This window comes from Shewanella sp. 10N.286.51.B7, from assembly GCF_002873615.1.
In the GTDB taxonomy this organism is placed as follows: Bacteria; Pseudomonadota; Gammaproteobacteria; order Enterobacterales; family Shewanellaceae; genus Shewanella; species Shewanella electrodiphila.
In genome coordinates this window covers 20502-63762 of the sequence record NZ_MCUF01000038.1, presented here as the reverse complement: position 1 = coordinate 63762, position 43261 = coordinate 20502, and the positions used below count along the sequence as shown (strand labels likewise).

Genomic DNA, 43261 nt, shown 5'->3' with positions numbered 1-43261 from the left:
AAGGAGCCATATGGCTCCTTTTTAGTTATTAAATCAAACTTCTTAATAAGTAGAGTGATTTAACACTCTGAATTATTTAGTACCAAAAATCTTATCACCTGCATCACCTAAGCCCGGTAAAATATAACCTTGCTCGTTTAAGCAGTCATCAATAGATGCAGTGAATAGTTCGATATCAGGATGCGCCGCTTCTAATGCTTTAATTCCTTCAGGGGCTGCAACTAGCACAAGTGCTTTAATTGATACGCAGCCACGTTTTTTCAATAAGTCGATAGTGGCAATCATTGAACCGCCAGTTGCAAGCATTGGGTCAACTACAATTGCTACACGCTCATCTACATTGCTTACTAACTTATCGAAGTAAGGCACAGGTTCTAACGTTTCTTCGTCGCGGTAAATACCCACAACCGAGATTTTAGCACTAGGCATATGCTCAAGGACGCCATCCATCATGCCAAGTCCTGCACGAAGAATAGGTACTACAGTAACTTTTTTACCTTTGATCTGTTCAATCTCAACAGGGCCATTCCAGCCATTAATAGTGACGGTTTCTGTTTCAAAGTCTGCAGTTGCTTCGTACGTTAATAAGCTGCCTACTTCTGTAGCCAACTCACGAAAACGCTTAGTACTGATTTCAGCTTCACGCATTAACCCTACTTTATGACGAATTAACGGATGTTTTACTTCAACGACTTTCATTTTTGCACTCCTAATGATGAGATATTTTTCGCAAATTGTTCAAATTCTAGTTTATTTATTCTCTTTATAAAACATAAAGTTTCATAATTGCAGCCAATCTCACGCTAAACAGCTAAAACCATTACAGAAAACTGTTTTCATAATCGGATAAACCTGAAACATGACTTTCGACGCCTATCACAAGCTGATAGAATAGCGCCGCATAAAATCCCATAAAACGATGTACCTTAGAGGATCCTCCGTGAGCACTCCTACACCACTTAGCTATAAAGACGCTGGCGTTGATATCGATGCTGGTAATGCATTAGTCAATAACATTAAATCTGCGGTAAAACGCACTCACCGTCCTGAAGTCATGGGCAACCTAGGTGGTTTTGGCGCTCTTTGCGAATTACCAACGAAGTACAAACACCCAGTATTAGTTTCAGGTACTGACGGTGTTGGAACCAAGTTACGTTTGGCCATTGATTACAAAAAGCATGACACTGTTGGTGTTGATTTAGTTGCTATGTGTGTAAATGACCTAATCGTATCTGGTGCAGAACCTTTGTTCTTCCTAGATTACTACGCAACAGGCAAGTTAGATGTAGAAACGGCAACTTCTGTTGTCAACGGTATTGCTGAAGGTTGTCACCAATCAGGCTGTGCATTAATCGGTGGTGAAACTGCTGAAATGCCAGGCATGTATGAAGGTGAAGACTATGATTTGGCAGGCTTTTGTGTTGGTGTTGCTGAAAAAGAAGCAATCATCGACGGCACAAAAGTTAAGTCTGGCGATGCATTGATCGCTTTAGGCTCTACAGGTCCTCATTCAAACGGTTACTCTTTAGTACGTAAGGTATTAGAAGTGAGCAAAGCGGATCCACAACAAGATCTCGCTGGTAAGCCACTAATCGAACACTTATTAGAACCGACTAAAATTTATGTTAAGCCTTTACTTAAGCTGCTTGAACAAACTGAAGTTCATGCAATGGCGCACATCACTGGCGGCGGGTTCTGGGAAAACATCCCACGCGTATTGCCAGATGACTGTAAAGCCGTAGTCAAAGGTGACTCTTGGCAGTGGCCTGTTGTATTCGACTGGTTAATGGAAAACGGTAACATCGAACAATTCGAAATGTACCGCACCTTTAACTGTGGTGTCGGCATGATTATCGCCCTTCCTGCTGAAAAAGTAGAATCAGCATTAGCACTGCTAACAGCTGAAGGCGAAAATGCTTGGTTAATCGGTGAAATTGCAAATCGTCAAGGTGACGAAGAGCAAGTGGAGATTAACTAGATGCCTGTATGCTGTCGCGTTCTCGTTCTTATTTCGGGTAACGGTAGTAACTTACAAGCCATTATTGATGGTTGTGATGATAACGTAGACGCTGAAGTTGTTGGCGTTATCAGTAACAAGCCTGATGCCTACGGACTCGTCCGTGCTCATCACGCTGAAATCAATACTAGTTGTGTTATCGCTCGCAAGGATGAAAGCCGTCAGCAGTACGACTCTCGCTTACAGCAAGCCATTGAACAATATCAACCTGATTTAATTGTGCTTGCTGGATTTATGCGTATTTTATCTGATGAATTTGTTAGTCAATATATTGGGCAGATGGTGAACATCCACCCTTCTTTATTGCCTAAATATGCTGGTTTACATACTCATCAAAGAGCACTAGATGCAAAAGATAAAGAACATGGTGCAAGTGTTCACTTTGTTATTCCAGAACTGGATGCTGGACCTGTAATTTTACAGGCTAAAGTACCAGTTTATGAAGACGACACTGTAGAAACATTATCTAGCCGTGTTCATGAGCAAGAGCATGCTATTTATCCTCTTGTGGTTAAATGGTTTAGTTTAAATCGACTTAAAATGTTAGAAAATCAAGCCTATCTTGACGACCAATTGATTGGTATTCATGGCTATGCGCCTGATTAAATCGATTTAGAATAAAGCCACAAACAAAAAATCTCGCAAATGCGAGATTTTTTATTATTTGATATTTGGCTTTTTAAAATGCTTACCTAACAGGTAAGTCCATCCCTGCGAACATTTCATCGATTAATTGTTGGTCACGTAGTGCCACCGCTTTTTCAACCACATCACGAGTTAAATGCGGTGCAAAGTTATACATGAAGTCATACATATAACTACGTAAGAAACTACCACGTCTAAAACCAATTTTTGTTGTACTGTGAGCAAACAAATGTCTTGCATCAATTGCCACTAAATCTTTATCTATCACAGGATCGATTGCCATCGATGCTATCACGCCAACACCCAGTCCTAATCTAACATAGGTTTTTAACACGTCAGCACTCGTGGCGCTGAATACCACTCTTGGTTCAAGTTCAGCTTTTTTGAATGATTTTTCAATTTCAGAGGCTTTATCAAAACCGAACACATAAGTGACTAATGGAAACTCAGCTAAATCTTCAATAGTTAACGTTTTACGATTGGCCAAAGGGTGATCGCGTGTAACGACTATAGAGCGATTCCAGTGATAACACGGCAGCATAATCAAATCGGAATACAAATGCATCGCTTCAGTGGCAATCGCAAAGTCAGCATCACCACGGGCTGCTTGTTCACTAATTTGCGAAGGCGTTCCTTGGTGCATGTGTAAATTAACTTTTGGGTAGCGTTTAATGAAAGGCTTAATCACTTGTGGCAAAGCGTAACGAGCTTGGGTATCAGTTGTAGCAATATTCAACTCACCTTGATTTGGCTGAGTATATTCTTCTGAGACTTTTTTTATGCTTTCAACTTTGCCTAAAATATCGTTTGAAATATCAATCACTAATTGGCCTGCGGGTGTCACATGAGTTAAGTGCTTACCGCTACGACCAAAGATTTGAATGCCAAGTTCATCTTCAAGCATTCGAACCTGTTTACTGATCCCAGGTTGCGAAGTGTAAAGGTCTTCAGCCGTAGCTGAGACATTCAAATTGTGTTTTACCACTTCTGCAATATATCTTAGTTGCTGTAATTTCATGCTACGACCTTTACTTTATGCCAAACAGAGTTTGAATTTGGTTTTTGAAGACTTCTAATAAAACTAATCAATTTACAAATTATAGAACTAAAACTGTTTATAAAAAGACTCGTTATAGCTAAATGTTATATACGATCTAAAATATTAATGCAAACAGTAATAAAGAGATTGAGAATTTTGCATGTTCTAAGGCTCTAATGGTAACCTTGCGGACTCAGTCCAAAGTTATAGTAATTCTTAACAAATTGAATAACTTTTTTACGACACTCGCTGTGTCTTGCGCTAAGATATAACTACAAATAAGATAAAAGTGGTACTCAACCACTCTGCTATTAATTATTGAACGGAAACCATATGACCTTTACCTTGGTATTGATCCTGTTAGGTGCACTTTTTATCCTGATCATTGGTATCAGTGTTATTCAGCAACAAAAAGAACGCGCTGAAGCTGAACGCAGAATGGAATTAAAGCGCCATAGAGCAATCATCAACGAAACTGAAGCTGTTTTATCTAACACTGGATTAGCATCATTTCCCAGTAGCGTTATTTTAGTGCTCTATAAGCGAATCAATGAAGCACTGGAATTGTCGTTAACTCACCTAGAAAACCAGCCGCAACAAGCTGACTATCAACGCCGTTTAGCTGATATTCAAAACCAAATAACGACACTCAGTTCTAGTCCATCTCAAGCACTAGCTATTGAAAATTTTCGTTTGCCTGACAATGACAAACAAATTTTAGAACTAGTGCAAATGCTTAAAAAGCTTAAGGCGATTATTCGAGCTGAGAACAACAAAGGTAAGCTGGACCCACAAGTCTTCGGTGAAGCTGAAAATCGAATTGATAGCTACCAACTACGTATTAACGTCGAGTCGATGCTTTCGCGTTCTCGCGCCGCTAACTCACTTAAACAGTTTGGTTCTTCTAAACAAATGGTGTCAAAAGCATTGGCAACATTGCAAGCCATTAAAGCTAAAACACCTAACGACCCATTTATTAGCCGCAAAGTGGATGAGGCAAAAGAGTTATTAGAAGAAATTAATTCTCAGCAAAAACAACTGAACCCAGATATTGCTAAAGCGCCTAAAGAGGATGAAGACGATATCGATATGCTGTTTCAGCCTAAAAAGAAGTGGTAATAGCAGCATCCATTATTCATTTAAAAAAGCCTCGAAAGAGGCTTTTTTTTTGCGCAAATTAATAACTTGTTGAGCTAAGCAAGAGCTTACATTAACTAGGCTTCTCAAATTGAATACATATGTAGCCAAACACTCTACTTCTAGCTTATAAAGCGCACTCCTCAATCCCTAGTGCTATGTTTACCTCTAGTACAGTTTCCTACATTGACATACAAAATTCGCTGAAATCTTAAGCACAAAAAATGGGACCCAAAGGTCCCATTTTAAAATACTAACTAAACTAGCTTCAGTTCAGATAAATTAAGAGGCTTTTTTCTTAGCCGCTTTTTTAGCAGGTTTTTTCTTTGTCGATTCGCTTACCCACTTACCACCGATAAACTTCGAAGACCAACCTGTTGCCTTGCCATCAACTTCAGTCGCAACGTATTGCTCCTTAGTTTTTCGGCTAAACTTAACAGCGGCTTTGTTACCATTATCATCAGTAACAGGCGCGTCAGCTAAGAATTGGTACTTTGGCCATAATTGGTCACGGTAAGTAACAAGTTCTTCAACTAAAGGCGCTCTTGTCTCGCGAGATTTAGGGAACGTACTTGCAGCAAGGAAAATACCTGCAGCGCCATCACGCAATACAAAGTGCGCATCTGATTTAGTACATTTTAAATCTGGTAAGAAAATTGGGTCTTCTTTCGGTGGCGCCGCTTCTCCGCTTCTCAGCAGTTTACGGGTATTCTTACACTCAGTATTAGTGCAACCGAAATACTTACCGAAACGACCATTTTTAAGTTCCATATCATTGCCGCACTTATCGCACTCAATGATTGGTCCTTCATAGCCTTTAATTTTGAACTGACCAGCTTCAATCTCATAACCTTCACATGTCGGGTTATTACCACAAACATGTAACTTACGAGATTCATCGATTAAATAGCTGTCCATTGCTGTGCCACATTTGCCACAACGATGTTTTGCACGTAATGCATCAGTTTCAGCATCTTCGTTATCGCTAACAGCCTCTTCACCAGGCGTTAAGTTCATGGTGGTTTTACAGCGCTCTTTTGGCGGCAATGCATAACCTGAACAGCCTAAGAATACACCTGTTGTGCCTGTACGGATCCCCATTGGGCGACCACAAGTCGGACACTTGATATCTTCAGCTAGTACCATCTCGTTAAGACGCATACCGCCTTCTTCAGGATCTAGTTCAGCATTTTTAAGTTGCTTAGTTAAATCACCGTAGAAACCATCAAGAACAGTTTTCCACTCCAACTTACCTTGCGCAACATCATCGAGTGTTTGCTCCATGCTCGCAGTAAAGTCAAAGTTCATAATATCACTGAAACTTTCGACTAAGCGGTCACTGACAATTTCACCCATTTTTTCAGCAAAGAAACGACGGTTTTCAACTTTGACATAGCCACGATCTTGAATCGTCGAAATAATGGTTGCATACGTTGATGGACGACCAATACCACGCTTTTCAAGCTCTTTAACTAAAGACGCTTCACTAAATCGTGCAGGCGGCTTAGTAAAGTGTTGCTTTGGCAATAAATCTTTAAGATCTAATACATCGCCTTTATCTAGTGCTGGCAGCGTATTGTCTTCTTCGTTTTTCTTGCCCATTGGCGGCTGAACTTTAGTCCAACCATCAAATCGCAGCGTACGACCACTCGCTTTAAGCTCGTATTCGCCTGCAGTCACAGTTAAACGCGTCGCATCATATTTAGCTGGCATCATTTGACAAGCGACGAATTGACGCCAAATCAACTCATAAAGACGCTGAGCGTCTCTTTCCATATCAGTTAGAGATGCTGACTGAACGATGACGTTCGACGGTCTGATAGCCTCATGCGCCTCTTGAGCGCCTTCTTTACTTCCATAACGAAGTGGCTGTTCAGGTAAATACTTCTTACCGAACTCAGAACCAATCATATCTCGCACGCCTTCAACGGCTTCTTTACTCAAGTTTGTTGAATCGGTACGCATATAAGTAATATGACCCGCTTCATACAAACGTTGTGCCATCATCATGGTCTTCTTAACACCAAAACCAAGACGCGTACTCGCAGCTTGTTGCAAAGTAGAAGTAATATATGGAGCTGAAGGTTTACTTGAAGTGGCTTTATCATCACGACCTGTGACAACAAACTTCGCATCTTTCAATGCATCAAGTGCAACTTGTGCTTGCGCTTCATTAATTGGGCTGAAAGCGGCTGACTGAAACTTAGCCACTTGCATTTTTAACTTGTGCTGCTCAGGTGTGGCTAAATCGGCATGAACATCCCAAAATTCTTCAGGAACAAAAGCTTTAATTTCGCCTTCACGTTCTACCACTAGTCGCACAGCAACAGATTGCACACGACCTGCTGATAAACCACGCGCTACTTTTTTCCAAAGTAACGGAGATACCATGAAGCCCACAACACGGTCGAGGAATCGACGCGCTTGTTGAGCATTCACCATATTAGTATCTAGTACTGATGGTTCACTAAATGCATCTTGAATAGCTGACTTGGTAATTTCATTAAAGACAACACGTTGATAACGAGATTCGTCACCACCAATGATTTCTTGTAGATGCCAAGCAATTGCCTCTCCCTCTCTATCCAAATCGGTTGCGAGATAGATATGGTCAGCATTTTCTGCAAGTGCTTTTAATTCTTTAACGACTTTTTCTTTGCCAGGTAATATTTGATATTTGGCTGCCCAGCCTTTTTCAGGATTAATCCCCATACGGGCTACTAATGCGCGTTTATCGCGTTGTAGCTTGTACTTGGCTTTTTCTTCAGGGGCCATTTTCCTAACTTCAGCAGGGGTTTTAGTCGCAACCTTGCTGTCAGGCGATGATGATGTAGGCAAATCACGGATGTGCCCTACACTCGATTTAACGATGAATTCTTTACCAAGGTATTTATTAATAGTCTTGGCTTTGGCCGGCGATTCGACAATAACTAGCGATTTACCCATAGTTTAATTTGCGCCAAAAAGTCTCTGATAGATTAAATTGGTTCCATATATAGAGTGTTGAGACGAATGTTTCAAGTAAATACCTCTATTATGTGCCCAGCGAGCCATTTTTTAATCAATTATAAAAAATGACAAAAAATAATATTGCGTTAATTAAAAGTAATATTTCATTATTTATGGTCTAGCAAGTAAAAGTTGTGCATGTTTAGTCACTTTTTCGATTTTTGCGACCAAAGTCACCGCTTGTTAAGGCCTATTTCATCAGTATACTGGCTGTATTCTTGCATTGCCTAGCAGCAAATGAACTCATTTTCACAACAATTTTTATAACAATAATAAATAAATTTAAGGATAATAAATGAAGCACTTCGAAGCGAACTTTGATGGACTTGTCGGACCAACCCATAATTATGCAGGGTTATCTTTTGGTAATGTAGCCTCATATAGCAACGCTGCGCAAGCTTCAAATCCAAAGTCAGCTGCCAAACAGGGACTGAAAAAAGCCAAATCTCTTGCTGACTTAGGCATGATTCAAGGTGTTTTAGCTCCTCAAGAACGCCCAGATTTATATTCACTTCGTCGTATGGGGTTCTCAGGTTCTGATGCTGAAGTGCTTAATCAAGCCGCTAAGCATGCTCCTGCGTTACTTAATGCATGTTGTAGTGCATCATCTATGTGGACCGCAAATGCTGCGACAGTGTCTCCTAGTGCTGATACTCGTGATGGTAAAGTTCACTTCACCCCTGCAAACTTAGTCGACAAGTTACACCGCAGTATTGAACCTATCACTACTGGTAATATCCTCAAAGCGACTTTTAAAGACGAGCGTTTCTTCAAACATCATCAACATTTACCAGAACACGCAAGTTTTGGTGATGAAGGCGCGGCTAATCATACTCGCCTGTGTAATGATTACGGTCACTCAGGTGTTGAGTTATTTGTATACGGCCAAGAAGCCACAAATCCGAATGCGATAAAACCAACAAAGTTTCCAGCTAGACAAACATTAGAAGCATCGCAAGCTGTTGCACGTTTGCATCAATTGGATGACGAAAGCAGTGTTTTTATCCAACAAAACCCTCATGTAATCGATCAAGGTGTTTTCCATAACGATGTTATTTCAGTAGGTAACCAAAATGTGTTGTTCTATCACGAACAGGCTTTTTTAAATACTGATGCCAAATTTGAAGAAATTCGTCGCAAAATGAATGCTGATGTTCACTTTGTTAAAGTTTCTACTGAACAAGTCTCGATAAATGATGCCGTTAAGAGCTACTTATTTAATACCCAAATTATCACCCTACCCAATGGCGAAATGGCAATCATTGCCCCAACTAACTGCCAAGAAAATCCTGCAGTATTTGCCTATCTAAACGAATTAGTTACGTTAGGTACACCAATCAAGCAAGTTCAATATTATGATGTAAAGCAAAGCATGCAAAATGGTGGCGGCCCAGCATGTTTACGTCTACGTGTTGCTATGAGTGAGTTAGAAGTATCAGCAGTAAATCAACATACACTTATGAATGATGCGTTATTCAATAAACTCAATGTTTGGGTAGATAAGCATTACCGTGACAGCTTAGAAGTAAAAGATTTAGCAGATCCACAACTTATTATTGAATCACGTACAGCATTGGATGAACTCACTCAAATCTTGAAACTTGGTAGTGTTTATCAGTTCCAAAAATAATAACATTTGTTCTTTTATACTAAGCATAAAAAATGCCGCTTATTGAGCGGCATTTTTAATTACTGAATACATCGCGATATTAACTACAAGATATTAATACCAATTGCTAATACCTCTGTGAGCACTTCACCTGGGGTTTCTGTTGTAACAGAGAAAACACCTGAGTTCGGCTCATCTTCACCTTTTAGTGATACCGCAAAATTACGACCACCATTATGATTAGAGCTAGGCCAAGTGATGGTAGAAGTACTTGTAACTGAACCTGCAGAAGCAGAGAATATCACTTTGGTTCCAGCAGGCAATTGCTGGTTATGAAGGTCTGATAGGGTAAAATATACCGTAGCAGCACCTTTACCAGTAATAACGATTGGCGATGTCGCATCATGCACACCATCATCAACAATTAATATTTCTGAAGGTAACGAAACTTCAGCTGTACTACCCGACATAACAATAACAAGACTGCGACGAACGAATAAAGATTTTGAATCACTCACTCCATCAGCACAACCAGCATGAACAGGGTCAGAACAGAGCACGCCATTATATAAACCGTCTGCAGTATCAAAGACGGTATTCACATTGAAATCGATTAATTCTTCAAGAGAACCACCATCAAGACCTTTTAATGAGTCTGCAGCTTGTGGGTTAAATACTGTATCTTCATTGTAATCATTAAATGCATCGTTTAAATCAAATTTCTCACCGGTCACATCCGTACCAGTTAAAAACTCATTCATTTCATCTGCATCAAAACGTCCATTACCATTTAAATCTGGGAAAGACTCTTCACCAATTGCTGTAGCAGTAATAGTGGCACGGCCACCATATGGCTGTCCGTAGTAATTACCATAGACAATATTTTCTTCTTCACAGGTAGGGTCTTCAGACTTGTCGGTTAATTTATAACATTTAAGGCTTTGAACTGGACTTAAAATTTGATTACCAAGTGCATCATAAAAGCTCTTGCCTTCAGGACGTGGAAGTTGTGAAATCCACTTAACTGAACAAACACCATTAACAGTTTGACATGCATCTTCAATAGAGCCACCTTCCGTGGTAAATGACACCGTCGTTCCATCAGGCACTGGGTTATTAAATGCATCTGCCATTCTAGCTGTTACTTCTACCTCAGTACTTTCTTCATCCCAGCCTTCAGCATTAAGTATTGATGCAGATAATGAAAAACTGTCTTGGTCAGGTATACCAGTTGACACAACTAATTGACTTGATTGACTGGCAATCACAGGTGATGAGTCTTGAATTGTACCAGTTACCCTAACTGATGTTGCAACCGTACCTGTCGTCACTACAGTTTGGACAATACCTTCATTGTTTGTGGTTGCAGTCGTTGGATCAATAGAGATACCGCCTACCACTGTATTTAATGAAAAGTTTACCGTCTGATTAGCAACGACGTTACTGTTTTTATCTAATACTTGAAACTTAACAACTGAAGACTCGATGCCACCAGTTCCTAAAATACCAATATTTTCAGGTTCTGCTGAAACAAAGACAATACTACCGATATCTGATTGCAATACATTGATAGTTGCTACTGCTGATAAACTAATGCCGCCCGCATTGGCAGTTACATTAATTTGATCTTCACCTACACAGCCTTGAGCAAGATAGGTTGATGTTGCAACACCATTAGATGATGAAACAGGAGAGCTTAACTCAGCTTGAGCAGGGCTTTTAGTTGCACAAGTAGAAGAAAAGTTCACATCAATGGGTTGGTTGAATGGATTTCCAGCTTCATCTTGGATCAAAACAGAAACAGTTGCTGTTCCACCTGCTGATAAATCAGTAGTACTAACCTCTGCGACACCGCTAACAAATGGTGAGCCGCTTCCCATGACAACATTTGTTGCGCCTACAACAATAATTGTCTCACCTTTCTCTCCAGTATCCAGAGAAGCTGTTACAGTACCAGCACCTAAAGAACTACCCGCATAAATATCTACAGAGGCCTTGTTCTCATCATTAGTTACAGCTGAAGTTATCGGTAAATCACCTATCTCGGTACTGAAAGAAACGATAGTTGGCTTATTAATACCAGTAACTGTCGCAACTAGTACCCCTGGAACTAATGTACTGATCGTGTCAACTTCTTCACCTGCTGCATTAAAGAGTTTCAATGACACTTGAGCTCCACCGCCAGCTTCACCACCATCGCCAACCATGGTAAATGCTACTGTACCAGCTTCACCAGATTCGATACTTGCAGTCACTGAGCCCGAACCTGCTATTTCAGCTGAAAATAAATTAATCGTTGCGACACCATCTGAATTGGTAACCGCTGTTGCAGTCGAAACATCAAACGAGCCTAAATCTGCATTATTTAATTCAAATGTAACTAATTCTCCAGAAACAGCTCCCTCAGTCGAGCTGGTCACTGCGGCAGTTAAAAGAGTGCCAGTTGTAGCATCAACATTCTCAACAGATGATGTTAGTGTGACAGTGATGACTTCTGTCCCTCCTCCACCCTCATCAGAAATGCTTCCCCCACCACTACAAGCAAAAAGAAAAATTGAACTTAAAAGCGCTAAAAATAGTCTTTGTGCTGACCTCATTGTCAGTCTCCCTGTTACATTAAAATCGTACTTAAGATTTATAATAGTTACTTATCTCGCCATATTACACAAAATTCTGGCAACTTTTTTGTTACTCTACTGTTTTCTTCGGCATTTTTCCTTAAAAACTTTAACTTTTATCCCGTTTCATAAGATTTATTTTCCTGCTACGCTTTAAAAGATAAAAAATATAAATCATCAAAAATTGATGAATGAGATTGGAAGGAAGTAGTTTTGAATAAAAATAGTAAGCTTGGTTTAACAAGCAAGATCCTGATAGGTATGGGTGCGGGTATTCTTCTCGGATTGATTTTGAGAAACGTATTTCCAGATAGCCTATTTGTAAAAGATTATATTACTGAAGGTGTTCTACACGTTGTTGGAACCATCTTTATTTCAAGTTTGAAAATGTTAGTTGTGCCATTAGTTTTTGTTTCATTAGTTTGTGGTACTTCTTCCCTAAGTGACCCTTCAAAGTTAGGACGTTTAGGAGGCAAGACCATTGCCTTTTATATGTTCACGACAGCCATTGCACTCACCGTTGCGATTTCATTAGCTATCTTAGTTCATCCAGGTAACGCCTCGTTGGCAAGTTCAGCGATGGAATTCAGCGCTAAAGATGCACCAAGTCTTGCTGAAGTTGTGATTAACATCGTCCCAACAAACCCAATTGAAGCGATGAGCCAAGGTAACATGCTGCAGATTATTATTTTCGCAGTCATCTTTGGTTTTGCGATATCTCATATTGGGGAACGTGGTGCTCGAGTGTCTGCTTTATTTAATGATTTAAATGAAGTGATCATGCGCGTTGTGACATTAATCATGCAACTGGCTCCTTACGGTGTATTTGCGTTAATGGCCAAGTTAAGTTTGACCTTAGGCTTAGAAACATTAGGCAGTGTGGTTCAATATTTCTTCCTAGTAATTTTTGTATTGCTGGTACAAGCCCTTGTCGTTTACCCAACATTACTGAAAACATTTACGGGTCTAAACCCATTCATGTTCTTGCGTAAGATGCGTGATGTACAATTATTTGCATTCAGTACAGCAAGTTCAAATGCAACCTTACCGGTTACGATTGAAACCTGTGAACATCGCTTAGGTGCTGATAATAAAGTCGCTTCATTTACCTTGCCTCTAGGTGCAACTATCAACATGGATGGCACAGCCATCATGCAAGGTGTTGCGACGGTATTCATCGCGCAAGTGTTTGGTATTGAATTGAGCCTAATGGATTATGTTACTGTTGTCGTAACAGCCACATTAGCATCAATTGGTACTGCGGGTGTTCCAGGTGTTGGATTAATCATGCTTGCCATGGTACTAAACCAAGTAGGCTTACCCGTTGAAGGGATTGCACTTATTATTGGTGTTGACCGCTTACTCGACATGATCCGTACAGCTGTAAACGTAACCGGTGATTCTGTAGCAACAGTGGTTATTGCCAAATCTGAAGGTGAATTCAACGAAGAAACTTTCAATGACTCACAAGCAGGTAAAGTTGGTTCAAGCTTTGAAGAGCAAGTTAAAAATGCCTAATGGCAATTAACGAATACTAATAAGTTTATAATCAAAACGTTATTACAACCAAAGGCGCCGTATGGCGCCTTTTTAGTTTTTAAGATAACCTAGCCTGAGTCTATATTTTCAATACTTATATTTAAGTATATTTATTACACTTTAATTCGGATATAAAATGGATTTTGCTCTTCTATCAACGCTCGCTGTTATTCACTGTCTTGCACTCGTTAGTCCAGGTCCTGATTTTGCGATTATTGTAAAAACCTCAACCCAACAAACTCGACAAACAGCATTAATGTGCGCTTTTGGCATCAGCATCGCAATTTTAGTCCACAGTTTGCTGTCGCTTTTGGGGATTAGTTTAATGATCCAACAGTCAGAAATGGCTTATCTTGCAGTACAGATAATTGGCATTAGTTATCTTGCTTACATGGGATTTGGTGCATTAAGTTCAGTATTAAAATCATTTAAAACACATTCAAACCCTTCTTTAGTAAGTAACAATGCTGTAAGAGAAGATATTGCGGACGCGAATCTTGAGCCTGACATAGCAAATAATGTAAAAAGTAATATTGAAAAGGCTAGTACTGAAACGGCTAATACTAAAAATAGTAAAGTTTCAACAGAAAACTTCAATGTACTCACTCCAGCAAAAGGGTTTCGTTTAGGCTTATACACCAACATGCTTAACCCTAAAGCACTGATTTTCTTTATCACTATTTTCACCGTTTTGGTGACCCCTCAAGTCACGACCGAAACAAAAGTCGCTGCTGCTAGCCTACTATTTATCTTGTCTTTATTTTGGTTTAGCTTTCTTGCGTTAGTATTAACAAAGCCCGTGATTCAGCAAAAAATGGCAAAAGGTAGCAGATTAATCGATGCGATAACTGGTGTGATATTCATGGGCGTTGCTATCACGATTTTGGTTAGTTTACTAAATGACTATCTCGCTTAGTCGATCCGTTTACATTAACCCTGCTAGAAATAGCTGCTTGTCGAACTAGCTATTAACAATTACAGTCAGTAATTGTTAAGTAAAGATAAGTTAATATTTTATCAAATTCATCGTAAGCAAACCGTTATTTAAGATTAACTTACTAATAACTAAACATTGCAAAATCGTTTTTTGTTCCTGAGCTAAATATCGAGTTCACACATTTATTTCTAAGAGTATTAATATGAGAATTTTAGTCATTGAAGACGATCCAATCTTATCCCATCATTTAAACGTACAGCTGTCTGAATTAGGTAACCAAGTACAAGTTGCACTCACTGCCAAAGAAGGCTTTTATCAAGCGACTAATTACCCTATTGATATCGCCATTGTGGATTTAGGCTTACCTGACAAAGACGGAATAACACTGATATCTGAAATCCGTAATGCGGATGTTAAGGCCCCTATTTTGATTTTGACTGCCAGAGTGAACTGGCAAGATAAAGTCGAAGGATTAAATGCAGGCGCTGATGATTACTTAGTCAAACCATTTCAAAAAGAAGAACTAGTGGCACGTTTAGATGCTCTAGTTAGACGTAGTGCTGGTTTTGTAAAACCGACAATCCGTAGTGGTACTTTACAGCTCGATTTAGCGGCAAAACAAGTTAGTCTGAATGATGAAAACATGGAAGTGACCGCATTTGAATACCTAATTTTAGAATACTTAATGCGACATTGTCATGAGGTGGTAGCGAAACAACGCTTATTAGACGTGGTCTATGGCGACAAAGAAGGTGACCCTAATACCATTGAAGTTATGGTCAGTAGAATTCGTAAAAAGCTCAATAAAGGTGGGATTGAAAACCCGATTGCCACTATTCGCGGCCAAGGATATAAATTTAATTTACCATGCAGCTAAATTTTATGCCCAAAAAGCGTCTACTCACGCGGATGTTTATTACTTCGTTAACCATCATTGCATTGGTGGGCTTTGGGCTTGCATGGTCTGTGACCATTTTACATGCTCAAAATAGTTATAATAAAGAAACCTCACAACTGATTGCTGAAATGCCTCAAATTGCGGCAGAGCTTAGAGAGCACGATCTCATTCCTGCTGACAATAATTGGCTCAATGAAAATAATAAACAAAAAAGCTATATGATGGCCAGTTGTACACAAACCTTTGACGAAGTTTGGGTTTCCACACTGGCAAGAAAGAGTGGTCTTAACAATATATGTCAGCGATTTGAGTCAATAGCTGACACGAGCCCTCCCTATTACCTCACTATGTCAGATAAAAAGTCCTACTTTGCCTACCTTTTACCCGTTGAGTTAAACCAAACTCAATACAATATGGTGGTATTAAAAGATGCTGATTCTGTTGAAAACGAATTCAAACGCTTCAAAAAACTCACCTACCTGCGTTTGACTGTCGTGATGATGCTCGCCTTTATATTACTGATTAGTGCCGCTTATTGGGGAATGCGCCCTATGGCAAGACTAAAAAGTGAATTACAAGCCATTGGTGATGGCAAAAAAGAGGCACTTTCTGACGGTTACCCCCATGAACTAGAAGGCGTAACCCAAGCACTAAACCAATTATTAGTCCAGTCAAGCGATCAGCAGGAACGCTACCAAAATGCGATGAATGATTTGGCCCATAGTCTTAAAACACGATTAGCAGCTGTGCATGCCATTACTGATGATCATTCTTTGAGTAAAGCTGATGCCAGTGACAAGATTATGCAGCAAGTGGGTCAAATGGATCAGCTGGTAAAATATCAGTTAAAACGCGCACTGGTTGGGCGCCAAGGCCTAGTGCACGAACAAACACTCGTTCGTCCAATGGTTGAGCAACTTTCGCAAATGTTATTTAAGATTTACCGTGACAAAGGTGTGAAGTTTACGGTTAATGTTGACCCTGAAGTTAGCTTCCCGATTAATAAAGGCGATCTAATGGAGCTTTGCGGTAATTTGATGGAAAACGCTTTCAGACTGTCCATTAGTGAAGTGATAATTTCAGCAAGAATCGACCTTGACGGCAATGCAACACTCATCGTTGAGGATGATGGGCCTGGAGTTGACGATGCGATAAAAGAGCGAATTTTACAACGCGGCGTAAGAGCAGATACCCAATCACCAGGACAAGGGATTGGGCTAGCTGTCTGTAATGAGATTGTAAGCAGTTATCATGGCTTACTGTCTATTACCGAAAGTCATTTACTAGGCGCAAAATTCACCATAAAAATTCCACCACAATAATAAAGTAACGAGGGTTTATCTCCTCGTTATCATTTTATTTATTATTTGATTGGCGCATATAAATGCTCTGCTTTGTTAAACATAATCCATGAAGTCGCAATATACTTATCACTGCTGATAGGTGTATTACCTTTATGGGTATGAGTAAATCCAGCAGGCGCTATTACCATGGTTCCTTTTTGAGGTTTAATCGACTTGTTTTGATAATAAAACTCAGTTTCACCGCCGTCTTCTACATCATTAAGGTAAAACATATATAACAGCACGCGATGCAGTGCTTCATGTGAACCTGTTTGTGGGAAATGTTCTGAATGCCAATGCGGGTATCCGCCGACACCATGATTGTATTTCTGTAAATTGATTACACCACTTCGATATAAATACTTAGTTAAAGCTTCAGCTCTTGGCTCCCCCAATAAAGCAAAGTTATCAGGTGATAAAGTCGCAGGCTTTCCTTGTTCATCAGCAACAGACACAGATACAGCTCCCATTAGAGCCATTGGGTATTGTTTAAAGTAATCTGCAGTATGTTTTAAGGTATTTTGTAACAGCTCATTTTTAAGCTGTGTCATATCCTTATGATTATCTAGAGTTAAATCAAAACTTCGTTTCTTATCTCTATCGACTCCTTGACCAGTTTTACCTTCAATAACACCATCATGTTGTTCAAATGCATTGATTAACCTGTCACAGAGATCATCAGTTAATGCATTTGGAATGACTTCAATAAAATCCATATTAAATCAGCACTTTTTATAATGTAATGATAATATGCTGCCATGGAATTGATAAATTGGCAAAACAGTCAGCTCATCATTGGCAATTCAAATTATAAAAGATGGCTTCGGGTACTTGCTTTAACCTATGAAAAACTCTGTAAAAGTTTCTATTAATCAAATTCAAGTGGGTAACTTTATTCGCTTACCTGTCTCGTGGAAAGATCATCCCTTTCTGTTCAGCAATTTTAAAGTCAAAACCCAATCTCAAATTGAATTAATCAAAAGCCTCGGGATTGAACAAGTCTATTTTGATACCGAACGCAGTGATGTGAAGCTACTTGATAAAGAAGAAGCTAAGTCAAAAGCTGGATTGATTAAAGAAGATGGCTTAGATGAACTCAAGCTTGAGATGGATCAATACAAGCAAGATCAAATTGAATCGCAAAAAAAACTTCGTCGCAGTATCAAGAAAACTGAACAACAATTTGACCGTTCTTTGTCTATGATGCGATCGACAGTTTCAAAGTTAGGAAGCCGTCCCTTAAACTCTGTTAATGATGCGAAAGACATGGTTAGCTCAATGACAAATATGTTACTGAGCTCTGATGATTTAGTTTTACATTTAATGGGCGATGCTAAGCCCGGTGACTTGATTTACCATCACTCTTTAAACGTTTCCGTTATGTGTATGATGTTGGCTAAAAGCTTAAATTGGAATCGAGAAGATATAGAATTAATCGGTTTAGGTGCCTTATTTCATGATGTTGGCAAACTCAAAATACCCAGTAATATTCTCAATAAGCAAGTGCCGCTAACTAAACCAGAACAAAACCTGATTAAGCAGCATCCATTAATGAGTCTGAACTTTCTCAAATTAGCAGATACCTTCCCTGAGCAAGCTAAACCTATGATTGCTAACCATCATGAATTTATTGACGGTTCAGGCTACCCTAAAGGCTTAAAGGGTGATGATTTAGACAAATTCTCTCAGTTAATCGCTGTGGTCAATGAATACGATGATTTATGCAATGGCACCAAAACCTCAAAAGCCAAAACCCCATACGCATCACTTGGCTTAATTTATAAAAACTACCAAAAAAAGCTTAATACTGAATATGTTGGCAAACTAATCAAAACTATCGGTATTTATCCACCGGGCAGTGTAATTGAGTTATCCAGTGGTCAGTTTGGTATGGTGATGTCGGTTAATCTGAATAAAATCTTATTTCCGCAAATCATGCTGTACGATCCTTTAGTACCAAAAGAGCAAGCACCGATAATTGATTTAGAGCGTGAAGAAATCAGTATCGTACGCTGCTTACCTGTATCAGCCTTGCCTGAAAATATTTTTAAATATCTAAACCCACGAGAGCGAATTAGCTACGGTATCGGTCAGCCATAGTCTGTATATAACAAGCACAAAAAAGCCATTAATAACTCAGTTATTAATGGCTTTTTATCTTAAAGACCAAACCGTTAAATGGCTTTATAACCAACCTTTACGTTTAAAAAATAAATAAGTACCACTGGCACTGGCAAGCATTAACCCAATAGCCATAGGGTAACCAAAACGCCAATCTAGTTCTGGCATATTGGCAAAGTTCATTCCATAACTACTGGCAATCACGGTTGGAGGTAAAAAGACCACCGCAGCAACCGAGAATATTTTAATAATTTTGGTTTGTTGAATACCACTAAAGCCCATTGCGGCATCCAGTAAGAAATTCAATTTATCAAAAATGAACTGACTGTGAGGCATTAAGGATTCAATATCAGATAACATCTCACGTAAGTCTTTAATGTTCTCTTCAGATAAATGCTCACGGTAATAACGCTGAATGTACCTTAACGAACGCTGCGTATCGAGCAAGCTCAAACGAATTTTGCCGTTTGAATCTTCTTGCAAGGTGATCATCTTGAAAACTTCATCTAATTCTTCATCATTAAACACTTTCGAGCTGACATTATCTAAGACCGCATACACGTCTTCGATTAAATCTGATAAATAATCAACTTTCAGATGGAATAACTCCAGCATTAAACCTTGAGGTGTCGTGGCATCTAAACGACCTAAGCGTAAGTAGTTACGCAGCAGGCGAATAAGACCGACATCTTCTTCACGAATGGTCAGTAAAAAATCTTTACGTAAGTTAAATGACACGTTAATTGCACGCACATCAGACCCAGAACGCTGCGGGAACAAAGAGTTAATATGCAGACCATCTTTACTCTGAAAAAAACGTGCTGAGGCTTCAATTTCATTGATATCTTCTTCGTCAGGTACTTCCTCTACCGAAAAACGACTCAACCATTCCCTTTCATCATCATTGGGCTTGAACATATCTAACCATAATGTTTGCTCGGGTATACTGTCGTGAACATTGAGTTCGTGGACCGTTAACTTTCGCTGATTATAAACATAGGCTGTTATCATGCTTCCCCCCTAGTAACCACTTAAAAAGCAATCACCGTCAATAGGTTAAATTTTTGGCTAGTGTACTAAAATAATCTAAAAATAAAACTGATAAATGTCATAACAAGCAAATAACATCGAATATTAACTGAAAACCTTAATTTCACATATTAAAAGCAAAAAAAAGCGTCCAAATGGACGCTTTAATTTAAATTTGATGTTTTATTCACCTTTAAGGCGACGATCTAACTGATCTTTCAAGTTTGCTGGTACACCTTTAATCAATAAGGTATCTGAAATAGGATCATATATGACTCGCTCACCTAAATGGCCGCCATCAAAACTTAGCGTCACGCCGCCGCCAGTACCTGAAAACTTCTTCAAGGTACGTAAGCTAGCTTTATCAGCAGGAAACTCTTCATCTAATTCATAAGTTCCACCACAGGCAAAGTCATAAAAAGAATCCATACCCGAGTCAGCAAGTTCATCAGCTAAATCTTTTACTTCAATGTCAGCACCTTCATCAGCGCGTTCACTGCAGTAATCAAACACTTTATCACGGCATTGTTGGCGTTCATCCTTAGTCAATTCACTGCTGGCAACAAAATCCTCGACTGCGTGCATTAAGGTTTTATTCTGTGCTTTAGTGTTAACACCTTCAACACAACCCATGAAGTCTAAGAAGAAATCAGCCACTTTACGACCTGCACGACCGCGAACAAATGAAATATATTTGCGCGATTCTTTATCTGCTTGCCATTCTGTTAAATCAATACGTGCAGCTAACTGAACATTAGTTAGATCCAAATGATTATTCTGCGATAGCTCCATATCATCTAAAACAGTCATCGATGGTTTAGCATTCAATAAGGCAACAAATAAATAGTCACTTGTCATGCTGGTATAACATGACATCAATAAGAAGCCACCTTGGCTAAAGTCATATTTTGCGAGTTCCTCTTGGAGTAATTTACTCGCCGCACTACTGAACTCAACAAAACCTAACTCGCCGCTACGATATTCATTTAATGCATTAGAAAAAGCCGGATTTGCTTCACCATCTTCGCCATGAGTACCAAAGAAACCAAAGCCTTTACCCGCTTTTCCAGTGTAAGTTTGATGTAATTCTTCCAACATAGACTCAACAGCATTGCTATTTAATAGCGGCTGCGGTCTAAGACGACAACTTAACTGTCCCTGACTGTCTTGGGAAATTTCGTGGATAATTGCTTGCTCGATATTGATGCTCATAAGCCCTGACTGATCTCTATTAATGGAAGCGAAATAGCGTTCAATATCATAACAGACCAGAGTAAAAAGTCTTAAAAAAATCTTCGCAAAAATGCGCAATTACAAATCAGTTAAGCTAAATAAACTTCAGCAAAGCGATAAGAGCCAAAGGGGTTAGTAAACCCAGATAAACCGCTGAGATTTGATGTAATTTTGAACATTAGAAACTTGCAGCAACAGCGGATGAAATCCGATATAATAATGGGCTAATTCATTACTTTTTGAACTTTTCTGATTATGGCTATCCAATCTAAATATACCAACACCCAAGTTGAAGCATTAATAACTGAGCTTTTAGCAGTACTTAATAAGCACCAAGCACCAACTGATTTAAGCCTGATGGTATTAGGCAATTGCGTTTCACACTTACTTGAAAACAAAGTACCGAGTGAATCTCGTCAAGCGGTAGCTGAACAGTTCGCTAAAGCATTAGCACAATCAGTTAAAGCTGACTAAGTAAAACTCAAGACCCAAAGATAGGTCTAAGTTAAAGATCAAACTAAACGCCATTTAAATTGTTCAAAGATATGCTATTTTTATACTTTGCATCAGGGCTAATAGATTTTGATTCCAGATAGGATTAGGAAAACGATACCGCATGGTTGAGCGTAAAAAACAGATGACCCGTGACAAAGTGTCACGCCTTGTAAATTGGGGCCATTGGTTTGCCTTCTTTAATGGCTTTTTAGCTATGATAATTGGCGCCCGCTATTTAAGCAGTGTTGGTTACCCAGAAACCATTATTGGTTGGGGTTACCTAGCTATTAGCACCATTGGTCATTTCAGTTTTTTAGCCTTCATTGTCTATGTCGTCTTTCTATTCCCTATTACCCTTTTACTACCCTATTCAAAAATATTACGTGGTTATGCCGCACTCGTTGCGACATTAGGCCTGTGTATTTTGCTTTATGACACCATTGTCTTTGATGATTATGGTATTCATTTAAGTCCTTTTGCGTTCGATCTTGCCTGGACAGATCTCAATGCTCTGTTAAAAAGTACCTCCTATATCGCTACCCCGACAGCGATTATATTAATTGAACTGACCGCGGCTAATTTTATTTGGAAACGAATTGAAAAATTAGAGAAAAAGCAGTTTGGTAATAAAGCAATAGCCTTCGTCGGCATATGCTTTATCAGTAGCCATTTAGTCCATATTTGGGCAGATGCCTCTGATGTAACTCAAATTACCCGTTTTGATGACACTTACCCGCTATCTTATCCTGCTACGGCGCGCTCTTTCATGGAGAGCCACGGCATTGAAGGAACCAATAGTGACGATAACCGATATCAAACCAAATCAAGAAACCTCAGCTACCCAATACTGCCTTTGCAATGCAAAGATCCTGCACTACTTTCACAACAAACTAATGTGCTAATTGTTTCTGTTGATGGTTTAAGAGCTGATATGGTCAATGAACTCACCATGCCATTCTTAAGCCAATATCAGAATGACAATAAACAATTTACTGACCATTTCAGTGGCGGAAATCAATTTAAAACCGGCATGTTTGCCATGTTTTATGGCTTACAGGGTAACTATGGTGATAGAAAAGAGTTTTATCACACGCCGCCAGTTATGACTGTGGCGATGGATCAAGCGGGTTACCAGCAAGCTATTTTTCTATCTGAAGAAAATGAAAAAGTATTCGACAATCGCTCAATATTTGACGGACTCTCTGTCATAACTAACGAGAGTGAAGAAGGCAGCGCGCAAACAGACATGAAAAATGTTCAGGCGTTTATTGATTGGAGCGCAAGTCAGCAATCTCATTGGTTCTCGCTAGTCAATTTATCTGCCCCAAAACATTATGACACCCCAATTGGCTTTTTAGGGATTGAAACGATTAAGCCGCACATTGATGTAAAGCCAGCACAAAAAGTATTGTATAACCAATATCGACAGTCTTTGTACTTTATTGATCAACAACTTAAAGAGTTACTTAATCATGTTGGTGATGACACTCTGATCATGATTACTGGTACCCATGGACAAATATTTAGCAGTAACCCATCTGAGGTTAACCAAGATCTTTCCCCTGGTAATGTTAAAGTGCCGTTTGTCATGCATTGGCCAAAAGTATCTGCTGATACTGTCAGCTATCGCACCAGTCATTTTGGTATTGTACCGACAATAATGAGCCAAGTATTACATTGTAATAACTCAACTACGGACTACAGTTCTGGCTATAGCCTGCTACAACCTAGTCAGCAAAAATGGGTTTATATTGGTGATAGCCGCACCTTTGCTATTTATCAAAAATCTGAGATTACTGTTTTAGACCGCCATGGGAAATATCGTATTTATGATATTAATTACCAGAAACAACTTAAACAAAAACTGAGTGCTCCCGAGCTTATTCAAGTGATGCGTGAAGGACGAAGACTTTACAATCAATAATATAAAATTGATTTATCGTTTACTTAACAATCGATTGAAAGTATTTTTCACCAAACAGGTTGCCTGTAAAATACCTTATTGATAGTCTATGCAGCGAAACAGAATGCTCGGGATATGGCCTAGTCCGGTAAGGCGCTTGTCTGGGGGACAAGAGATCACAGGTTCAAATCCTGTTATCCCGACCACTTTTTTCACCTCTGTAGTTTCCCTTGTTTTTATTCTCAGTTAATTCGATTAAACCTAGACTATTAGACCTTTGTCACCTAAAGCACACTTCAAAACGCCGTTTTGTGATTTACGCATGAGAATATATTCTCCTTTGCCGCTATATTGCCGCCTCTTAGCCTAATTTCACTTAAATTTGTAGAAGGAAACTACCATGTGGTGGCGCCTTGTTTTTATCACTTTAGCTTATATATTACTGGCAGCGCATTTCATGCGTTACGGTCAAATAAATCTAGCAGTGTTGTGCACCATGTTGCCGTTGCTGGCATTACTCAAAAATAACTTCATAAATCGTATCCTTCAATTAGGTCTCCTCGCTGGCACATTTGGCGTCTGGGGCGTTGTTACTTTCCAATATATTGACCTTAGAATTTCCATGCAGCAAGACTGGTACTTGCTCGCCGTAATTATGGGCAGTGTTATTGGCTTCAGCTTATTCTCAAGTTACTGTATAAATGGCTTAGTTAACCCTCCAAAACATAAAGATTGTTTATTTAGATAGCCAGAATTAGACACAAAAAAGCCGAGTTCAACTCGGCTTTTTTGTGTCTGGCAAGCGATATTTTTGCCAAATAATTTTGTTAGCTAATGCCTAAGAACGCATTCACAATACTGAAGTAAATCCACATACCAGAAATATCGACAATCGATGCCAGTAATGGGCTAACAAGTACTGCGGGATCTAATTTACATGCTCTAGCAATAATCGGTAACACACCACCAAGTGTTGTTGATATGCTGATTTGAATAAACAGTGCCACAGCAACTGCACTGGCAATAAGCTCTAACTCAAAGCCTCCCGTTGACATACCATCACTGAAAAACATCACCCTTGCGACAATAACAAGCGCAATCACCAAACCAATAATTAACGCCACTCTGCTTTCTTTCCAAAGTACCGACAACCACTGACGCTTTTTAAGCTCTCCAGTGGCGAGTGCTCTAATCACTAAGGTTGCCGCTTGAGCCCCAGTGTTACCACCAGCAGCTGCAATAACAGGCATATAAATCGCTAACAGCATTAATTGGCTCAGGGTATCTTCATAACTGGCAATAATTAACCCTGATACAATCCCTAACAACGCTAAACCTATAATCCAGCCTATTCGCTGCTGAACGTGGGCGAAAACCCCTGTGTTTAAATAGCCTTTGTGGGGTTCAACCTCTGAGAGAATGATCCCTAACTGATGAGCAAAATGCCTTGCTCTAACATCTTCACCAACAATATCTAATTCAGCAATCAACTTTTGCACATGCACAACAGAGCACCCACCAAGAATATTAACTGCGTCTTCAATAGGCATTGAGGTCAACAACGCTATTTGTTCATCTTGAGTGTATTGAGTAAATATTTTGGTATTTGGGGTAGACTCTTCATTCGGTAATGACACTGAATCATAAGCTAAGGCTTTATTCATTAGCTTCATGGTATATCTCTCTATCATGTATAGCTTAACCAACCAATTGATAAACGGCAGGTATTATCCATTAGCCACCTTTAAAAGATGCTAATCATTTTAAATACAAATGTATTTGTGGTGTCGAGTAGAGATTTGGGAGAAAAAATAAAAAGATAACAGCATATTGAATGTGTTCTAAGCCACTGAAGGGCTAGACAAAATTGACAGGCCGACAGGTGTTATTTTTCTCCCTTTCTACTAGGAGGATAGTCGGTCGTTTTCATTCTCGTCTCCAATTATGACTGGCTATTCCAGCGCCGCGTAATATATCAAAGAGATAGGGAAAGTAACAAGAAACCAAGATGTGAAAAAGCCAAAAGTAACAAAGGTATGACACAAAATCAAAGTCAGTAAACAGAAGCGGTTTAGCCTCCCTTTATTGATAACAAAAAATCAATCAAGGTTTCAGCGGGAGCACTAAACCAAACTGTCTCTGGCTTTAATTAAAATCTATTGTAAAAGTCTATCGTTAAGGACTAATGCAATGAGCTTATGTAAAGTGCTTATGTAAAACGTTTAGGCAAAAAACTATGCTCTACCAAATAGCCACTGTTTGATAGATTTTCGTCTGTACCAAAGTAACAAAGCGAAGATGCCAATAAAAATACTGGGTTCGATAATTTCAGATTTAACTGACCAGTAAAAATGGATCGGCGCGAGTATTGCCATAACATAAATCCAATTATGCAAAGACTGCCAGCGTTTTCCCAGTTTACGCTTTACCGCTTGAAAAGACGTTAATGCTAACAGCGTCGCAATAATCAAACTGGCAGCGCCGACTAAAATATACGGACGTTTAACAATCTCTTCAAACAAAAATCCCCAAGCAAAAAGTAAATCTAAACTAATAAAGGCGGCAATATGTAAACAAGCATAAGCAAACACATATAAGCCCACTAACCTTCTAGTTTGCAGTAGCAAGCCTTGCTTAAATCGCTTAGCAAGCGGTGAAATTAGCAAGGTTACCACTAAAGCATTCAGCGCGCCCATGCCTGTATAATGAATAATATACTGCACTGGATCACCACCAGCATTATCAGTTAACACCATCAAAACTAGATAAATTATTGGGCTTAAAAAACTAATATGCAGGCATACTTTAAGCCAAAATAATCCTCTTTGAGTTAAGCGCTTCAATAGAACTTCCTTAAATCTAAACCTTTATACAGATCGGCTACTTGTTCACCATAGCCATTAAACATTTGTGTCGGAATACGTTTCGCTGAAAATAACCCACCCTCACCAATACTTCGTTCAGAGGCTTGTGACCACCTAGGATGATCAACTTGCGGGTTTACATTGGCATAAAAGCCATACTCATGTGGTGCCAATTGGTTCCAACTGGTTGGTGGCTGTTTATCTGTTACGCGAATTTTAACCACCGATTTAATGCTTTTGAAACCATACTTCCACGGTAGAACTAAACGCACTGGCGCTCCATTTTGTGGCGGTAAGGTTTTGCCGTAGAGTCCAACGGCTAAGAATGGTAATTCATTCATCGCCTCAGCAATCGTTAATCCTTCAACATAAGGGTAATGAATACCCCCGCCCATTAAACGATTTCTTTGACCAGGCATCTGATCTGGGTCGAATAGAGTTTCAAATGCAACATGAGTCGCTTTATTCGACACTCCTGCCATCTTAAGTAATTCAGCTAATGAAAACCCTACCCAAGGAACAACCATCGACCATGCCTCTACGCAGCGTAAACGATAAATCCGTTCTTCAAGATCAAATTTGGTGGTTAAGTCATTCAAATCGAGCGTTAACGGCTTATCCACTAAACCCTCAATCCTGAGCTCCCATGGATTAACTTGAAACTGCTGCGCATTGTCAAACGGATCTTGTTTGCTGGTACCGAACTCATAAAAGTTATTATGGCGAGTGATTTTATCTTCAGGGGTTAAACGATCAACTATTTGGAATTGATTAGGCTTACTGTAATCAAGTCCCTGTACAGCAAAAGGAGGCTTTTCTTCGCCGCCAAACAAATCAAATAATCCTGCTTGAACTTGCCCTGGTAAACTTGCCCCTAAAGCGCCAAGCCCAAGTGCTTTAATGATGTTACGTCTATCACTAAATACACTTTCAGGTGTCACTTCATTTTCCTTAAGAGACCAAGAAGGCGTATTGCCAACGCCCTTAGTAAAGCCTTTTTTAGACACCATAAACTACTCCTTGCTATTCCCGAAAAACGAGATTATTCACTGCGATTAACTATAAGACAGTTTAATACGAATATAAATTTCAAAAAGTTTAGCTTTTGAGTTTATTAATTAAGCGCTTAAGTATTAAATCCACTTTAACTCCCTTGCGCCCATACTAGCGGCATGAGAATCTTAAGCATCATTTTTATCTGGTCGACATCATGACGCTTCCTACTTCTTTATCTATCGCTGAAATCATCGCATTATCCGCAGCGGCCTTTTTAGGTTTACTCATAGGCGCATTACTTAATCAACGGTTAACTCGTCAACGTTGGGAACAACATCGAGACAAAATTGCGGCTGAGATGACTCAGCAACAATCTGATTTTGAGATAAAACAGCAGCTATTAGCGCAACAGATTGAAGACAAAGAACAAGCACTGGCTCAAACAAGAGAAAGATCAGAATTACTCATTGCCCAATTATCAAAATTAGAAGCTCAAGCCGAGCGTATTCCTCAATTAGAACAAACCTTAGCTGACGGCCAGCGTAAGTTCATGGAGACTCAACTGGCGCTTTCCAAATCAAATGCAATGCAACAAAGTATTCAAACCCAAGCGAATACCGAAAAAGTCGCATTGAATGACAAAATAGCTTTACTAGAAAGTGCAGAAGAAAGATTAAAGCTTCAATTTGAAAACCTTGCTAATCGTATTTTTGAAGAAAGAAGCGAAAACTTTAAACAGCAAAATGTCACTCAAATTGATGGCGTTCTAGGGCCGCTTAAACAACAACTTGAAGGGTTCAGACAACAAATCCGCGAATCATATACTCAAGAGCAAACTGAGCGAAGTGCTTTAAAACACCAACTTGATCACCTTAAAGATCTCAATCTTAAAATGAGCCAAGATGCAATTAACCTCACCAAAGCGCTTAAAGGTGACAATAAGCAACAAGGTAATTGGGGTGAAGTCATCCTTGAACGTGTACTACAAGAAAGTGGTTTACGTGAAGGTCATGAATATGACACCCAGCAAGATTTAAAAGATGAGCAAGGCAAACGCTTTAAACCCGATGTCATTGTTCACCTTCCAGAGCAAAAAGATGTGGTCATTGACGCAAAAATGTCACTGGTTGCCTACGAGCGATTCTTTAATAGTGATGATGAAATCGTTCAACAGCAAGCGATTAAAGAACTGGCCTTATCGATTCGCCAGCACATTAAGGGCTTAAGCCAAAAGGATTATCACAAACTACACGGTCTTAAGAGCCTTGATTATGTGTTGATGTTTATTCCAATTGAACCTGCATTTTTATTAGCACTTGAGTCAGACCCTGCTTTGGTAAGCTTTGCCCTTGATCATAATATTATGCTTGTCAGTCCAACAAACTTATTAGTTGCTCTGCGCACCATTAACAATATTTGGCGTTATGAATATCAAAATCAAAATGCTCAAAGCATTGCCGCTCAAGCAGCTAAGATTTACGACAAGCTATGTGGTTATGTTGAAGACATGGACAAATTAGGCCGCGCGTTAGAAACCGCAGACAAAACATATCAGCAAGCAATGAGTAAATTGTCACAAGGTAAAGGCAACCTAATAAGGCAAGCACATATCATGCAAAACCTAGGGGTCGAAACCAGTAAAAATTTAGATCCACAACTCATTAATAAAGCATTAGATGATTCAAAAGAGCACTAAAGGGTATTTTAAAACGATTAAAACCGATTTAGCAGCGCATAAGTGAGCATTTGCACTATTATTTTTGTTGAGCTTACCTGAAACACAGGGTAGAAATACTTAAGCCGTATTATTCCAACTGGCGAATAATACCAATACTATAAATACTAAAGTTGAGTTTTCGCAACGAAGTCGTACTGAGACGGAGATCTCATTATTATGCGTAACATGGTGTATTTTTCAATTGTCACGGTTGCTCTGCTATTTTTGCAGGGCTTTAGTCATTGCGTTAGCGCTAAAGAAATCACTTATAGCGCTCAACAGCAGCTTTATCTGGATGCACGTATAGCACTGGATAAAAAACAAATGAAAACTTACCAAAAATTACGCCAGCAGCTTGGTGATTACCCACTTAATGTATACCTTGATTATCATGAAAAAAGTGCAAGCATATCAAACCTTAATGGCAAGCAAGCCCATCAAGCCATAGAAGCATTCAATCAAACCCCGCTATACAATACTCTGCGCTATCGGTATCTGAAAAATGTAGGTAATCGAAAACAGTGGGACAACTTTCTTGCTATCTCACCGACGGTCCCTAACGATACAGCTTTGCAGTGTTATTACTTTCGCGCCCAATTGTCCCAAGGTAATGAAAAAATTGCCTACGACGGCGCAGAAAGGTTATGGCAATATGGCCGTTCTCGTCCTAAGGAGTGTGATGTTTTATTTAGCGAATGGACTAAAGCAGGTAAGCGAACTCAAGCATTAATATGGTCAAGAATGCTATTAAGCTTTAATGAAAGCCAATACGGTTTAACTCAATATCTGGCTAGAAAGATTACTAAGAATAAAGCTGAAGCAGATCTGCTTATTTCGGTTTATCGCGACCCGAATAGCTTGCGTCATACTCGTAAGTTCTCGTCTAAATCTCCCATGGTTGGCGACATTGTCACTGTAGGGCTGCGCAAACTGGCACGCAAAGATTTAAAACAAGCAGTCAAACTTTACAAAAAGTATGACAAAGCGAATCGCTTTAATGCCATTAAAGGACAACAACTTAATCGTTATATTGTCCGCCGTGCTTTAATTTACAAAGAAGCTGATTTACTTGAACATATCGACGCGAGCTTACCTATATTAGACTCAGATGACTTGTTTCAAATTCGTCTACGTTGGGCCATTAGCGAACAAGACACTGCCACCATCAAACATTACCTCGCATTACTAAGTGACGACGTGATTGATGATTCCCGCTGGCAATATTGGCAAGCACGCTATCTTGAAGAAAACGCTAAAAATGATGCCGATAAACAAACATCAGCACAAATTGCCAAACAGTTAAGTCAAGCGCGTAACTTTTACGGTTTTCACACCGCACAAACCATCAAAGCGCCCTTGGCAATGAACGATGACAACTTACAGTCAAACCCTGTTCTTGCCGCGAGATTAAATGATGATCCAGCCATGGCGAGAATTATTGAACTGATTGCCATGGATAAAACCCGTGATGCTCGTAATGAGTGGGTGCACATGCTTCGCAGGCAGAGCAATCCAATGCGTGCAGAGTATGGACTGTACGCCCTTGAACAAGGCTGGTTTGACTATAGTGTTGAAGCCAGTATTCAAGCAAAGCAATGGAACAGTTTACAACTACGTTTTCCACCTGCTGCCCAAGCTGAATTTGAAAAGGCCAGTAAAATATATAAGGTCAATATTGACGAAGTGCGCGCTATCGCACGACGTGAAAGCGCATTTTACCCCTATGCTACATCAGGTGTCGGCGCCCGTGGTTTAATGCAACTAATGCCTGCAACCGCTAAAGAAACCGCGCGAAAAAACAAACTTACATTTAAACGCAAAACTGATTTATATCAGGTTGAATATAACGTACAACTGGGCAGTGCCTATTATGCTGAGCTACTTAAACAATTCAATAATAATCGCGTATTAGCCTCTGCGGCTTATAATGCTGGGCCACATCGCGTGAAGCGTTGGCTTAAAGAATCAGACGGTAAGTTAGACGTAATGAGCTTTATCGAAACGATTCCTTATAAAGAAACCCGAGAATACGTCCAGGCGGTACTCAGTTACCGTTTGATATACCAACAATCCCATAGCCCTGAAAGCAGTATGTTTAGCACTAAAGAGCTTAATTTTATGTATTAAATGTTTTGTACAAAATTAACGCAAGATTTAATAAACATTTACAGCTTAATGCCGTTAAGTGCTTTCCTTCTAATTAATGACAAGGTAACGTTATAGTTTCGATGTATTTGTTAACAAATATGACCAAACCATTTGTTAACTAACGGAGTCCTGAGTGCCAGCGTCAAAACTAAAACAATTATTATCGCAGTTAGAAAGTGTATTACTGGGTAAACCTGAACAAATTAAACTGGCGGTTGCCTGTATTTTGGCAAAAGGTCATTTATTAATTGAAGATTTACCCGGCATGGGCAAAACCAGTTTATCCCAAGCGCTTGCTACCTCTTTAGGCATGAGTTATCAACGCATCCAGTTCACCAGTGATATGTTACCTGCCGATATTCTTGGGGTATCAATTTACCAACAGGAGCAGCAAGAATTTACTTTCCATCCTGGTCCCATTTTCAATCAGATGTTGCTAGCTGATGAAATCAATCGTGCTAGCCCTAAAACCCAAAGTGCATTGCTTGAAGCCATGGCTGAGCGCCAAATCACCTTAGACAGCACCACTCACCCATTACCAAAACCTTTCTTTGTTATCGCAACACAAAACCCTATCGAGCAATCAGGTACTTTTCCTTTACCTGAGTCGCAATTAGACCGCTTTATGATGCGTATTTCGATTGGTTACCCAAATGAGCAAGCAGAACTGGAAATGCTCAAAGGACTCACTTCACGAAATACTGCTGAGCCTTTAGCACAATGTTTTACACCCAATGAACTCATCAGCTTACAAAATCAGGTACAAAAGGTCAGTGCTTCTGATGCTGTGCTTAAATACCTTATTCATTTAGCCCAGTTCTCTCGCCAGCAAGCCGATGGCAATGGCCTGTCACCTCGAGCGAGTATTGCCTTATTGGACGCAGCTAAAGCATGGGCATTTATTCATCACCGCAATTATGTAGTGCCTGAAGATATCCAAGCGGTATTTCACTGCGTGGCTGAACACCGTATTCGCACTAATAATCAGTTACAAGGCCAAGCCTTATCAGATCATATTCTTGCCAGTGTTAACCCAATTAGTTAACTAGCATGAAAAAATCAGTAAAGACTGAAGCCCATTATCAGCCTAAGCCCAAATGGTATACACGCTTTATTCCCCAAAGAATTAAGCAACGTTGGGGCCGCTGGCTGAATAAGCGGATCCCTCCCAATAAACAGGTTACCCTGACTCATAAGAGTATATTTATTTTACCCAGTGGCTTTGGCATAGCGTGGTTTATGCTTATTGGCGTGCTGTACCTTTTTGGCACTAACTATCAAAATAACTTAGTTATCGGTTTAAGCTTATTACTGGCGAGCCTGCTGCATACCTGCATTATTTACAGTTATAAAAACCTCGCAGGGTTAACTTTAACCTCGCAAACGCCACCAGAAACCCAAGCTAACCAAAGCATTGCTTTTCCTGTGACCTTAACCAGTAAAGCAAAACCAGATAACAAACATACCAGCCATCAACAAATCTGCCTTAACTTTGCAGAGCAGCGACATGTGCGCCTGACTGATATTGGTGAGTCTAGTCAATCAAGTATCACATTCACACCTCAAGAACGCGGTCGTTTCAACCCTGGGCGCATTAAGGTGTCATCTAATTTTCCATTGGGTCTGTTTCGTACTTGGTCTTATGTTGATTTAGATATTCACCATATTATTTATGCCGAGCCAAAAACTAGCCAGGTCTCGTTAACCAGTCTCGATGACGATAACAGCAGCGAGTTTGAGCATGGGAAATTACAATCTGGTGTCGATGATTACAAAGGCTTAAAAACTTATGTAGAAGGTGAATCGTTAAAACAAGTCGCCTGGAAACAATGGGCTCAAGGTCGAGGAATGCTCACCAAAGAATTTGCTCAGCCAGAAGGAAAACCTGTGTGGTTAAGCCTGGACGATACCGATGGTAATAGCCTTGAACAAAAACTCAGCAAATTGGCATGGCAAGTTAATGTGCTATCTCAAGGGCAACAAGTATTTGGTTTAGCCCTTAAGCAACAAGTGATTGAACAAAATAGTGGTGAAATACACCGTAAACAATGCCAGCAATTAATCGCCTTATATGGCAAAAAAATCACTGATGCAACGGTAGAAACAGGAGTCAATGATGAAAAGTAATGACTCATTTTCTCAAACAGCTCAGGCGAAAAATGATAAAAAGCAATTTATCGAGCAAGATAACTTTAACGAAAACATAGGCCGAAATACCCTATTTTGGTTGTTGATGACTAATGCATTAGTGCTATTTCCCCTTTATCAAGATGCCACCTTATGGAGCATTGGCATTTGCGGTATTTGTTTTGTTTGGCGTGTCGGTATTTATTTCGGCAAAGTCGCCGCACCGCCCAAATTACTGGTTACCAGTCTTGCTGTTGGCGCCGCAGCCACCTTGGCATTGGTGGCTAAAGAAATCGGTATGCTTAATGCGCTAGTTAACTTACTTTTACTTGGGTATGCACTTAAATACATAGAAATGCGTCAAATACGCGATGTAAAAGTCGTCGTGCTAGTGGGTTATTTTCTTATAGCGTTTGCCTTGCTTGAACGACAAAGCATTTTAGACACCATTCAATTGTTGTTTGTTTGTCTTGTTAATACCTGTGTACTAATCAGCGTGTATCAACATAGTAGCCGCAAAATAAACTTAAGTTTTGGATTCAAACTTTTTTTGCAAAGTTTGCCGCTGGCGCTATTACTGTTTGTGGTATTTCCAAGGCTGCCACCTTTGTGGCTTGCACCAAGCATGAAAAACGCAACAACGGGCCTTTCGGATGAAGTCTCACTGGGCGATATCAGCAAGCTAACTCGCTCACCTAGTCTCGCATTTCGCGTCGGCTTTGATAACGAAACCAATAACACCGATAAATTACAATTAGTTCCCAATGAGCAACTATATTGGCGCGCGCTCGTGATGGAAAATTACGACGGAACAACCTGGAAGCAATCAAATTTCAGAAAGAATGAACAGCGGATTTCATATGGGCCTTTACCTAAACGTAAATTGCCGCATACCATTGAGCAGTCGAATCCATATAATTACCAAGTTATCACTGAGCCAACTTATCAAAAATGGCTGTTTGGATTAGATCAATCCTTTACCAACACAGAACAAGTGGCTGAACTTAATGACTTTCGACTGTTTTCATTACGTAATATCGACCAACGCTTTAGCTACCGCGTCACGTCTTACCCTAATAGTTCACTTGAATTGTCATTACCACCGATAGCCAAGCGGATAAATTTGACTTTACCAAAAGAAACGAACCCTAAGACACAAGCATTAGCCCAACAATTTGCCAAAGATTACCCTCTCCCACGTGATCGTATCAACGCGATGATGGGCTATTTTGCAGAGCAACCTTATTTCTATACCTTAAGTCCACCGCCCATCGGTGCTAACCAAGTGGATGATTTTCTATTTGATAACAAAGCTGGTTTTTGTTCCCACTATGCTTCAGCGTTAGTGTTTATGGCACGTTCAAGTGGCATACCAGCACGTATGGTGGCAGGTTATCAAGGCGGCGAATACAACCCTAAAGCCGGTTATTACAGTATTTACCAATATATGGCACATGCTTGGACAGAAGTCTGGTTAGAAGGACAAGGCTGGGTCCGTTTTGACCCAACAGCGATGATTGCCCCAAATCGAATTTTAGATGGCTTTGATGCCATGTTTGCTGGCCAAGATAGCTATTTACAAGACAGTCCATTTACCAGTTTACGCTTTAAAGAAATCCCTTGGCTTAACAACATCCGCTTGCAATTGGCCAGCTTAGATTTTTATTGGAGTGTTTGGGTTTTAAGCTTTGATGAAGAGCGCCAGCAACAGGTATTAAGTGAGCTGTTAGGCGAAGTAAACAGCAGTAAAATTATTGTTTTAATGATTATTAGCTTTAGCATTATTGCTTTAATCATTGCCTATTTTGCTGGCGTGTTTACTGTTCGCCCAAAACAAGACCCGATCATTAAACGTTATAACCTGATTTGCACTAAGTTAGCTAAAAAAGGTTACTCACGGAATACCATGCCACCTCAAGCCTTTGCTACTTTTATGCATCACACAGTGAGTGAGCAACAACCACAATTAGCAGAAGATTTTAACAAGATGACAGAGCACTTTATTGCACTGCAATATCAGCAGTTGAGTGATAAGCAGATTGAGCAACATCAAATCTTGTTTAAACGCTACTTTAGGAAAGTCAAAATGGGATTGTAGGGTTAGCTCTTTAATTTTAGCTTTATTCATTTGAATAAGATCAACGTCGTGGCGCTTCGCCCACACCAGAGCCAAGGGGGAAAGCGCTTGTCCCCCTTAACAATCCCTCAGCGCCCCAGACGAAAAATGCTGAAAAACGCATAATTTTCGATGGGGATTGATCCAGCTTTTTACTTCCTTTATAGATCGCTTCGGCCTTAGTCGAAAATGCTAACGCTTCAGATGGTGCATCCTTGCACCGCTAAAGCTAAGCTCACATCCATGTGAGCATCACGCTATTTTCTCTGCGTCCTCAATTCAAATTGAGCCTTGTGGTTTTTATGGTCACGAATAGAGTTAAATCGAAGAGATAAAAATCCCAGTGTAGATGCGTTCAAGACCTTCGAAAACATGGATGTTTTCGTAGAGCCCACAGGGATGTGTTCACGGCGTGTCTTGGATGCATCTGCACATAAGCCTGCGGCAGGCAATTAATTAAGTTGAAGATATGGTGTTCCATAAACTAGCCAATACAATTATGGTAACGTACCCACAACCCACAACCCACAAAGTTGATAATTGTAAAATTAATTATGTGTGTCAAAGTTAATTGATAAAAAATTCTTGAACCTATTTACACGCAATAATTATATGTATATCATAGATTTGTGGGTGCTATTCACCCATTTGCTTTTGTATTTCATTGTGTAACAAACAGAAAAACGACGCTCTTTATGAGCGAACCTTTAATACATATTATTGGTTCATGACCCGCATCCGTGGACATTCAACTCCGAATAAGACGCAAAAAAATTGCGCCCTATTCCGAAGGCGATTATGACGACGGTTGTCTGGCACTGATAAGAGAAGTCGGCTCAAAGGTCATTACTAAGATTTCTGTATGCGTTTTTATTGGTCTGGCAGACAATTCAGTCAACAACCTATAAGGACAAAAAAATGTTTAAATTTAACTTTAACATGCGTTACACAAATAAAACTGAAAACACAGAACTCGTGGTTGGAGCCAATTGCGAATCATCTGAACAGCAAGATGACCAGAGCCCAAAGGGAACCTTAGGACTAATTTTAGACTACGCCCCTTTGGCTGTTATACTAATTGATATAGTACCAATACTTTTGGATACGATGTCTAACATGTTCTAACAGCTGACTTCTCTCTTTCAAATATTTATTGGTACTATATGGACAAGCCACTATATCCATGCTCTTCAATCGGAACACTTGATGTACTTTCGAAAACTTTAGGTGTCCACCCTAAAAAACTTAAAAGCATAGCAAGTAAAGTTAATGATTCGTATAGTAAATATGAACTTCCTGCTCACCCCACTACTGGAAAAGTTCGTGAAGTGTTTGAACCCAAACATGAACTAAAAAAAATTCAAAAACGCATTAACTCCAGAATTTTTGAACATATTATTTTCCCAGAATATTTACAGGGCGGAATCAAAGCCACCCCTGAAATTGCACGTGACTACATCGCAAATGCAACTATTCATGGTAGAAGCAAAACCCTTATCAATCTCGATGTAAGGAACTTTTATCCCAATATTAAAGAAAATGTAGTAAGCGATATTTTTAAGTACTTCTTTAAATTTAGTGATGAGGTTGTAGAAATACTAACCAAAATAACAACTTACAATGGTAGCTTACCCCAAGGTGGTTGTACTTCAAGCTACCTAGCAAATCTAGTTTTCTACAATGACGAATATCGCCTATTTAGCTCACTTAAAGGGAGAGGACTTAGATATACACGTTTGCTCGATGATATTACTATATCTTCTCCCCAACTTATTGATAAAGAATTATCAGTGCAGCTAATTAAAGATGTTGCTGCATTGCTAAGAAAAAGAAATTTAAATTTAAAATCAAATAAAACCAAAATTACTAACCGCTCTGAAATACATAAGGATTTTGAAGTTACAGGTTTATGCGTTCGGGCTGCAAAACCCAGAACCAGGAAAAAAGATCGAATGTATGTCCGACAACTAGTTTTTAATTGCGAAAAAATGGCTGTAGAGAGCAAGAGTAGTGAAGAGTTTCATAAGTTGTGGAATAAAACCTCAGGATTAATAGCTAAACTTGACCGGTTAAAAAAATCACATGCTAAAGATTACCGTAAGAGGTTATCAGTGATTCTACCTATATATGATCAGTATCAAGAAAATAAAATAATTAAAAGGTCAAAAAGAGCTCTTAAAGTTCCCATTACTTCTCACTCTCAATGGGGCACAATTCAACAGTACAATAACCTAATATATCAATTAGGCATATTAGGTAGGACAAAAAAAGGGTTAGCTAAAAATCTAAGAAAGTCTCTAAAGTTGCATTACTCTTCAGTACCTACAATAAACAAATTTTGGGAGCAGTAAAATAATGCACTACACAGGGATTATAAATACTTTTAATGATTTTAAAGGCTTTGGGTTTATACGAAGAGATAAGGGAAAGGATGCATATTTTTCAATAGATGATTTCACTAATGAGGTTGATATTGATTCAATAATCATTGGTACTGAAGTGACATTTGATATTGTAAAAACAAAAAAAGGCCCTAAAGCATTTAATATAATACAATTATAATATTGAGACTAAACCAACAGGTGGCCAGTTAAAAACATTTTATGACCACCGAAAGTTACCCACATTCTAAAAAACAATGATAAATATATGCTTCTGGCATTCGATATCATAAAGTGAATACTGCTATTACCCCGCTCTAAATTAATGAGAACACCCACAATTTTTGCTTGCTATTTTAGCGTTTAAACTCACTATCTAATAAAAGCCTTTCAAACCTAATAACAACCTCTTAGAATGGTTTTTATCATCAGTTGCCGAGTCAGTAATGCTTAGATTAATTCAATCGAATCAGATGGAAGTTTTGTCTGAACAGCTTTCCAAGATGTTAGCCATTCCCCTTGATAATGCTAACTTACTGGCCAACGAGCATGTGTTAGTTCAAAGCCCGGGGATGTCGACTTGGCTGCGCTTAGAAGTGGCAAAATACAATGGTATCGCTGCTGCTCTTTCGTTCCCTTTACCGTCCAGTTTTACTTGGCAGTTATGCCATGAACTCTTACCTAACGTCCCTAAAGACAATGCTTTTACCAAAGCGGCAATGACGTGGAAGTTAATGGATTTATTGCCAAGATTATTAACTGATGAAGATTTTGCACCACTACAAGCTTACCTAACACCCGAAGCCGCAAACACAGCTTCAAATGTAAGTGATATTAAAAGTGCTGATTTAAGCTCTGACACAAATGAATCCATCCCTAGTAGCAATAATTTGACTAGACTTGCTAATCAACATCAACAGCATTTTGATGCGATGAAGCTGTATCAACTTTGTGGCCGCATTGCCGATATTTTTGACCAATACTTAGTTTATCGTCCGAGCTGGATTTTAGGTTGGGAAAGTAACGAGCTGCCAATCAAGCTTGAACAAAATCAGCTATGGCAGCCCAAATTATGGCGTGCGCTAATCGAATATAACCAAGTTGAAATTAACGGCAGTCATTATCACCGCGCCAACTTGCATCAAGAATTAATTAATGCGCTCAAACAGCCGCAAACCGTTATCAGTTCTTTGCCTGAACGCTTATTTGTTTTTGGCATTTCATCAATGCCGCCGCAAACTCTTGAGGTGCTTTATCACCTTGCTGAGCGCATTGAAGTCATTATGTTTTCCCTTAGCCCTTGTCAGCATTACTGGGGCGATATTGTTGACCCTAAAGCGCGCGCGCGAATGGCGCTGCAATATGCCGATAAAAAGCAACTCGGTGAGTCATGGGAAGATAAATTAGAAGTCGGTAACCCGATTTTAGCCAATAACGGTAAAATGGGCCGCGAGCTGTTAGATTTAATGCTCGAGTTACCCGCTGAACATACTGACTTTAGTTACGATTGCTACATCGAACCTGAACAATCCGCCGATGAGCTAAACCTGTTGCAAGGATTACAATTTGATATCTTGCAAATGGAAACGTTAGGTCAACCATTAGGGCCTGATGCCCACTTTTATCAAAATACTCAAGCAAGAAGAAGTTTACTGCCAACCGATGATTCAATCACTTTACGCAGCTGTCATAGCCCGCTGCGCGAAATTGAAACCTTACACGATCACTTATTAGCATTGCTGTCCAATGATCAGCAATCAGCGGGCCTGCTACCTAAAGATATCGTAGTAATGATGCCTGATGTCGCCGCTTATGCACCGTATATTGATGCGGTATTTGGCACCAGCAACAGCCAGTCACACCAGCAGCAAGGTAATTTTTATATCCCTTACGCCATTGCTGATAGAGGCGCTGCGCAAGAGTCGCCACTCATCAACAGTTTCTTAAATTTATTGGATATAAATCAAAGCCGTTTTGGTTTAACCGATATTTTAAGCATTCTTGAAGTCCCTGCTATTTTACGCAAATTCCAGTTAGATGATGATGGCCTTCAGCTTATTAGGCGCTGGTTAGATGATGCCAATGTTCGTTGGGGGCGAGATGAACACACCCGATTGCAACAAGGTGTGCCTGGGTTTAAGCAAAACTCATGGGCATTTGGGGTCAGTCGCCTTATTCAAGGATATGCTTTTAATGATGAATCTTCGATTTATCATGACACCCTGCTCGTCAAAGGCGTTGAAGGACAATCGGCGCAAACATTAGGTCACTTGCTCAACTTTTTAGAGTCCATTGATGACTATCAGCAGCAACTTGCCAGCACTTGCCCAACGCTTGAGCGCATCGAACAGTTATATCAATTATTAGAGGTATTTTTTGAAGCTGACGATGATGAGCGTGAACAAGTGCAAACCATCCGTGAAGCGTTAACAGCGTTAAAAGAAGAACTTGAAGGTGCGGGTCATCAAGGCGAACTCGACATTGAAGTGCTTAAGCAATGGTTTAATCAACGCTTAAATGAATCCCGCGTGGGGCAGCGCTACCTTGCAGGTAGTGTTAACTTTTGTACTCTGATGCCAATGCGCTCTATTCCCTTTAAAGTCGTTTGCTTACTGGGGATGAATGATGGCGTTTACCCACGAGTTCAACACCCTGTAGGGTTTGATTTAATGGCCCACAATGGTGCCATTAAAGGCGACCGTTCAAGACGGTTAGATGACCGTTACTTATTTTTAGAAGCCCTGCTTTCTGCAAGGCAACAATTATACATCAGCTATATCGGTCATTCTGAACGTGATAATGCTGAGCGCATTCCGTCGATGTTAGTCTCTGAGCTGATTGAGTATTATCAACTGTGTTATTTTGCCGACTATTGCTTTAATAGCTGTAATATAAGCAATAGCGATTTAAACAAAAACACAACACGCGAAAACATATCCAATGAAGCTGCAGACCAAGCCATTATTGATCATTTAATTATCCAGCAACCGCTGCAACCATTCGATGTGAAACTATTTCAGTCCGAGGTATCTCACTCACCGTCGCAGCAACAATCTGTTTTACAACAGAGCTTTAGCCACCAATGGTGTCCGCCTAAGTTTAATGATCCGCTAACAGCACAATGGCAGTCCACATTTATTAACGCATCGCAGCCTATTGCTATAGATATACAATCAGAGTTAACTGATGCAGCAAAAGATCATCAACATACTCTTGAGCTATCTGCATTACTGCGATTCTTTAGAAGCCCTGCGCAATTCTTTTTAAATCGAAGCCTAAAAGTGGATTTTAATCTGCGTATTCAAGCTGATGATAATGATGAACCTTTTGGCTTAGATTCACTGGAGCGTTATAAACTGCAGTCAGCTTTAATTGACAGTGCGTTGCAGCACAAACTAGAACACGCTGATATTGAGTTTATTAACCAGTTAAAAGTCAGTGGCTCACTTCCCATGAAGCCATTCGATGATGTGCTATTAGACCGTTACCAGAATGATATTAAGTACGTTATTGGTAGAGTGCAATATTTAACTGGAGAAGCGCAAAAGACTTCCGAACTAGATGTTGATCTTAGGTTTGATGACATCTGTTTCAGTAGCAGCAATTTTAACAACAGTACTCTTAATAGCAGCATTACTCGACAAACCATTGCTGTCAATTTGGTTGGTCGCATTGATGACATTTACGCGAAAGGCCAAGTCAATTATCGCCCAGGTACAGCCCATGGCCGAGACTTTTTACGTGTCTATTTGCGCCATTTATGCTTAAACGCATCAGGGATTGAAAAAAACAGTTACCTGCTGGATATCGGTCATTTTCATGCTTTCACAGCAATAAAACCAGAGGCAGCGCAGCAATTACTGCAACAATTTGTTCAGGGCTATTTCAATGGCCAAGCGCAGCCATTGTGCTTTATGCCGCGCACCGCACTCGCCTATGTTGAAGCTGAAGGTTCACATTCAGAAAAACTCCATGAAGCGCAAAGCCAGTGGCTTGATGAGCAGACAGAGTTTGGTGAAGGAAACGACCCGCATAACAAACGCTTATTTAATTTCCCGAATGACTTTACGGAACAAGGATTTGGTGACACAGCCATGCAATTACTTAAGCCAATGCTGAGCGTATATCACAAAGGCACCTTGGCTGATTTAGACGAGTACATCAATGAAACAACATCGGTGAATAATATCGATGCTATCTGTACAGAGGGGCAAGCATAATGACCAAGGTCACTACACTCAACCCCCTCACCTTACCATTCACTGGCAGCAGCTTAATTGAAGCCAGTGCCGGTACAGGTAAAACCTATACCATTTCGGGTTTATATTTACGTCTATTACTGGGTGGTAAAGACGGAGAAATCGAAAGAGCGCCATTAACCTGCGAGCAAATCTTAGTGGTGACCTTTACCAATGCCGCCACAGAAGAGCTGCGCGATAGGATCAGAAAACGTATCCAGGTTGCGTTTAAGTGTTTTATTGGGCTTGATACTGATGATGAATTTGTCTCTCAGCTTTACCAGCAAATACCAGAGTCAGAACGCTCAATAGCCCTAAGACGATTAGATTTAGCATTAAAATCATTAGATGAAGCCGCTATTTTCACCATTCATGGTTTTTGTCAGCGGATATTATCTGACATGGCATTCGAGTCATCATTGCTATTTGAATCAGAATTTACTCTCGATGACAGCGAGTTTTTACACCATGCAGTAAGAGATTTTTGGCGTGAAACCTGTTATCCATTGCCAGCGGTCTTAGCCCAAGTCATCGCCAATGAGTTTGGTAGCCCTGATGAGTTAGCTAAACAATTAAGGCAGCTATTAGGCGCAACTCAGGCTAAAACACCGTTTATTGCTAAAGACTTTAATCAACTGACTGACGAACTCACCCAAAGCTTGTCACGCTTTAAAATGCGCTGGGCAGCAGACAGTGAAGCAGAATTAACGCTGCTGCACAGTTTGCCGCTAAATGGCGCCCGCTTTGGCAAAAAAGCTGATGAATACCCGAAGCTTGCGGCTATGTTTGATAATTTGACGAACTGGGTTAGCTCAGGCACTGGTTTACCGCCAGTAAAAACACTTGAAATGCTGGCGTTATCAGGGTTAAAACTGAATAAAGGTGGCACCGTTCCTACGCCACAAGAAGCGCCTTTATTGGATCACATTGAGCGCTTATTTGATCTCATTAGCCAAATAAAACCGGCATTCTTGGTGCGCGCAAAAGACGGGATTAAACTGCGATTCGCGCTGCAAAAAGCCCAACGAAATTTAATGACCCCAGATGACTTGCTGATCACTTTAGCAGGCGCGCTAAACTCAACTGATACTGATACTGATAC

31 protein-coding genes and 1 tRNA gene are annotated in these 43261 nt (G+C 39.8%); 22 read left to right on the top strand and 10 right to left on the bottom strand.

Annotated elements, in window-relative coordinates; translation table 11 throughout:
• Positions 1–72: 72 nt before the first annotated feature.
• Entirely contained in the window at positions 73–699 is a 627-nt protein-coding gene (gene upp / locus BCU84_RS12165; protein WP_102528358.1) for a uracil phosphoribosyltransferase, read from the bottom strand.
• Positions 700–940: 241 nt separating this feature from the next.
• Here upp and purM point away from each other — a divergent pair, with 241 nt between their 5' ends.
• Together purM and purN are read left to right on the top strand one after the other, a co-directional pair.
• Positions 941–1978, top strand: a complete 1038-nt coding sequence (gene purM, locus BCU84_RS12160; RefSeq protein WP_102528357.1) for a phosphoribosylformylglycinamidine cyclo-ligase — start codon at positions 941–943, stop codon at positions 1976–1978.
• Entirely contained in the window at positions 1979–2623 is a 645-nt protein-coding gene (gene purN / locus BCU84_RS12155; protein ID WP_102528356.1) for a phosphoribosylglycinamide formyltransferase, read from the top strand.
• A gap of 82 nt (positions 2624–2705) precedes the next feature.
• Here purN and cysB read toward each other — a convergent pair whose 3' ends face one another.
• A complete protein-coding gene (gene cysB, locus BCU84_RS12150) occupies positions 2706–3680 on the bottom strand; it encodes an HTH-type transcriptional regulator CysB (RefSeq protein ID WP_102528355.1) in 975 nt (324 codons plus the stop codon).
• A 354-nt stretch (positions 3681–4034) separates the two neighbouring features.
• Here cysB and BCU84_RS12145 point away from each other — a divergent pair, with 354 nt between their 5' ends.
• Complete coding sequence (locus tag BCU84_RS12145) at positions 4035–4820, top strand: hypothetical protein (protein ID WP_102528354.1); 786 nt, start codon at positions 4035–4037, stop codon at positions 4818–4820.
• Between the two features lie 300 nt (positions 4821–5120).
• Here BCU84_RS12145 and topA read toward each other — a convergent pair whose 3' ends face one another.
• Positions 5121–7784, bottom strand: coding sequence for a type I DNA topoisomerase (topA, locus tag BCU84_RS12140; RefSeq protein WP_102528353.1), 2664 nt, complete (start codon positions 7782–7784; stop codon positions 5121–5123).
• A gap of 358 nt (positions 7785–8142) precedes the next feature.
• On the opposite strand from topA, the gene astB reads away from it, so the two are divergent.
• Entirely contained in the window at positions 8143–9477 is a 1335-nt protein-coding gene (astB, locus tag BCU84_RS12135; protein ID WP_102528352.1) for an N-succinylarginine dihydrolase, read from the top strand.
• Between the two features lie 83 nt (positions 9478–9560).
• Here astB and BCU84_RS12130 read toward each other — a convergent pair whose 3' ends face one another.
• Positions 9561–12053, bottom strand: coding sequence for a hypothetical protein (locus tag BCU84_RS12130; RefSeq protein WP_102528351.1), 2493 nt, complete (start codon positions 12051–12053; stop codon positions 9561–9563).
• A 234-nt stretch (positions 12054–12287) separates the two neighbouring features.
• Here BCU84_RS12130 and BCU84_RS12125 point away from each other — a divergent pair, with 234 nt between their 5' ends.
• From BCU84_RS12125 to BCU84_RS12110, 4 genes are all read left to right on the top strand, one after another.
• Complete coding sequence (locus tag BCU84_RS12125; RefSeq protein ID WP_102528350.1) at positions 12288–13592, top strand: dicarboxylate/amino acid:cation symporter; 1305 nt, start codon at positions 12288–12290, stop codon at positions 13590–13592.
• Positions 13593–13749: 157 nt separating this feature from the next.
• Positions 13750–14529, top strand: a complete 780-nt coding sequence (locus tag BCU84_RS12120) for a LysE family transporter (RefSeq protein ID WP_102528349.1) — start codon at positions 13750–13752, stop codon at positions 14527–14529.
• 223 nt (positions 14530–14752) lie between these two features.
• Complete coding sequence (locus BCU84_RS12115; protein ID WP_102528348.1) at positions 14753–15427, top strand: response regulator; 675 nt, start codon at positions 14753–14755, stop codon at positions 15425–15427.
• Complete coding sequence (locus BCU84_RS12110) at positions 15418–16770, top strand: sensor histidine kinase (RefSeq protein ID WP_102528347.1); 1353 nt, start codon at positions 15418–15420, stop codon at positions 16768–16770. Before BCU84_RS12115 ends, BCU84_RS12110 begins: the two co-directional genes overlap by 10 nt.
• A gap of 41 nt (positions 16771–16811) precedes the next feature.
• Here the strand turns inward: BCU84_RS12110 and BCU84_RS12105 are convergent, their stop codons facing one another.
• Positions 16812–17507: a 2OG-Fe(II) oxygenase gene (locus BCU84_RS12105; RefSeq protein ID WP_102528346.1), complete on the bottom strand. Its 696-nt coding sequence runs from the start codon at positions 17505–17507 to the stop codon at positions 16812–16814.
• 127 nt (positions 17508–17634) lie between these two features.
• Here BCU84_RS12105 and BCU84_RS12100 point away from each other — a divergent pair, with 127 nt between their 5' ends.
• Positions 17635–18891, top strand: a complete 1257-nt coding sequence (locus BCU84_RS12100) for a DUF3391 domain-containing protein (protein ID WP_102528345.1) — start codon at positions 17635–17637, stop codon at positions 18889–18891.
• An 84-nt stretch (positions 18892–18975) separates the two neighbouring features.
• Here BCU84_RS12100 and corA read toward each other — a convergent pair whose 3' ends face one another.
• Complete coding sequence (gene corA / locus BCU84_RS12095; protein WP_102528344.1) at positions 18976–19923, bottom strand: magnesium/cobalt transporter CorA; 948 nt, start codon at positions 19921–19923, stop codon at positions 18976–18978.
• A 201-nt stretch (positions 19924–20124) separates the two neighbouring features.
• Complete coding sequence (gene yejK / locus BCU84_RS12090) at positions 20125–21153, bottom strand: nucleoid-associated protein YejK (protein ID WP_102528343.1); 1029 nt, start codon at positions 21151–21153, stop codon at positions 20125–20127.
• A gap of 276 nt (positions 21154–21429) precedes the next feature.
• Here yejK and BCU84_RS12085 point away from each other — a divergent pair, with 276 nt between their 5' ends.
• The 4 genes from BCU84_RS12085 to BCU84_RS12070 all read left to right on the top strand — a co-directional run bounded on the left by BCU84_RS12085 (position 21430) and on the right by BCU84_RS12070 (position 24320).
• The gene (locus tag BCU84_RS12085; RefSeq protein ID WP_102528342.1) at positions 21430–21648 is read left to right on the top strand and encodes a YejL family protein; all 219 of its coding nucleotides are present in this window, start codon (positions 21430–21432) and stop codon (positions 21646–21648) included.
• A gap of 142 nt (positions 21649–21790) precedes the next feature.
• Positions 21791–23593, top strand: coding sequence for a DUF3413 domain-containing protein (locus BCU84_RS12080; protein ID WP_102528341.1), 1803 nt, complete (start codon positions 21791–21793; stop codon positions 23591–23593).
• A gap of 108 nt (positions 23594–23701) precedes the next feature.
• Positions 23702–23778, top strand: a tRNA-Pro gene (locus BCU84_RS12075).
• A gap of 194 nt (positions 23779–23972) precedes the next feature.
• A complete protein-coding gene (locus BCU84_RS12070) occupies positions 23973–24320 on the top strand; it encodes a hypothetical protein (RefSeq protein ID WP_102528340.1) in 348 nt (115 codons plus the stop codon).
• Between the two features lie 79 nt (positions 24321–24399).
• Here the strand turns inward: BCU84_RS12070 and BCU84_RS12065 are convergent, their stop codons facing one another.
• From BCU84_RS12065 to msrP, 3 genes are all read right to left on the bottom strand, one after another.
• Positions 24400–25245 (bottom strand): magnesium transporter, encoded by an 846-nt coding sequence (locus tag BCU84_RS12065; protein WP_102528339.1) that lies wholly within the window; start codon positions 25243–25245, stop codon positions 24400–24402.
• A 561-nt stretch (positions 25246–25806) separates the two neighbouring features.
• The gene (msrQ, locus tag BCU84_RS12060) at positions 25807–26415 is read right to left on the bottom strand and encodes a protein-methionine-sulfoxide reductase heme-binding subunit MsrQ (RefSeq protein WP_102528338.1); all 609 of its coding nucleotides are present in this window, start codon (positions 26413–26415) and stop codon (positions 25807–25809) included.
• A complete protein-coding gene (gene msrP, locus BCU84_RS12055; RefSeq protein WP_102528337.1) occupies positions 26412–27446 on the bottom strand; it encodes a protein-methionine-sulfoxide reductase catalytic subunit MsrP in 1035 nt (344 codons plus the stop codon). The genes msrQ and msrP overlap by 4 nt, the downstream gene beginning before the upstream one ends.
• Before the next feature lie 200 nt (positions 27447–27646).
• On the opposite strand from msrP, the gene rmuC reads away from it, so the two are divergent.
• From rmuC to BCU84_RS12005, 9 genes are all read left to right on the top strand, one after another.
• Entirely contained in the window at positions 27647–29128 is a 1482-nt protein-coding gene (gene rmuC / locus BCU84_RS12050; protein ID WP_102528336.1) for a DNA recombination protein RmuC, read from the top strand.
• A 198-nt stretch (positions 29129–29326) separates the two neighbouring features.
• Entirely contained in the window at positions 29327–31276 is a 1950-nt protein-coding gene (locus BCU84_RS12045) for a transglycosylase SLT domain-containing protein (protein WP_102528335.1), read from the top strand.
• 154 nt (positions 31277–31430) lie between these two features.
• A complete protein-coding gene (locus tag BCU84_RS12040) occupies positions 31431–32342 on the top strand; it encodes a MoxR family ATPase (protein ID WP_102528334.1) in 912 nt (303 codons plus the stop codon).
• A 5-nt stretch (positions 32343–32347) separates the two neighbouring features.
• Complete coding sequence (locus tag BCU84_RS12035) at positions 32348–33424, top strand: DUF58 domain-containing protein (RefSeq protein WP_102528333.1); 1077 nt, start codon at positions 32348–32350, stop codon at positions 33422–33424.
• Positions 33414–35522: a DUF3488 and transglutaminase-like domain-containing protein gene (locus BCU84_RS12030; protein WP_102528332.1), complete on the top strand. Its 2109-nt coding sequence runs from the start codon at positions 33414–33416 to the stop codon at positions 35520–35522. Before BCU84_RS12035 ends, BCU84_RS12030 begins: the two co-directional genes overlap by 11 nt.
• Before the next feature lie 1181 nt (positions 35523–36703).
• A complete protein-coding gene (locus tag BCU84_RS12020) occupies positions 36704–37891 on the top strand; it encodes a reverse transcriptase family protein (RefSeq protein ID WP_102528330.1) in 1188 nt (395 codons plus the stop codon).
• Positions 37892–37895: 4 nt separating this feature from the next.
• Positions 37896–38102, top strand: a complete 207-nt coding sequence (locus BCU84_RS12015; RefSeq protein WP_102528329.1) for a retron Se72 family effector protein — start codon at positions 37896–37898, stop codon at positions 38100–38102.
• Positions 38103–38367: 265 nt separating this feature from the next.
• The gene (gene recC, locus BCU84_RS12010; RefSeq protein WP_102528328.1) at positions 38368–42141 is read left to right on the top strand and encodes an exodeoxyribonuclease V subunit gamma; all 3774 of its coding nucleotides are present in this window, start codon (positions 38368–38370) and stop codon (positions 42139–42141) included.
• The coding region (locus BCU84_RS12005) for a UvrD-helicase domain-containing protein (protein ID WP_157936221.1) at positions 42141–43261 on the top strand (1121 nt) is incomplete at its 3' end. The genes recC and BCU84_RS12005, both read left to right, overlap by 1 nt.

What these genes read in the sequence shown, in the direction of transcription:
- topA (WP_102528353.1), bottom strand. Translation starts at nt 7,784, where the DNA reads ATGGGTAAATCGCTAGTTATTGTCGAATCGCCGGCCAAAGCCAAGACT.
- astB (WP_102528352.1), top strand. Translation starts at nt 8,143, where the DNA reads ATGAAGCACTTCGAAGCGAACTTTGATGGACTTGTCGGACCAACCCAT.
- BCU84_RS12105 (WP_102528346.1), bottom strand. Translation starts at nt 17,507, where the DNA reads ATGGATTTTATTGAAGTCATTCCAAATGCATTAACTGATGATCTCTGT.
- BCU84_RS12145 (WP_102528354.1), top strand. Translation starts at nt 4,035, where the DNA reads ATGACCTTTACCTTGGTATTGATCCTGTTAGGTGCACTTTTTATCCTG.
- BCU84_RS12030 (WP_102528332.1), top strand. Translation starts at nt 33,414, where the DNA reads ATGAAAAGTAATGACTCATTTTCTCAAACAGCTCAGGCGAAAAATGAT.
- yejK (WP_102528343.1), bottom strand. Translation starts at nt 21,153, where the DNA reads ATGAGCATCAATATCGAGCAAGCAATTATCCACGAAATTTCCCAAGAC.
- BCU84_RS12110 (WP_102528347.1), top strand. Translation starts at nt 15,418, where the DNA reads ATGCAGCTAAATTTTATGCCCAAAAAGCGTCTACTCACGCGGATGTTT.
- BCU84_RS12080 (WP_102528341.1), top strand. Translation starts at nt 21,791, where the DNA reads ATGGTTGAGCGTAAAAAACAGATGACCCGTGACAAAGTGTCACGCCTT.
- BCU84_RS12065 (WP_102528339.1), bottom strand. Translation starts at nt 25,245, where the DNA reads ATGAAGCTAATGAATAAAGCCTTAGCTTATGATTCAGTGTCATTACCG.
- rmuC (WP_102528336.1), top strand. Translation starts at nt 27,647, where the DNA reads ATGACGCTTCCTACTTCTTTATCTATCGCTGAAATCATCGCATTATCC.
- BCU84_RS12035 (WP_102528333.1), top strand. Translation starts at nt 32,348, where the DNA reads ATGAAAAAATCAGTAAAGACTGAAGCCCATTATCAGCCTAAGCCCAAA.
- BCU84_RS12085 (WP_102528342.1), top strand. Translation starts at nt 21,430, where the DNA reads ATGGCTATCCAATCTAAATATACCAACACCCAAGTTGAAGCATTAATA.
- BCU84_RS12115 (WP_102528348.1), top strand. Translation starts at nt 14,753, where the DNA reads ATGAGAATTTTAGTCATTGAAGACGATCCAATCTTATCCCATCATTTA.
- BCU84_RS12070 (WP_102528340.1), top strand. Translation starts at nt 23,973, where the DNA reads ATGTGGTGGCGCCTTGTTTTTATCACTTTAGCTTATATATTACTGGCA.
- recC (WP_102528328.1), top strand. Translation starts at nt 38,368, where the DNA reads ATGCTTAGATTAATTCAATCGAATCAGATGGAAGTTTTGTCTGAACAG.
- BCU84_RS12120 (WP_102528349.1), top strand. Translation starts at nt 13,750, where the DNA reads ATGGATTTTGCTCTTCTATCAACGCTCGCTGTTATTCACTGTCTTGCA.
- BCU84_RS12100 (WP_102528345.1), top strand. Translation starts at nt 17,635, where the DNA reads ATGAAAAACTCTGTAAAAGTTTCTATTAATCAAATTCAAGTGGGTAAC.
- purN (WP_102528356.1), top strand. Translation starts at nt 1,979, where the DNA reads ATGCCTGTATGCTGTCGCGTTCTCGTTCTTATTTCGGGTAACGGTAGT.
- corA (WP_102528344.1), bottom strand. Translation starts at nt 19,923, where the DNA reads ATGATAACAGCCTATGTTTATAATCAGCGAAAGTTAACGGTCCACGAA.
- BCU84_RS12130 (WP_102528351.1), bottom strand. Translation starts at nt 12,053, where the DNA reads ATGAGGTCAGCACAAAGACTATTTTTAGCGCTTTTAAGTTCAATTTTT.
- BCU84_RS12020 (WP_102528330.1), top strand. Translation starts at nt 36,704, where the DNA reads ATGGACAAGCCACTATATCCATGCTCTTCAATCGGAACACTTGATGTA.
- BCU84_RS12015 (WP_102528329.1), top strand. Translation starts at nt 37,896, where the DNA reads ATGCACTACACAGGGATTATAAATACTTTTAATGATTTTAAAGGCTTT.
- cysB (WP_102528355.1), bottom strand. Translation starts at nt 3,680, where the DNA reads ATGAAATTACAGCAACTAAGATATATTGCAGAAGTGGTAAAACACAAT.
- upp (WP_102528358.1), bottom strand. Translation starts at nt 699, where the DNA reads ATGAAAGTCGTTGAAGTAAAACATCCGTTAATTCGTCATAAAGTAGGG.
- msrP (WP_102528337.1), bottom strand. Translation starts at nt 27,446, where the DNA reads ATGGTGTCTAAAAAAGGCTTTACTAAGGGCGTTGGCAATACGCCTTCT.
- BCU84_RS12045 (WP_102528335.1), top strand. Translation starts at nt 29,327, where the DNA reads ATGCGTAACATGGTGTATTTTTCAATTGTCACGGTTGCTCTGCTATTT.